49 protein-coding genes and 3 tRNA genes (1 of these 52 only partly in view) are annotated in these 56751 nt (G+C 71.1%); 30 read left to right on the top strand and 22 right to left on the bottom strand.

Annotated features, from left to right (window positions below; all coding sequences use genetic code 11):
• The 6 genes from QMK24_RS00255 to QMK24_RS00230 all read left to right on the top strand — a co-directional run.
• Window positions 1-381: the 3' end of a hypothetical protein gene (locus QMK24_RS00255; RefSeq protein WP_283462934.1), read on the top strand. 801 nt of this gene lie to the left of the window's left edge; the window shows 381 of its 1182 coding nt (coding positions 802-1182); its start codon lies beyond the left edge, outside the window; its stop codon occupies window positions 379-381.
• Entirely contained in the window at window positions 372-1934 is a 1563-nt protein-coding gene (locus QMK24_RS00250) for a hypothetical protein (RefSeq protein WP_283462932.1), read from the top strand. The genes QMK24_RS00255 and QMK24_RS00250 overlap by 10 nt, the downstream gene beginning before the upstream one ends.
• 107 nt (window positions 1935-2041) lie before the next feature.
• On the top strand, window positions 2042-3331 hold the full coding sequence (locus QMK24_RS00245; protein WP_283463120.1) for an AAA domain-containing protein: 1290 nt from the start codon (window positions 2042-2044) through the stop codon (window positions 3329-3331).
• 78 nt (window positions 3332-3409) lie between these two features.
• A complete protein-coding gene (locus QMK24_RS00240; RefSeq protein WP_283462930.1) occupies window positions 3410-3781 on the top strand; it encodes a DUF8844 domain-containing protein in 372 nt (123 codons plus the stop codon).
• Between the two features lie 176 nt (window positions 3782-3957).
• Window positions 3958-4557: a bifunctional DNA primase/polymerase gene (locus QMK24_RS00235; protein ID WP_283462928.1), complete on the top strand. Its 600-nt coding sequence runs from the start codon at window positions 3958-3960 to the stop codon at window positions 4555-4557.
• A 97-nt stretch (window positions 4558-4654) separates the two neighbouring features.
• Window positions 4655-4728, top strand: a tRNA-Lys gene (locus QMK24_RS00230).
• A gap of 58 nt (window positions 4729-4786) precedes the next feature.
• On the opposite strand, the gene QMK24_RS00225 is transcribed toward QMK24_RS00230, so the two are convergent.
• Complete coding sequence (locus QMK24_RS00225) at window positions 4787-5182, bottom strand: nuclear transport factor 2 family protein (RefSeq protein WP_283462926.1); 396 nt, start codon at window positions 5180-5182, stop codon at window positions 4787-4789.
• A gap of 155 nt (window positions 5183-5337) precedes the next feature.
• On the opposite strand from QMK24_RS00225, the gene QMK24_RS00220 reads away from it, so the two are divergent.
• The 7 genes from QMK24_RS00220 to QMK24_RS00190 all read left to right on the top strand — a co-directional run bounded on the left by QMK24_RS00220 (window position 5338) and on the right by QMK24_RS00190 (window position 18089).
• Entirely contained in the window at window positions 5338-6057 is a 720-nt protein-coding gene (locus QMK24_RS00220) for a class F sortase (RefSeq protein ID WP_283462924.1), read from the top strand.
• Between the two features lie 217 nt (window positions 6058-6274).
• Window positions 6275-9199, top strand: a complete 2925-nt coding sequence (locus tag QMK24_RS00215) for a phosphatidylglycerol lysyltransferase domain-containing protein (RefSeq protein WP_283462922.1) — start codon at window positions 6275-6277, stop codon at window positions 9197-9199.
• Window positions 9200-9218: 19 nt separating this feature from the next.
• On the top strand, window positions 9219-12002 hold the full coding sequence (locus QMK24_RS00210) for a phosphatidylglycerol lysyltransferase domain-containing protein (RefSeq protein WP_283462920.1): 2784 nt from the start codon (window positions 9219-9221) through the stop codon (window positions 12000-12002).
• A gap of 242 nt (window positions 12003-12244) precedes the next feature.
• On the top strand, window positions 12245-12883 hold the full coding sequence (locus QMK24_RS00205) for a hypothetical protein (protein ID WP_283462917.1): 639 nt from the start codon (window positions 12245-12247) through the stop codon (window positions 12881-12883).
• Window positions 12884-13163: 280 nt separating this feature from the next.
• Window positions 13164-16394 carry a bifunctional lysylphosphatidylglycerol synthetase/lysine--tRNA ligase LysX gene (gene lysX, locus QMK24_RS00200; RefSeq protein WP_283462915.1) on the top strand — a complete coding sequence of 1077 codons (3231 nt, stop codon included), beginning with the start codon at window positions 13164-13166 and terminating at the stop codon, window positions 16392-16394.
• A 293-nt stretch (window positions 16395-16687) separates the two neighbouring features.
• The gene (locus tag QMK24_RS00195) at window positions 16688-17533 is read left to right on the top strand and encodes a polysaccharide deacetylase family protein (protein WP_283462913.1); all 846 of its coding nucleotides are present in this window, start codon (window positions 16688-16690) and stop codon (window positions 17531-17533) included.
• A 127-nt stretch (window positions 17534-17660) separates the two neighbouring features.
• Window positions 17661-18089, top strand: coding sequence for an OsmC family peroxiredoxin (locus QMK24_RS00190; RefSeq protein ID WP_283462910.1), 429 nt, complete (start codon window positions 17661-17663; stop codon window positions 18087-18089).
• 28 nt (window positions 18090-18117) lie between these two features.
• On the opposite strand, the gene QMK24_RS00185 is transcribed toward QMK24_RS00190, so the two are convergent.
• Both QMK24_RS00185 and QMK24_RS00180 read right to left on the bottom strand, forming a co-directional pair.
• A complete protein-coding gene (locus QMK24_RS00185) occupies window positions 18118-19371 on the bottom strand; it encodes a M6 family metalloprotease domain-containing protein (protein ID WP_283462908.1) in 1254 nt (417 codons plus the stop codon).
• A gap of 4 nt (window positions 19372-19375) precedes the next feature.
• Entirely contained in the window at window positions 19376-20584 is a 1209-nt protein-coding gene (locus QMK24_RS00180; protein ID WP_283463119.1) for a M6 family metalloprotease domain-containing protein, read from the bottom strand.
• Between the two features lie 301 nt (window positions 20585-20885).
• Between QMK24_RS00180 and QMK24_RS00175 the strand changes: the two genes are divergently transcribed.
• Window positions 20886-22661, top strand: coding sequence for a putative bifunctional diguanylate cyclase/phosphodiesterase (locus QMK24_RS00175; RefSeq protein ID WP_502962467.1), 1776 nt, complete (start codon window positions 20886-20888; stop codon window positions 22659-22661).
• 110 nt (window positions 22662-22771) lie between these two features.
• On the top strand, window positions 22772-23170 hold the full coding sequence (locus QMK24_RS00170) for a peptidoglycan-binding domain-containing protein (protein WP_283462906.1): 399 nt from the start codon (window positions 22772-22774) through the stop codon (window positions 23168-23170).
• Window positions 23171-23237: 67 nt separating this feature from the next.
• On the opposite strand, the gene QMK24_RS00165 is transcribed toward QMK24_RS00170, so the two are convergent.
• Window positions 23238-24983, bottom strand: a complete 1746-nt coding sequence (locus QMK24_RS00165; protein ID WP_283462904.1) for a glycosyl hydrolase family 18 protein — start codon at window positions 24981-24983, stop codon at window positions 23238-23240.
• 259 nt (window positions 24984-25242) lie between these two features.
• The gene (locus QMK24_RS00160) at window positions 25243-26364 is read right to left on the bottom strand and encodes an LLM class flavin-dependent oxidoreductase (RefSeq protein ID WP_283462902.1); all 1122 of its coding nucleotides are present in this window, start codon (window positions 26362-26364) and stop codon (window positions 25243-25245) included.
• A gap of 310 nt (window positions 26365-26674) precedes the next feature.
• Between QMK24_RS00160 and QMK24_RS00155 the strand changes: the two genes are divergently transcribed.
• Window positions 26675-27430: an IclR family transcriptional regulator gene (locus QMK24_RS00155; protein ID WP_283462900.1), complete on the top strand. Its 756-nt coding sequence runs from the start codon at window positions 26675-26677 to the stop codon at window positions 27428-27430.
• 91 nt (window positions 27431-27521) lie between these two features.
• Here QMK24_RS00155 and QMK24_RS00150 read toward each other — a convergent pair.
• A tRNA-Lys gene (locus QMK24_RS00150) sits at window positions 27522-27595 on the bottom strand.
• 12 nt (window positions 27596-27607) lie between these two features.
• Window positions 27608-28306 (bottom strand): hypothetical protein, encoded by a 699-nt coding sequence (locus QMK24_RS00145; RefSeq protein WP_349307821.1) that lies wholly within the window; start codon window positions 28304-28306, stop codon window positions 27608-27610.
• Window positions 28307-28433: 127 nt separating this feature from the next.
• On the opposite strand from QMK24_RS00145, the gene QMK24_RS00140 reads away from it, so the two are divergent.
• The 3 genes from QMK24_RS00140 to QMK24_RS00130 all read left to right on the top strand — a co-directional run bounded on the left by QMK24_RS00140 (window position 28434) and on the right by QMK24_RS00130 (window position 30347).
• A tRNA-Lys gene (locus tag QMK24_RS00140) sits at window positions 28434-28507 on the top strand.
• 358 nt (window positions 28508-28865) lie between these two features.
• Window positions 28866-29417, top strand: coding sequence for a hypothetical protein (locus QMK24_RS00135; protein ID WP_283462898.1), 552 nt, complete (start codon window positions 28866-28868; stop codon window positions 29415-29417).
• A gap of 540 nt (window positions 29418-29957) precedes the next feature.
• Complete coding sequence (locus tag QMK24_RS00130; RefSeq protein ID WP_283462896.1) at window positions 29958-30347, top strand: hypothetical protein; 390 nt, start codon at window positions 29958-29960, stop codon at window positions 30345-30347.
• Here the strand turns inward: QMK24_RS00130 and QMK24_RS41640 are convergent.
• Window positions 30340-30849 (bottom strand): peptidoglycan-binding domain-containing protein, encoded by a 510-nt coding sequence (locus QMK24_RS41640; protein WP_502989137.1) that lies wholly within the window; start codon window positions 30847-30849, stop codon window positions 30340-30342. The genes QMK24_RS00130 and QMK24_RS41640 overlap by 8 nt on opposite strands.
• Window positions 30850-31427: 578 nt before the next feature.
• On the opposite strand from QMK24_RS41640, the gene QMK24_RS00125 reads away from it, so the two are divergent.
• Entirely contained in the window at window positions 31428-32309 is an 882-nt protein-coding gene (locus QMK24_RS00125) for a hypothetical protein (protein ID WP_283462894.1), read from the top strand.
• Between the two features lie 88 nt (window positions 32310-32397).
• Here the strand turns inward: QMK24_RS00125 and QMK24_RS00120 are convergent, their stop codons facing one another.
• Window positions 32398-33243, bottom strand: a complete 846-nt coding sequence (locus QMK24_RS00120) for a metallophosphoesterase family protein (protein WP_283462892.1) — start codon at window positions 33241-33243, stop codon at window positions 32398-32400.
• Window positions 33244-33357: 114 nt separating this feature from the next.
• Between QMK24_RS00120 and QMK24_RS00115 the strand changes: the two genes are divergently transcribed.
• From QMK24_RS00115 to QMK24_RS00105, 3 genes are read left to right on the top strand one after another with little or no spacing between them, the layout of a single operon-like run.
• Window positions 33358-36399 (top strand): Na+/H+ antiporter subunit A, encoded by a 3042-nt coding sequence (locus tag QMK24_RS00115; protein WP_283463117.1) that lies wholly within the window; start codon window positions 33358-33360, stop codon window positions 36397-36399.
• Complete coding sequence (locus QMK24_RS00110) at window positions 36396-36881, top strand: Na(+)/H(+) antiporter subunit C (protein ID WP_283462891.1); 486 nt, start codon at window positions 36396-36398, stop codon at window positions 36879-36881. The genes QMK24_RS00115 and QMK24_RS00110 overlap by 4 nt, the downstream gene beginning before the upstream one ends.
• Window positions 36882-36906: 25 nt before the next feature.
• On the top strand, window positions 36907-38526 hold the full coding sequence (locus tag QMK24_RS00105; protein ID WP_283462889.1) for a Na+/H+ antiporter subunit D: 1620 nt from the start codon (window positions 36907-36909) through the stop codon (window positions 38524-38526).
• Window positions 38527-38542: 16 nt separating this feature from the next.
• On the opposite strand, the gene QMK24_RS00100 is transcribed toward QMK24_RS00105, so the two are convergent.
• Together QMK24_RS00100 and QMK24_RS00095 are read right to left on the bottom strand one after the other, a co-directional pair.
• The gene (locus tag QMK24_RS00100) at window positions 38543-40018 is read right to left on the bottom strand and encodes a M1 family metallopeptidase (protein ID WP_283462887.1); all 1476 of its coding nucleotides are present in this window, start codon (window positions 40016-40018) and stop codon (window positions 38543-38545) included.
• Between the two features lie 173 nt (window positions 40019-40191).
• Window positions 40192-41649, bottom strand: a complete 1458-nt coding sequence (locus QMK24_RS00095; RefSeq protein ID WP_283462885.1) for a penicillin-binding transpeptidase domain-containing protein — start codon at window positions 41647-41649, stop codon at window positions 40192-40194.
• A gap of 110 nt (window positions 41650-41759) precedes the next feature.
• Between QMK24_RS00095 and QMK24_RS00090 the strand changes: the two genes are divergently transcribed.
• The 5 genes from QMK24_RS00090 (at window position 41760) to QMK24_RS00070 (ending at window position 44819) form a co-directional block, all read left to right on the top strand.
• A complete protein-coding gene (locus QMK24_RS00090; RefSeq protein WP_283462884.1) occupies window positions 41760-42302 on the top strand; it encodes a Na+/H+ antiporter subunit E in 543 nt (180 codons plus the stop codon).
• A gap of 47 nt (window positions 42303-42349) precedes the next feature.
• Window positions 42350-42568 (top strand): MrpF/PhaF family protein, encoded by a 219-nt coding sequence (locus QMK24_RS00085; protein ID WP_283463116.1) that lies wholly within the window; start codon window positions 42350-42352, stop codon window positions 42566-42568.
• Window positions 42565-42921, top strand: coding sequence for a monovalent cation/H(+) antiporter subunit G (mnhG, locus tag QMK24_RS00080; RefSeq protein ID WP_283462882.1), 357 nt, complete (start codon window positions 42565-42567; stop codon window positions 42919-42921). The genes QMK24_RS00085 and mnhG overlap by 4 nt, the downstream gene beginning before the upstream one ends.
• Before the next feature lie 22 nt (window positions 42922-42943).
• On the top strand, window positions 42944-44068 hold the full coding sequence (locus tag QMK24_RS00075; protein ID WP_283462880.1) for a PP2C family protein-serine/threonine phosphatase: 1125 nt from the start codon (window positions 42944-42946) through the stop codon (window positions 44066-44068).
• A 190-nt stretch (window positions 44069-44258) separates the two neighbouring features.
• The gene (locus tag QMK24_RS00070; protein ID WP_283462877.1) at window positions 44259-44819 is read left to right on the top strand and encodes a hypothetical protein; all 561 of its coding nucleotides are present in this window, start codon (window positions 44259-44261) and stop codon (window positions 44817-44819) included.
• 128 nt (window positions 44820-44947) lie between these two features.
• Here QMK24_RS00070 and QMK24_RS00065 read toward each other — a convergent pair whose 3' ends face one another.
• From QMK24_RS00065 to QMK24_RS00015, 11 genes are all read right to left on the bottom strand, one after another.
• On the bottom strand, window positions 44948-45592 hold the full coding sequence (locus QMK24_RS00065) for a class F sortase (RefSeq protein ID WP_283462875.1): 645 nt from the start codon (window positions 45590-45592) through the stop codon (window positions 44948-44950).
• 5 nt (window positions 45593-45597) lie between these two features.
• Window positions 45598-46047: a hypothetical protein gene (locus QMK24_RS00060; RefSeq protein WP_283462873.1), complete on the bottom strand. Its 450-nt coding sequence runs from the start codon at window positions 46045-46047 to the stop codon at window positions 45598-45600.
• Between the two features lie 302 nt (window positions 46048-46349).
• Complete coding sequence (locus QMK24_RS00055; protein WP_283462871.1) at window positions 46350-47129, bottom strand: HAD-IIA family hydrolase; 780 nt, start codon at window positions 47127-47129, stop codon at window positions 46350-46352.
• A 132-nt stretch (window positions 47130-47261) separates the two neighbouring features.
• The gene (locus QMK24_RS00050; RefSeq protein ID WP_283462870.1) at window positions 47262-48326 is read right to left on the bottom strand and encodes a 2-aminoethylphosphonate ABC transporter substrate-binding protein; all 1065 of its coding nucleotides are present in this window, start codon (window positions 48324-48326) and stop codon (window positions 47262-47264) included.
• A 101-nt stretch (window positions 48327-48427) separates the two neighbouring features.
• Window positions 48428-49225 carry an ABC transporter permease gene (locus QMK24_RS00045; protein WP_283462868.1) on the bottom strand — a complete coding sequence of 266 codons (798 nt, stop codon included), beginning with the start codon at window positions 49223-49225 and terminating at the stop codon, window positions 48428-48430.
• A complete protein-coding gene (locus QMK24_RS00040; protein ID WP_502962469.1) occupies window positions 49212-50216 on the bottom strand; it encodes a 2-aminoethylphosphonate ABC transporter permease subunit in 1005 nt (334 codons plus the stop codon). Before QMK24_RS00040 ends, QMK24_RS00045 begins: the two co-directional genes overlap by 14 nt.
• Window positions 50209-51294 (bottom strand): ABC transporter ATP-binding protein, encoded by a 1086-nt coding sequence (locus tag QMK24_RS00035; protein ID WP_283462866.1) that lies wholly within the window; start codon window positions 51292-51294, stop codon window positions 50209-50211. Before QMK24_RS00035 ends, QMK24_RS00040 begins: the two co-directional genes overlap by 8 nt.
• Window positions 51294-51983 carry a phosphonatase-like hydrolase gene (locus tag QMK24_RS00030; RefSeq protein ID WP_283462864.1) on the bottom strand — a complete coding sequence of 230 codons (690 nt, stop codon included), beginning with the start codon at window positions 51981-51983 and terminating at the stop codon, window positions 51294-51296. Before QMK24_RS00030 ends, QMK24_RS00035 begins: the two co-directional genes overlap by 1 nt.
• A gap of 8 nt (window positions 51984-51991) precedes the next feature.
• The gene (locus QMK24_RS00025) at window positions 51992-53110 is read right to left on the bottom strand and encodes a TIGR03364 family FAD-dependent oxidoreductase (RefSeq protein ID WP_283462862.1); all 1119 of its coding nucleotides are present in this window, start codon (window positions 53108-53110) and stop codon (window positions 51992-51994) included.
• 136 nt (window positions 53111-53246) lie between these two features.
• Entirely contained in the window at window positions 53247-53993 is a 747-nt protein-coding gene (locus tag QMK24_RS00020; RefSeq protein WP_283462860.1) for a GntR family transcriptional regulator, read from the bottom strand.
• 37 nt (window positions 53994-54030) lie between these two features.
• Window positions 54031-55140 (bottom strand): ROK family transcriptional regulator, encoded by a 1110-nt coding sequence (locus QMK24_RS00015; RefSeq protein WP_283462858.1) that lies wholly within the window; start codon window positions 55138-55140, stop codon window positions 54031-54033.
• Window positions 55141-55196: 56 nt separating this feature from the next.
• Here QMK24_RS00015 and QMK24_RS00010 point away from each other — a divergent pair, with 56 nt between their 5' ends.
• The gene (locus QMK24_RS00010; RefSeq protein WP_283462856.1) at window positions 55197-56267 is read left to right on the top strand and encodes a Gfo/Idh/MocA family oxidoreductase; all 1071 of its coding nucleotides are present in this window, start codon (window positions 55197-55199) and stop codon (window positions 56265-56267) included.
• The gene (locus QMK24_RS00005) at window positions 56264-56749 is read left to right on the top strand and encodes a heme-degrading domain-containing protein (RefSeq protein ID WP_283462853.1); all 486 of its coding nucleotides are present in this window, start codon (window positions 56264-56266) and stop codon (window positions 56747-56749) included. The genes QMK24_RS00010 and QMK24_RS00005 overlap by 4 nt, the downstream gene beginning before the upstream one ends.
• Window positions 56750-56751 lie beyond the last annotated feature (2 nt).

The following is a 56751-nucleotide window of genomic DNA, read 5'->3' as shown; positions in this document are numbered from 1 at the left end:
ATCGAGGAGATCGCCGCCGAGCTGCCCGAGGGCACCACCTTCGATCTGCGCTGGTCCGAGGACGGCCGCATGCCCACCCGGCCGGCCCCCGAGCTGACCGCCGCCGTCGATTCCGTCCCCGCGGCCTACGCCCCCGAATGCCTGGCCGCCTGCGAACTGGCCTTCCATTGCCGCGACCGCTCGCGCGCCTGCGGATCCGTCGAATCCCTCGGCCGGAGCCTGCGCGCCGAACTGGGCACCCTCACCACCGTCGAGGCCGTCCTCGCCGCCGCCCTCGGCTCGGACGGCGACGCCGCGGACCCGGCGGTCGCCGCCCTGCGCCGCGCAGCCGTGCTGCGCGCCGAGGCCCTCACCACCGCCGGGGATGCCGCATGTCACTGATCGGGATCCTGGCCCGCGCCGAAGCCGTGGCCGCGGGCCGCGCGCGGCCGATGACGACGGTGCGGCACCGGCACCTGTCCGACCGCCCGCTGGTGTTCGTGCCGCTGACCACCGCGGGCGAGGTCGGCGCTCCCCTGGGAGCGCTGGTGGGACGCGACCGGAAGCGGCCGAGCCTGCTGGTGGTGCCGCAGCCGCGCGACCGGGACCTGCGGTTCGCGTTCCTCGCGGAACTGGCGACCACCGTCGTCGCCCATATGGACCGGTACGCGGACGAGGTGGAGACCGAACCGGCGACGCGGAACCGGGAGGAGTCCGAGGTCTGCGCGGACGCCCCGCAGATCATCGTGCCGAACTCGGCGGCGGCCGATTACGTCCGGCTGCTCGGCCGCTCCACCCGCTTCCGCCGCACGGCGGAGGAGGATCCGGACGAGCCCTTCCCCGTACCGTCGCGGGTTCCGCTGCTCGGGCGCTGGCTGACGCACTACGGCGAGCGGGCCCGTACCCCGGGCTCGTCGCTGCTGCTGGCGATGACGGAGCTGCTGTCGCGGCACTGGGCGACCGGGCAGAGCAATCTGGAGGACCAGCACCTGGGCGCGCTGCTCGGCTGGATCGACCCTCCCGAGGGCATGAGCGGAGCCGACGCGGCCCGCCGCGCGGAGACCGGACGCACCTCCGGCGGACTGCTGCTGAGCCCGCCCGCGGGCCCGGCCACTGACCCCGCCTTCGACAACGCGGTGCTGGCGCCCGCGATGTCCCGCTACGACGCGGCCCGCGCCGCCGCGCGGGCGGCCGGAACGGAAGCGTCCGCCGCGATGTCCACCGCCGAGGCCGAGGTCCGCGGGCTCGTCGAGAGCCAGTTGCGGCCCGCCTGGGACGATGTGTGGCGCGGGCTCGACCTGCTGCGCGCGCTGCCGGAGGGCGGGCATGTCGCCGACCGCTGGAAACGGGACCGGTGGTCGTACACCGGGCACCGGGACCGGGTGCGGGCCGGGGAGCCGCCGCAGCCGAAGCGGGACGACGCCGTCGCGGCGGCGCAGAAGCTGTCGGGCCGGGAGACGGCGCAGGTGCGGCTGGAGGCTCAGGAGGCACTGGACGATCCGCTGGTGATGGCCGGCCGGCGGCTGTCGGGCGAGGCGTTCGCGGGCCGGGTCACCGAGGTGGTGATGGCGTACAGCGAGGCGAAGGCGCCGCGCCCGCGCCCGCTGGTGACGGTCGCCACCGCCGATCTGCCGCACTTCGACGCCGACGCGAAGCTCTACCGCGCGCTCCCCGGCGGAAAGACCCAGGAGGCGCGGTTCGTCGAGTGGCCGGCGGCCGGGGCGGTCACCGTCCGGCTGCTCAACGGGATGGGCCGGGGCAAGGTCCCGGAGGAGGGTTCGGTGCCCGCGGTCGGCGACCCGGTGTGCTGGACGCTGTTCGAGCACGCGCCGCGCGGCGGGCCGGAGTTGCCCGACCCCGAGGACACACCCTGGACCCACGGCGGCCCGCCGGGCGCCTCCGGTCCGCCGGCCGCCCCGGCACCTGATCCCGTCACCGTGGAGGACTTCCTGTGAGCCGCACGACGGAGGACTCTCCGCCGCACGACCCGGTCCGGCCCGCCCGCACCGGCCCTCCGGTTCCGCACGATCCCGCCGCCGAGGCGGCGGCGGCGACGGACGCGATCCTGCGCGACACGCTGCACGGCTCGGCGCGCGGCGTCGTCGTCGACTCCCCGCCGGGCGCGGGAAAGTCGACGCTCGTGGTGCGCGCGGCCCGTGAACTGGCCGCGGCGGGCGAGTCGTTGATGGTGGTCGCGCAGACCAACGCCCAGGTGGACGATCTCGCGGACCGGCTGGCGACCGCCGATCCCGGGCTGCCGGTCGGCCGGCTGCACGGCAGCGAGTCGCCGCCCGATCCGGTGCTCGACCGGCATCCGTCGATCGTGAAGTCCGCGAAGGTCTCCGATCTCGTCCAGCAGAAGGTGGTGATCGCGACCTCGGCGAAGTGGGCGTACGTCAAGTCCACCGATGTGGCGGCCCCTTGGCGGCACGCGATCATCGACGAGGCGTACCAGATGCGTTCCGACGCGCTGCTGCAGGTGGCCGGGCTCTTCGAGCGGGCGCTCTTCGTCGGCGACCCGGGACAGCTGGACCCGTTCAGCGTGGTGGGCGCGGACCAGTGGGCGGGGCTGAGCTACGACCCGTCGGCGAGTGCGGTGGTGACCCTGCTGGCGCACAATCCGGGTCTCCCGCAGCACCGGCTGCCGGTGTCGTGGCGGCTTCCGGCGTCGGCGGCGCCGCTGGTGTCCCAGGCGTTCTACCCGTACACCCCCTTCCGCAGCGGCACCGGGCCCGGCGTCCGGCGGCTGTCGTTCGGGGTGCCTTCACAGGGCACAGGACCCGACCTGGTGCTGGACGAGGCGGCGGCCTCGGGCTGGGGGCTGCTGGAGCTGCCTGCCCGCAATACGCCCCGGACGGATCCGGAGGCGGTGCACGCGCTGGCCCAGGTGGTGCGGCGGCTGCTGGACCGGGGCGGGGTGACGTTCAGCGAGCGCTCGGCGGAGCCGGCGGCACTGACCGCGGACCGGATCGCGGTGGGGACGGCGCACCGTGACCAGGCGGCGGCGGTGCGGGCGGCGCTGACCGCGCAAGGGGTCACCGGTGTCGCCGTGGACACCGCGAACCGGCTGCAGGGCCGGGAGTTCGATGTGACGGTCTTCCTCCACCCGCTGTCCGGCCGCCCGGACGCGACGGCCTTCCACCTCGAGACGGGCCGGCTGTGCGTGCTCGCCTCCCGGCACCGGCACGCCTGCATCGTGGTGTGCCGGGCGGGCGTGGCCCGGCTGCTGGACGAGCATCCGTCGACGGAACCGGTCCAGCTGGGCGTCACCGTCAAATTCCCCGACGGCTGGGAGGCCAATCACGCCGTACTCGCCCACCTGGAGGAACACCGGGTCCCGTACAAGCCGTGAGCCGTGCCGCAGGGTCCCGGAGGCCCTCTTGCGTTCACGCGGGACAATGGAACGCGCGAATCCCTTGGAGGTAGGCACATGTCCGAGCCGCAGTCGGCTCAATCGGCTCACGACCGGCGCGACGGTGTCGCGCGGGAGACCTCGCGGCGCCTGCGACCGGCGGAGCTGCTCTTCGAGCCCGCCCAGGCCCTCGCGGACGAGGAGCACTTCTTCGACCTGGAGTCACTGGACGACCCCCGGCAGCTGCTGGCGCGCTCGACGGAACTGGCGCTGGCCTTCCGCGCCGCCGCCGACCGGGCGACGGAGTACCAGGCGATAGCCGCGGCACAGCTGGCGGATCCCCGGCGCTTCGACCGGCTGACGTATGCCGCCATCGCGGAACGCGCGGGCTGGACCGAGGACTACGCGAAGAAGATGGTCGAGTTCGGCACACGCCTGCAGGACAAGTGAGCGAAACCGGTGATCGTGTCGGCATTCGCTCCGGTGATCGAAGCGGCGGTCAAGGCCGACGATCAAGATCCTCTGGCATATGCATGACGGGCAAGGTACCCGACGACGTGTCCTCCTGTCCCGTATTCGGCCGATTCGGATAAACGGAGCGCGAACGGCCGGTACCTCTAGGTGTCATGAGCGAATGGCAGTGGGAGACATGGCGACACCCGAACATCTCCGCGGCCGGGAACCCGACGGACCCGGACACGCAGTCGCACACCTCGTACGTCACCCCGGCGGGAGCCGCCTGGCTCGCCTCGGCCAGCGCCTTCCCGCGTAGCGTCCAGGCCCTCTGGAGCGCCCGCCCGACATCGCCCAGCGTGCTGCCGTGCGGCACCGTCTTCGACGTGGTGAACCTCCCCGCGCTCTTCGGCCGCCGGGTCCTGGAGCAGTTATGGGCCTCAGGACCCGGAAGCGGGCCGGTCGCCGTGCACCGCGGCCGGGTGCTGCTGCTGGTCGCCCCCGGGTCGGCCCAGCGGCTGCCGTCACTGCTCGGCTGGGAGGAGTGGAGCCGCTCCGTGCCGCCGCTGATGTGCCACGGCCTCGGGGACGCGGTGACTGTGCCACCCCTGTACGCCGACGAGACCGGGCTGGACACCGAGGGCGGCTCGTCGCGCTGGGTGGTGGCCCCCGACACCCGTCATCCCTGGCTCCCCGGCCCCGACGTCCTGCTCTGGGCCTGTATCCGCGCGGCCCGCGCCGGCGCCCGTACGACTGCTTCCACCCCGGCCTGACCCGGAAGCCGCCGGGCGCGCGAGCCCGGCAGGGAGCGCCGGGGGATATCGATTTTCACTCCACCGGAAGCTGATGCTAATGTCTGTCACGCAGCACGCGCCGCTAGCTCAGTTGGTTAGAGCAGCTGACTCTTAATCAGCGGGTCCGGGGTTCGAGTCCCTGGCGGCGCACCTACGGGAAATCCGTTGACCAGGGCGTTCCTCCTCCGGGAGGGACGCCCTGCGTCGTTCAGGCCCAGAAGTCGTCCGCGGTCGCGAGGTCCTCCAGACATTCGTCGAGGTCGGTGATCTTGTCTCCGACGACCCGGAAGATGATGCCGCCGGCCATGTCGATCTTCTTGCCCTTGCGCTCTGCCGTGAACCGGTGAACCGACACCACATGGCCCCGGTCGTCCACGAAGAGCTTCTGCAGCTCGACCCGGAAGCTGCCGTTGGTCTCGCCGGCGAGCTGGCCGTAGTAGCCGAGGACCGCGTCGATGCCCTTGAAGTCGCCGGACAGCTGGTGGTCGCCCGGGACGTGCTGGGCGCAGTCGGCCGTCATCATCCCCCGCAGCGTGTCCATGTCACCGCGCGAGAACGCCTCGTATCCCTTCCGGACCAGTGCGGCGTGAGCGTGTTCAGTCATGACAATCGCCTCCTTTCTGTACAGACCGTGATATAGAGCCCGCTCATCCACCTTGTCACTCCCCAGGACGCCGGGCCACCGAGCCGACGGCAGCGGTACGGGATCGGCCCGGCGCGGTAATAAGGGCTGGGAGAGTCGTCTCCGGGAGGCCCCGCATGCCGCTGCCGCACTACCGCCCGCCGGGTGCGCCCGAGGACGCGCCCGCGGTCGTGCGGCGCTCGCGGCCGCGCCTCCCCGGCTGGACGGCCGCGGTCGTCATCGCGGTCGCGGTGGTGGCCGGCACCTGGCTGCTGCGCGACGGCACGCAGGACCGGGAGCCGCCGCTGCCCGCCGCGGCCGAGGCGGTCTCCGCGCACGGCCGGGACCCGGCGGCCGACGGGCCGTCCGAGACCGTCCTGCCGCCGCGCGCGGATCCGCTGCCTCCCGCCGTGCCCGAACGGATCCGCGTGCCGGCCATCGGGGTCGACGCGCCCCTCATGAAGCTCGGGCTCGACCGGGACCAGCATCTGCAGGCGCCGCCGGACACCGACCGCGGTCTGGCCGGCTGGTACGGCGGCGGGGCGACCCCCGGCGCCGCGGGCGCCGCCGTGCTGGCCGGACATGTGGACACACGGGAGGGTCCGGCGGTCTTCTACGAGTTGGGCGGGCTGCACAAGGGCGACCGGATCGAGATCGACCGCGCCGACCACCGCACCGCCGTGTTCACGGTCTACGGCATCGAGGTCTACGAGAAGCGGGACTTCCCCACCGAACGGATCTACGGCGCGACGCCGGACGCCGAGCTGCGCGTGATCACGTGCGGCGGCGGTTTCAGCGAGGCCTCGGGTTACCGGGGCAACGTCGTGGCCTACGCCCGGCTCACCGGATCCTCCTGATCCTCCCGATCCCCCGGCCGGACCCTCGGCGGCGGTCCCTGCGCCCAGCCCCCATGCCCGTCCAGCAAGCACCCCACCCCCGCTCAGCCCCCACCCCACCCCCGGACCGGCCGGTCGGCCGGTCCGGGGGGCGCACCACTGGCAGGCGTATGCAGCATGTCCTAGTTTAGGTATTTCTGATGGCATTTATGAATCCATGAGTCGCCAGGGAGGCCGCGTGCGACAGCCGCTGGCCATGACCGGGCCGATGGACTGGTCGCTGACCTCCGGCGCCGTGCCCTGGATCGTGCTGGCGGCCGGCCTCGTATCGCTCGGCTGGCTGCTCGTGGTGCGGCGCCGCTCCTGGTGGACCCTCACCGTCCCGCTGATCGCGCTGGGCACCGCCGTCGCCGTCTTCGTCGTGCAGTACCTGGAGGACAACTCCTGGCGGCTGATCGCCGACGAGCTGCCGCTCAACGTCCTGGTGTGGATCGGGATCGGACTGTTCGGCGTCGCCCTGGCCGTGGCTCGCTGCTTCTACGCCGGCCGCTGGCGGGTCCGGCTGGCCGCGCTGCTGGCGGGCCTGCTCGTCCTGCTCGCCGCGTGCTCGGAGGTGAACCGCGTCTACGACCAGTACCCCCGGCTCCGGACCCTGGTGACCGCGCTGACCCGCCGGAGCACCGACCTGAAGACCGCCGCCGGCGGTGGCAAGGAGACCACCGCCGTCCGCACACCGGCCGGCGGCACCTTGGAATCGGCGTGGAAGCCGCCACCGGGCATGCCCGACAAGGGGTCGCTGTCGAAGGTGCGGATCCCCGGCACCGTCTCCGGCTTCTCCGCTCGCGACGCCTGGGTCTATCTGCCGCCCGCCTACCGGACCAGTCCGCGCGCACTGCTTCCCGTCATCGTCCTCATGCCGGGGCAGCCCGGCTCGCCGCAGGACTGGCTGGACTCCGGCCAGCTGGCCGACACCATGGACGCCTACGCCGCCAGGCACCACGGCCTGGCGCCGGTCGCGGTCTCCGTCGACACTCTCGGCTCGCCGCTGAACAACACCATCTGCGCGGACACCAAGCGCGGCAAGGTGCACACCTATCTCACCCAGGACGTGCCGGCCTGGATCAAGGCCAACCTCCAGGTCGCCGGTGCGCCCACGTCGTGGGCCGCGGGCGGCTACTCGCTCGGCGGCACCTGCTCGCTGCAACTGGCCGTCACCGCCCCCGCGCTCTTCGGGTCGTTCATCGACATCTCCGGCCAGCGCGAGCCGACCCTGGGCGACCACCGGCGCACCGTCAACGAACTGTTCGGCGGGAGCACGGCCGCCTACGGCGCCATCAGCCCGTTGAAGATCATGCAGACCAGGCCGTTCCCGGCCACCAACGGCCTGTTCATCTCGCCGGACGCGCTCGGCCCGCTGGCCACCTTCCGCGACCGGCTCGTCACCTCGCACCCGGGCGCAAACGAGATCCGTGACGCCTGCGCCGCATCGGTGAAGGACTGCCACCAGATCCACGCCGAGGAGCGCTTCTACCACTCCCCCGCGATCCTGATGACCGTCATGCCCGCGCTGCTGCTGCTCGTGCTGGCCGAAGGACTGCGGCGCGGACGGCGGCTGGCCTGGACCCTGGCCATCGTGATCAACCTCGCGCTGATGGCGATCGTCCTCTACGAGTTGCTGGACTTCCTCGGCTCGCTCGACCTCAGCACCCCGGAGGGCCGGTCCGACCGGAACTGGGTGATCCGCGCCTGCGTCGAGCAGCTGCTGCTGCCCGCCGCCTCGGTCGTCCTGCTGCTGGTCACCCGGGCCCGGTTCCAGCTGAAGCTGCCGCGCGCCACGGTGCGCAGGGTCACTGCCGTCGTCGGCGGCAGCGTGCTGGCCGCCGGCGCCGCCTACGTAGGCGTCGGCTACGCGATCCGCGGCCAGTTCTTCCCCGGTGCCACCTTCCCCTCGCTGTGCCGCGGGCTCCTCTCCGTCTTCCTGCCGCCCATCAACAGCAACCTCGCCAGCCAGGGCCCCATCCCGGTCGGTTCAGGCGCCAACTGGCTGTACGAGTACTGCGGCCTGGTCCCCTGGCTGATCGGGCTGATCGTCCTGCTGGTGGTCTTCCGCGGCACCCGGCTGCGGGTCTCGGACGAGCAGGCGGAGCAGGCCCGTGCCATCCTCACCGCGCACGGCGGCTCCACGCTCTCGTATCTCTCCACCTGGGAGGGCAACCACTACTGGACCTCCCCCGCCGGCCACGCGGGCGTGGCCTACCGGGTGCTGTCCACCATCGCGCTGACCACCGGCGACCCGTTCGGGGAGCCTTCGGCCCGGCCGCGTGCGGTGGCCGAGTTCGGCGCCTTCTGCGACGCGCGCGGCTGGACGCCGTGCCTCTACAGCGTCACCGAGGAGTCCCGGCGGGCCGCCGAGGCGCTCGGCTGGAAGTCCCTGCAGGTCGCCGAGGAAACCGTCGTCCCGCTCGCGGAACTGGAGTTCAAGGGCAAGAAGTGGCAGGACGTCCGCACCGCGCTCAACAAGGTGGGCAAGGCCGGGATCACCGCCGAGTGGTGGCACTTCCCGGACGCGCCGCTGGCGCTCACCGAGCAGATCCGGTCGATCTCCGAGGAGTGGGTCGCCGACAAGGGCCTGCCCGAGATGGGCTTCACCCTCGGCGGCCTCGACGAGCTCGACGACCCCGAGGTCCGCTGCCTGATCGCGGTGGACGCCGACCGGACCATCCGCGGGATCACCAGCTGGATGCCGGTCTACCGGGACGGGAAGCCGGTGGGCTGGACCCTGGACTTCATGCGGCGCCGGTCCGCCGGCTTCCGCGGCGTCATGGAGTTCCTGATCGCCTCGGTGGCCCTCGGACTGAAGGAGGAGGGTGCGGAGTTCATCAGTCTGTCCGGGGCGCCGATGGCCCGGATGGACCGCGGCGAGGCCCCCGATCCGCTCCAGCGGCTGGTGGACATGTCGGGACGGCTACTGGAACCGGTGTACGGTTTCCGTTCATTGCTCGCGTTCAAGGCAAAATTCCAGCCCGAGTACCACCCTATGTACATGTGTTACCCGGATCCGGCCGCCCTTCCGACCATCACCCGCGCCATCGGCAAGGCGTATCTTCCGCACCTGACGGCCGCCCAGGGCGTACGGCTGGTCCGCCAGCTGTCCGGCTCCTGAACCGCTCTGAGGGGGCGCCATGTGGGACTGGCTGGTCGACGCCTACCGGACACGGATCGTCGCCAACGGGCGCGAACCGCTCTTTCTGCTGCTCGTCGGGCTGATCGGCTCGTTCCTCTTCATCCGCTTCAGCGTGCGGATGATCCGGCGCGGGGTGAGCTGGTGGCCGGGGAACGTCAAACCGGGCGGGCTGCACATCCACCATGTCGTCTTCGGCCAGGCCATGATGCTCATCGGCGGCATCGGGTCCTTCACGGTCCGCGGCGGGCCCGTCGCGCACAATCTGCTGGCCGTGCTGTTCGGCATCGGCTGCGGGCTGGTGCTCGACGAGTTCGCCCTCGTCCTGCATCTGGAGGACGTCTACTGGAGCGAGCAGGGCCGCAAGTCCGTGGACGCGGTGATCCTCGCCGTCGCGGTGATCGGTCTGCTGCTCATCGGGGAGGCCCCGCTGGGCGGCTTCGAAGGCGCGGTCAACGGCGCGCAGATCGGTGTCGCGGCGGCGCTGCTGGGTTTCGTGGTCATCTGCCTGATCAAGGGCAAGGTGTGGACCGGGCTGATCGGCGTGATGCTGCCGCCGGTCGCGATCATCGGCGCCCTGCGGCTGGCCCGCCCGTCCAGCCCCTGGTCCCGCTGGCGCTACCACTCCCGGCCCCGGCGGCTGGCCCGTTCGGAGCGCCGCGAGGAGCGCGTCCACCGGCGGCTGGTCGCGTTCAAGACCACTCTGATCGACGCGGTCGCGGGCGCCCCGCATCTGAAGCCGAAGTCCGAGGCGGCCGCCGTGCCCCGCCCGACGGTCGTGGTCATCCCGCCGTCCCGTATCGAGGTGTGGCTGCGGCCGCTGCAGGAGCCGGGCGCGGCGATCGCCGTCTGGTATCTGCGGGCCGCCGCCGTGTTCAATGTGCTGACCGGGCTGATCGCACCGTTCCGCGACCGGGTGCACAGGGCCACCAGCGGGGAGTTCTTCACCGCCTTCCTACTGAGCCCGGGCTTCACCGGCGCCGTCCTGGCCTTCCTGCTCGCGGTGACACTGCGCCGCCGCAAGCGCGCGGCCTGGATCGTCGCCGTCACGCTGGTCTGCGGATACGCGGCCCTGTGCGCGCTGGTGATGGTCCTGCTCCCCGAGGCCCGCACCCATCCCTTCAACTGGGCGTCCGGCGCCCTCACCCTGGTGCTGGCGCTCGCCCTGCTGGTGTCCCGGCCGGCCTTCAACGTGCGCGGCGAGCGCGGCAACGTGGCCCTCGGGCTGGTGTCGCTCCTGATCGGCAGCGTGGTCGCGATGGGCCTGGGCACCGTGCTCGTCCACGCGACCGACGCCCCGCCGCCGCCGAGCTGGGGCGCCTGTCTGCGGTACGCGGTGCTGCGGGTGCTCACCGTCTCCAGCCTGTTCGACCTGCCGGAGATCACCGTGCCCGGCTGGACCGACCTGGCCATCAACCTCCTGAGCGTCACCCTGATGCTGATGGTGCTGCTCGCCTTCTTCCGCTCCCCGCGCGGCCGCGCCCGGCTCCAGCCGGAGGACGAACAGCGGCTGCGCGCGCTGCTCGCCGAGCACGGCGAGCGCGATTCGATCGGGTACTTCGCGCTGCGCCGCGACAAGTCGGTGAGCTGGTCGGCGAGCGGCCGGGCCGCCGTGCTGTACCGGGTGGTCAACGGCGTCGCGCTGGCCTCCGGCGACCCGGTCGGCGTCCGCGAGGACTGGCCGGAGGCGATCGGCGGCTGGCTGGCCAACGCCCGGAAGCACGCCTGGATCCCGGCGGTGACCGGGGCCGGCGCGGTCGCGGGGAAGGTCTACGAACACGCCGGCCTCAAATCGCTGGACTTCGGCGACGAGGCGGTCGTCGACGTCGCCGCGTTCGCCGGGACGTACCTCTCGGCGACGCCCGACCAGAAGGGCGGAGCGGAGGGCAGAGCGGAGGGTGAGACGGACGGCGACGGGGCCGGAGCGGCGGGCGGCGGGACGGACGGCGCAGGGGACCACGGGACGGACAGCGCCGCGCTGCGCCCGCTGCGCGAGGCCCACGGGCTGATCCGCGACGCCGGCTACACCGCCGTCGTGCGCCGCCACCGCGACATCCCCGGCGACGAGATGGCCGACCTGGCCCACCTCGCCGACGCCTGGCGGCGGCACGCCGGCGAGCGCGGCTTCTCGGTGGCCCTGGGCCGGCTGGGCGACCCCGCTGACGGCGAGTGCGTCATGGTGGAGTGCCGCGATCCGCAGGGGCGTACGTCGGCCCTGCTGAGCTTCGTGCCGTGGGGACGCCGCGGCCTCTGCCTCGACCTGATGCGGCGCGACCGCGAATCCGGCAGCGCACTGATCGACTATCTCGTCACCGAACTGCTGCTGCTGGCCGACGCGGCCGCAGAGCCCGTCCGCGGCATCGAACGGGTGTCCCTCAACTTCGCGGTCTTCCGCTCCGTGTTCGAGGAGGACGGGAAGGTGGGCGCGGGCCCGCTGCTGCGGCTGTGGCGCAAGGTCCTCAAGCTGCTGTCGCGCCGCTGGCACCTGGAGGCGCGCTATCGCTCGTACGCCGCCTACCTGCCGCAGTGGCTCCCGCGCCATCTGCTGTACGAACGTTCCGCCGAGCTGCCCCGTATCGCCGCCGCCACCGCGATGGCCGAGGGCTTCCTGACGGCGCCGCGGCTGCCACGGCTGGGCCGGGCGGCGTACCCGGCGGGCACGGGTTCCGTGGCGCCGGGTTCCGTGGCGTCGGGTGCTTCGGCGGCGGGTGCGGCGTCCGGTGCTGCGTCAGGGGCTGCGGCGCCCGATTCCGCACCGACGGATTCCCGGCCCCGCCGGCCCTGAGGCGGGGCGGACCCGCGTCACCCGCTCGGCGGCAGCCGGTCATCCGTCCGCCGCGTACTCCGGCCACCTTCCTGACCTGCGCCTGTCGCGCCGGCGGGCCGTCGGCCTGCGGTCCGTCCGGCGTAATTCTGACGAGTCGTCAGCAGGCGCGGGGAGCGCCCTCCGGATGTCCTCGGAGTGGGGGCGCGGTTCCTGTCTACAGCATGGGACACCGCCCGTGTCCGCGTCCCGGGAGATACACGATGCGTGCACATCACCTACTCGCCGGTCTCGCCGGCTCCGCTCTCGCCGCGGTCATGACGCTGAGCGCCGTGGGCGCGGCAGGAGCCACGGGCACGGCGCCCGTGGTGCCGGTCTCACCGGTCTCACCGGTCTCACCGGTGTCGCCGGCCACGCCCGCCGTGCCGGTCACGCCCGTAGTGCCGGCGGTACCCGCGGTGCCCCTCACCAACCCCATCGTCGTCCAGCCGAACCCGGTCGCCCCGGGCGGCCAGTTCTCCGTGTTCGACGGCGGCAACTGCACCGGCAGCACGGGCGTGGCCACGTTCAAGACCGGCACAGGCGGCTCGGACATCCCCTCGGTCACCCTCAACATGCTCAGCAACCAGGTCGGCGGCGTCGGCACGGTCCCAGAGGGGACGGCGCCCGGCGCGTACGAGGTCTCGGTGGTCTGCCAGAAGGACGACACCAACGAGGGCCCGTTCGCCGGCACCCTCACGGTCTCGGCCACGGCCACGGCCACGGCCCCCAAGGGCGCCGTCCGGACCGGCCTCGGTGGCGGCATCGGAGTGAACGCCTCCGAGACCGCACTCGGCGCGGCCCTGGTAGCCGCCGCCCTGGCCGGCACCAAGCTACTAACCCGCCGCCGCCACCACCACTGACCTGCCGCCGGCACCCCCGCTCCGCGGCCAGCCGTACTGCTGCCCTCAAACGCCGGGCGGGCTGGATGTTTGGCTCAGGCGCCGGCCGGGCTGAATCTGGCGTCGAGCGTCAGCAGGGGCTGATCTTCAGCCCGGCCGGCGCTTGAGGCCACACCCAACCCGGCCGACGTCGAGGCCAGCAATTCAGCCCGGCCGGCGCTTGAGGCCACACCCAGCCCGCCCGGCGCTTGAGGGCGAGGCGCCCGGTTGCGGAAAGTGGGGGCTCGGACAGCATGGTCGTATGGAGGAACCACGCTGGAAGCGCTCGGTACCGGAGTGGTTCGGGGAGTTCTTCGCCTCCTTGGCCCTCTTCTGCGCCGTCCTGGCCGTCGTCGGCCCCCTCCACCGCCTCTTCGAGCCTGTCCGGCGGTGGGTGGAGATCCTCACCGTGCCGGCGTCGGCGAACCTGGCGTATGCGGCGTTCCTGATGCTGCTGGCCGGAGCGCTGGCCGCGCGGAAGCGGGTGGCGTACTGGATCGTCGTGGTGCTCCTCGGGCTGACGGTCCTGGCCAACGTGCTGCTGAGCTTCTTCTCCGAGTGGAGCGCCATCCCGGCGCTGGTGATCACCGGCGCGGCGCTCACGGCGCTGGTGATGGCGCGCGGCGAGTTCTCGGCGCGGGTGCGCAAGGGCGCGTTCTGGCGGGCGCTGCTGGTGCTGTTCACGGGCCTGGTGTTCGGTGTGCTGGCCGGCTGGGCGCTGCTGTCGGTGTTCCCGGGTTCCGTGACCGGAACGAACCGGCTGCGGTGGGCGGTCAACCGGGTGGTCGGCGGGGTCAACGATCTGCCGGAGGGGATCGGTCATCCGCCCTTCTGGACCAACTTCTGGCTCGGTCTGTTCGGCGCGCTGGCGCTGCTGGCCGCCGCCGCCGCGCTGTTCCGCTCGCAGAAGGTCGAGGCGGCGCTGCACGGCGACGACGAGCCGCGGATCCGCGCCCTGCTGGCGATGTACGGGGAGCAGGACTCGCTCGGCTACTTCGCCACCCGGCGCGACAAGTCGGTGATCTTCTCCCCCAGCGGGAAGGCCGCCGTCACCTTCCGCGTCGAGGTGGGCGTCTGTCTGGCCAGCGGTGACCCGCTGGGCGACATGGAGGCGTGGGGACCCGCCATCGAGGCATGGCTGGAGCACGCGGCCAAGTACGGCTGGGTGCCGGCGGTGATGGGCGCGGGCGAGGAGGGCGCGAAGGCGTACTCGCGGGCCGGGCTCGGCGCTCTGGAGCTGGGTGACGAGGCGGTGCTGGAGGTCGGGGAGTTCGATCTCGAGGGCCGCGAGATGCGGGGAACCCGACAGGCCGTGAACCGGGTGCGGCGCACCGGTGCGACGAGCCGGATCCGCCGCCACAGCGAGCTGTCGCAGGAGGAGCTGGACGAGGTCGTCCAGCGGGCGGACGACTGGCGCGACACCGACAACGAACGCGGCTTCTCCATGGCGCTCGGCCGGCTCGGCGACCCGGCCGACGGAGACTGCCTGCTCGTGGAGGCGCTGGACGGGGCGGGCCGGGTCGTGGCGCTGCTGTCGTTCGCGCCCTGGGGCCGGGCCGGGGTGTCGCTGGACGTGATGCGGCGCGATCCCGCCGCGCCCAACGGGATCATGGAATTCATGGTGACAGAGCTGTCCGCGCAGTCGCCCCGGCTGGGCATCCGGCGGATCTCGCTGAACTTCGCGGTCTTCCGCTCGGTCTTCGAGGAGGGTGCCAGGATCGGCGCCGGTCCTGTGCTGCGGCTGTGGCGGCGGCTGCTGCTGTTCTTCTCCCGGTGGTGGCAGCTGGAGGCCCTGTACCGGTCGAACGTGAAGTACCAGCCCGAGTGGTATCCGCGCTTCCTGTGCTACTCCGAGGCGAAGGACATGGCCCGGATCGGTCTGGCGTCCGGTATCGCCGAGGGTTTCGTGGAACTGCCGCGGCTGCGCTTCTGGCGGGAGCGGCGCTACTCGCAGCCCTCGGCCGCCGCGGGCGTGGGCGCGGCCACCTTCATCCCCCTGGAGCATCTGGCGGCCGACGCGGCGGCACAGCCGGGCCCCGCCGCCGGCTCCGTGCCTCCCGAGCAGGTACGGGTGCGGCTGCGGAAGCTGGAGCGGCTGCGGGACGAGGAGACCGATCCGTATCCGCCCGGCGGCGAGCCGACCCACACGCTGGCCGATGCGGGGGTGGCGCCCACCGGCACCGAGGTGCGGGTGGCCGGACGGGTGCTGCGGCTGCGCGACCACGGCGGGGTGGTGTTCGTGACGCTGCGGGACTGGTCGGGCGACCTGCAGATCATGCTGAGCCGCGACCGGTTCACCGCCGCGAGGATGAGTGCGTTCGGCTCCGATGTCGATCTGGGCGATCTGCTGGGCATCGAGGCCACGATGGGCGCGAGCCGGTCCGGTGACGTGACCGCCGACGCGTCCGCCTGGCGGCTGAACGCCAAGTGCCTCCACCCGCTGCCCGACAAGCGCCGCGGTCTGACCGACCCGGAGGCCAGGGTCCGGCAGCGCTACCTCGACCTGGTGGTCCGCCCCGAGGCCCGCGAGGTGCTGCGGGCTCGCAGCGCCGCCGTCCACGCGGTGCGCGGGTCGCTGGTGGCCCGCGGCTATCTGGAGGTCGAGACGCCGATGCTGCAGCCGGTGCACGGCGGCGCGAACGCCCGCCCGTTCACCACCCACATCAACGCCTACGACCTGGACCTGTATCTGCGCATCGCCCCCGAGCTGTATCTCAAGCGGCTGTGCGTCGGCGGGGTGGAGAAGGTCTTCGAACTCGGCCGCACCTTCCGCAACGAGGGCGTCTCGTACAAGCACAACCCCGAGTTCACGATGCTGGAGGCGTACGAGGCGTACGGCGACTACGACACGATGCTGAACCTGACCCGCGAGCTGATCCAGGAGGCCGCCACCGCCGCCAACGGCTCGCAGATCGCCCGCCGGGAGGGCGCGGAGATCGATCTGTCCGGGCTGTGGCCGGTGAAGACCCTGAATGAGGCGATCTCGCAGGCGCTCGGCGAGGAGATCTCCGCCGACACCCCGGCCGAGACCCTGCGGCGGTTCTGCGACCGTGCGGGAGTGCCGCACTCCCCCGGCGACGGGCGCGGTGACCTGGTCCTGGAGATGTACGAGCGGCTGGTCGAGGAGCACACCACCGTCCCGACCTTCTACAAGGACTTCCCGCTGGACGTCTCCCCGCTCACCCGGCAGCACCGCGGCGATCCCCGGCTCGCGGAGCGCTGGGACCTGGTCGCCTTCGGCGCCGAGCTGGGCACCGCCTATACGGAGCTGACCGACCCGGTCGAGCAGCGCCGCCGCCTCACGGAGCAGTCGCTGCTCGCGGCGGGCGGCGACGCCGAGGCGATGGAGCTGGACGAGGACTTCCTGACGGCCCTGGAGTACGCGATGCCGCCGACCGGCGGCCTGGGGATCGGCATCGACCGGATGGTGATGTTCCTTACGGGCCGGTCGATCCGCGAGACCCTGCCCTTCCCCCTGGTCCGCCGCCGCTGAGCTGCGGATTTCCGGCCAAAAGGGGACTTTCGGCCTGCCCGTTAATGGCCGAACGGCCGAGGGCAGCCGCCGGCGACTGCGCTTACGGTGGAAGGACAGGGCGTACGAAGGGGGCCCGCCGCGGGCCGGCCCCCTTCGGAGTCACGAGTGGGTCGCTCTACCAATGAGCTACGGCCCCGTGAGTGGAGCCGGCTGGACTCGAACCAACTTCTCCCCACTCTTCAAAGATCATAACAATCGCCTCAATTTACGCAATTTGGACAGCCGAGTACGGAACTGACGGAGGTACGACCGTGGCGCTGAGCAGCGCGAAGAAGACGACCGCCGCCGCCCTGGGGGTGACGCTCGCCGGAGCCGCCCTGGCGGCGTGCGGCGGCCAGCAGGCCGCCCGGACGGCGCCCTCCTCCACGCCATCGCCGGCCCCTTCATCCGCCACGGTGCCCGCCCAGACCCGGACGAGCACACCGCCCGCCTCGATCGCGTCCTCCGCTGCCACACCGCCCTCCGACGGCGCCCCCGGCGGCACCTCCACCACCAGCCGGGAGATACAGCACGGTCTGGAGGACGGCGGCAAGTCCGTGGCCCTGACCTTCGACGACGGTCCCGACCCGCGCTGGACGCCGCAGATCCTGGCCCTGCTCGCGCAGCACCACGCGAAGGCCACCTTCTGCGAGATCGGCCCGAACGCCCAGGCGCACCCCGCCGTGGTCAAGCAGATCACCGCGGCCGGGCACCGGTTGTGCGACCACTCGGTGCACCATGACGAGCACCAGAGCACCAAGTCGCTCGACTACAACACCCACGAGATCCTGGACGCGCGCAAGGAGATCACCGACGCCGCGGGCCCCGGCACTGAGGTCCCGTACTACCGCGCGCCGGGCGGCGACTTCAAGCCGTGGATACGGGAGATAGCCGCCGTCCACGGTATGCGCCCGCTGGGCTGGACCTCCGACTCCGACGACTGGAAGCGCACCGGGACGGCCGACATCCTGCACCACATCAACGCCAACCTCAGGCCGGGCGCGATCGTGCTGATGCACGACGGCGGCGGCGACCGCTCCCAGACCGTCCAGGCGCTCGCGAAGCTGCTCGACCAGCTCGACGCCCAGCACTACACGTACAGCTTCCCCGGGCGCTGACCCTTCCCGCGCGCAAATCCCTCCCGCGCCCCGATCCTCCCCGCGCGCCGGCCTTTCCCGGCCGCGGGCCCGGTGGCGCGGTAGCGTGCAAGAGGCGACTCCCGCCCACTCTTGGAGGCTTGTGACCATGGCAACCACCCGCACCGCGACGACCCAGTGGAAGGGCGCGCTCATCGGCGGCGCCGGCACCGTGTCCCTGGACACCTCAGGGGTCGGCAGCTACGAGGTCTCCTGGCCCTCGCGCGCCGAGGCGGCCAACGGCAAGACGAGCCCCGAGGAGCTCATCGCGGCCGCGCACTCGTCCTGCTACTCGATGGCGTTCTCGGCCGGCCTCGCGAAAGCGGGCACCCCGCCCGAGACGATCCAGACGCGGGCCGACGTCACCTTCCAGCCGGGCGAGGGCATCACCGGCATCGTGCTGTCCGTCCAGGCCCGCGTACCCGGCACCACCGCCGAGGCGTTCCAGGCGGCGGCGCAGGACGCGAAGGCGAACTGCCCGGTCAGCAAGGCACTCGCCGCGGTGAACATCACCCTGAAGGCGGAACTCCTCGCCTGACGGCTGCGGCTGTTCCCGGCGGTCCGGGTCAGCGTCGGCTGACCCGGACCTCCCACTCCCCCGTGCGGGTGCGTCCCAGGACCTTGACCTTCAGGCCCGACGCCGGATCGGCGTAGTCCTCGCCGACCTGGAAGGGCGCGTCGTTGAGGGAGTTGAAGGAGCCGCTGCTGAAGTCGCAGGCGCTGGTGCCCGGATGGGCATCGCGCACGGTGACCGGGCCGGCTCCGGAGTCGATGTCGGTACGCACCTGGTAGACCAGCACGCCTTCGCGGCACGCCTCCCGGTCGTTGCCCGACGCCTGCCGGGCCTCGATCACATAGGCGCGGGTCCGCCCGTACGGGACGACGACGGCCTTGCGGCCGCCCGGCAGCGAGACGGCCCGCAGCGCGTACGTCCAGTCGCCGCGTACGGCGGCGCAGGCGATCTGTGTGTCGTCCAGCCAGCCGAGCCGCCATTTGTGCCAGGCGAGCAGATCGCCGCCCAGGCCCCAGTCCAGGGACATGCTGTCCCACTGGCCGACGAGGGTGTCGGTGTGCTGGAAGTCGTCGGCGGCGTAGAGGTCGGGCAGGCCGAAGGCGTGGCCGTTCTCATGGCCGAGGACCCGGGAGCCGGACTGGTCGTGACCATAGATCAGCGAGACCCGGTCGAGCCGCGCGCCGTCGTCGGTGGTGGCGGCCGAGGCGCCGGTCCAGGTGACCGACAGGACGGCCTCGTCCGCGGGCGGGCCCGCGTTCGGGGTGACCAGGATGTTGACGAGGTCGTAGCCGCGGAAGTCGATGCTGTGGTCGGCGACCGCGAGCAGGTCGCGCATCATCGCGGTGTGCGCGTCCCAGCCGTAGCCGCGGCCGATCCCGTAGGACGAGAAGGGCCGCGGCATGCGGAGGTAGCGCAGCACGGGCGTCGACTCGTAGCGCAGCTTCCCGTAGGAGCCGCGGGCGAACCACTGCTGGACAGCGGGGAAGAACTCCGCGTACCGCTCCCGGGCGCTGTAGGGCGCCGGCGCGTCGGAGAAGTCGATGAAGAGGGTCAGCGCCCGCACCCGGCCGGTCGACGGGGCGAACTCGCTGCCCACCCCTCGCGCGGCGTGGTCGGGGAAGCCCTCGGACATCGCGGTCCCCGGCGTCGCCCGCAGCGCGCACGGCCGGGCGGCCGTCGGCGGAGAGTACGCCGCGATCGGCCCGGGGGCGGCCGTGCTGGCCGCCGCGAGCAGCGCGACCGCCCCGACGGCGGCGGCCTTGAGCCCCAGGCCGGGTATGCGGGGTATTCGCCCGTCCGCTGCCATGGCGCTATCCCCGGCTGACCTTGACGGCCCAGGATCCGTCCGAGGAGCGGGCGGCGACCGTCACGCGCACCAGGCCCGCGTCGTACGCGTACGACTCGCCGGCGCTCAACGGCGCGTCGGCCAGCGGCGGGTAGGCGGAGCCTTTCTGACAGGCCGACGTGCCGGGATGGCCGTCGAGGACGTCGACCGGGCCGTCGCCGGACTCGACGCCGGACCGCACCTCGTAGAGCAGTACGCCCTCACGGCACAGGGTGGCGTCATTGCCGAGGGCGGCGCGCGCCTCGATGGCGAGCGCGGTGCGGGGCCCGGTGCGGACGACCACGAGCTTGGTGCCGCCCGCGGTCTCCAGGGGTTGCAGTACGTGCCAGGTGGTGCCGGTCCTGGACACGCAGTGCACCTGACGGTCCTCCAGCCATCCGAACCGCCACTTGTGCCACGCGAACGGTTCGGGAGCGAGCCCGAACTGACTGCCCATGAGGTCCCAGTCGCCGACATGGGTGTCCCAGTCCGCGTCGCTGCCCGGGGCCGGCCGGGAGTACAGGTCCGGCAGGTCGAAGACATGGCCGGTCTCGTGCGCCAGCACGTTGCGGTCCGGCGGGTGCCGTTCGAACACGGTGACCAGCCGCCGCAGATCCGTGCCGTCGGCGCGCAGCGGGGTGGCGAGGTTGACGACCTTGGTGGCGTCCGCATCGACTCCGGGGGCGTCCGGGTCCGCGACGAGATAGACGAGGTCGTACGCGGAGAAGTCCACCGCGGCGTCGGCGGCGTCGATCGCGTCCCGCAGGTACTGCGTCCGCTTGCCCGGGTCCCAGTCGCGCCGGATCCCGTAGTCGGTGGAGTTCCGCGGCATCGTGAACCAGCGGTCGACCGGGTGCGAGCGCAGCTGGAACTGCCCGTACGAGGCGCGGTCGTAGAAGCGCGAGGTGGCCGGGAAGTGGTCGGCCGCGACGCTCGCCGGGGTCAGCAGCGGCACGGCATCGGGGAAGGACAGGAAGATCATCACCGCGTCGAGGGCCCCGCGCGGCCGGGGGTACTCGGCGTTCCAGGCGTCCACGCCTTCGGAGTGGTGGGCCGCGGTGCGCGGCAGGGCGCAGTCCCCGCCGGGTGCGGTGGCCGCCGCGCTGGGTCCCGCGACGAGCGTCCAGGCGACGACGGCGGCGAAGACACTCGCCGCCGCCACCACCGATCGCAGCGATCGCCGCCGCGCCCGCATGAGGATGCCTGACCGCCGCACATGGACCTCCGGGGAGGATTCGTGAGCCCGTTCGGGGCACTCACACCACGTTGCTATGAATTGCGTAGATATGCCCTGTTGAGTTGCTCCGCATGGGGTGATTCCGGCATTACTACTGTGAGTAATGGACTATGCGAATCGGTCAGTTGGCCCCCGCAATCGTGCAGAAACGATCAATCCGTCAGCCTGCGCGCCAAGAATCACCACGACGGCGCTGGAACAGCTGCGCCGCCAGCGCCTATGATCGCCACCGAGAGCAGCGCGACACGGGGAGCGGGCAATGGGCGGACCCTCGGGCGGCCCCAGCGCCGAACCCGACATCACACCGGTAATGCTCACGCAGAGTCATGACGTGCCTCCGGAGGCCGGCGGCCCCACGGCCGGCGAACCGCCCAACTACCGCGCCGCCTTCGCCATGGCCCGGCTGCCCATGGCGCTGGTCGACCGCGAGGGCTGCGTACTGGCGGCCAACGAGGCGCTCGGCGCGCTCCTCGGCACCGGTTCCGCCCGGTTCGCGGCCCGCGTCGCCGCCGGTCTGCTGGGCCTGGCCGAGGACGACCCCGCTCGCGCCGCCTTCCGCGAGGTGCTCACCGGCCGCCGCGACCAACTGCGCTGCACCCGCCTCGTCAAACGCCGCGACGGCACTACCCTGTGGGCCGAGTTGACGCTGTCCGGCACCGGCGGCACCGCGCTGCTGTCCGTCGAGGACATCGGCGAACGCCACAGCCTGCGCGAACAGCTCCGTCATCTGCAGATGCACGACCCGGTCACCCGGCTGCCCAACCGCGCGCTGTTCTTCGAGCGGCTGTCCGCCGCCCTCGACATCGCCGGCAGCAGAACCGGCCGGATCGGCCTGTGCTATCTCGACCTCGACGGCTTCAAGGCCATCAACGACACCCTCGGCCACCGGATCGGCGACCAGCTGCTCGCCGCCGTCGCCCAGCGGCTGCAGACCTGCGCCGAGCCCGGCGGCAATCTGGTCGCCCGGCTCGGCGGCGATGAATTCGCCCTGCTCGTACGGGACTCGACCGGCACGGGACAGGCCACCAAGCTGGCCGAGTCCGTACTCACCGCGCTGCAGCGGCCGTTCGACGTGGACGGGCAGCGGCTCGCCGTGTCGGCGAGCATCGGAGTCGTCGAACGCGAGGCGGCCGGCAGCTCCGCCACCGGCCTGATGCAGGCCGCCGACACGACGCTCTACTGGGCCAAGGCCGACGGAAAGGCCCGCTGGACCCTCTTCGACCCCGAGCGCAACGCCCACCGCATGACCCGGCAGGCGCTGACCAGCACACTGCGACAGGCCGTCGAGCGCGGCGAGTTCGTCCTGGACTACCAGCCGCTCGTCGCCCTGGACAACGGCATCGTGCGCGGTGTCGAGGCCCTCGTACGCTGGCAGCACCCGCACTTCGGGCGGCTCGCGCCGGACCGTTTCATCGGTCTCGCCGAGGAGAACGGCTCCATCGTCCAGCTCGGCCGCTGGGTCCTTGCCGAATCGTGCCGCCAGGCGCGGGCCTGGCAGAAGGACCACCCCGACGACCCGCTCTTCATCAGCGTCAATGTCGCCGTCCGCCAGGTCTGGGACTCCGACCTGGTCGCCGATGTCGCCGCCATCCTGGAGGAGACCGGGCTGCCGCCCGAGCTGCTGCAGCTGGAGCTCACCGAATCCGCCGTCATGGGCTCGGCCGGCCGGCCGCTCCAGGCGCTGCACGCGCTGAGCGAGATGGGCGTACGCATCGCCATCGACGACTTCGGCACCGGCTACTCCAACCTGGCCTATATGAGCCGGCTGCCCGTCTCCGCCCTCAAGCTCGACGGCTCCTTCGTCCAGGGCTTCCGCTCGGCGGAACACCCCAACCCCGCGGACGAGACCATCGTCGAGGCCCTGGTGGAGCTCGCCCACCGCCTCGGCCTCACCGTCACCGCCGAATGCGTCGAGAATGCGGAGCAGGCCGAGCGGCTGCGCCGTATCGGCTGCGACACCGGCCAGGGCTGGCACTACTCCCGGCCCGTCGCGCCGGACTCGATCTCGGCGCTGCTGGCCGCCCAGCGCCCCTGACGCCGCCCGCCCGCCGCGGTTGACCGCCGATTAGGCGCGCGTTAGCGGCGCGTTGGTGTGCCCTCACAGATTCCTCCCTGGAAGAGCTCGTCGAAGGGGAAGACACCAGGATGCTGAAGAAGATCGTCACCAGGGCAGCCGTTGTGGCGGCCGCCGCCGCGCTCACGTTCGGCGCCGCGGTCGGCACGGCCAACGCCAACACCGACCCCCGGCTCGGCTACGTCGGTGACAACCAGGCGAACAACACCCACGCGGTGTGGTGTGTGCAGAAGATGTTCAACGACTGGCGCACCATGTACTACAACGACCACTGGGCGGTCGCCCAGGACGGCATATGGGGCCCACACACGAGGGAGGCCCTCGAGGCCTTCCAGGGCTCCGTCTGGAACTGGGGCGACGTGCCCAAGGTCGACGGGATCGTCGGCCCCACCACGGGGACCCAGCTCATCGAGCACAGCGGCTCGGGCTACGCCCCGTACTGCAACACGTATCTGCCCACGAACCACTGAACGGCATGCCGGAGCCCGCGTCCGTGGGGGGAGAAAGGACGCGGGCTCCGGATGAGGCGGGGTCAGGTCAGCAGGCGCCGAGGTCCTGCCACACGCCCCATTCGCCGGTGGTGCCGGGCTCCTCGCCCTGCGTCCACCACTTGGCCTTCCAGTTGTGGCCCTTCCAGGAAGCGGTGCCACCACCGGTGTAGATGGCGGTCGCGTTCCAGGAGGTACCCGCGCAGCCGGCCGGAGGCGTGGTCGGCGGGGTCGTCGGCGGCGTGGTCGGAGGCGTGGTCGGCGGCGTCGTGGGAGGTGTCGTCGGGGGCGTGGTCGGCGGAGTGGTGGTGCCACAGCCGGCCGCGGAGCCGCCCACCGCGCTGTTGATCTTGTTGAGCAGCGTGGTGCCGGTGTCGAGGTCCAGGAGCGAGTACATCATCGCGCCGGCCAGGCCGCGGCAGTGCGCGTAGTCCGCCCGGGCCTGGATCGACCGGTCGTTCAGACCGGTCCAGAACTCCGTGCCGTTGTAGAAGTACGAGGACTTCGACGCGTCGTCCCAGAAGGTGGTCGCGGGGTTGTCGACGATTCCGCCGAGCTCCTTGTAATACGCGATACCGGGCGTCGCGCTGAGGCTGCGGGCCGGGGCGGCGCCGGTGGCGGGCTGGCCGAGACCGTGACTGGCACCGGCGGTGACGCCCGTCCAGCCGCGGTAGTAGAGCTCATAGCCCAGCGTCAGCTTGTTGGCGGGGAAGCCACCCGCGATGCCGTACGCGGCATTGCCGTCGAGCCAGGAGTCGACCGCGTTCGAGATGCTGTACTTCTGGGTGCCCGGCGCGATGGGGCCGGTCGGGTCGGTGGCCGACTGGTTCAGCGGGGACTGGTGGTAGACCGGCCCGGTCGTGTCCCAGGCGCCGTGCATGTCGTAGGTCATGATGTTCGCGTAGTCGAGGTACTGGCCGAGCTTGTTGGTCTCGATGTGCGCGATCTTGTCCTGGCCGGACGGCAGCGCGGCGGTCAGCAGCATCTTCTTGCCGCCGTTGGCAGTGCCGTAGGCGTCGAGCTGCGTGCGGAACTCGGCGGCCAGCAGCGTGAAGTTCTGCTTGTCCGCGGCGTCCACGTGGTTGCCGAGGTGGCCGCCCGTCGAACCCGGGTACTCCCAGTCGAGGTCGATGCCGTCGAAGATGCCGGCCGCGGAGCCGGAACCGCCGAAGCCGCCGGCCACCGGCAGATTGCCCTTGATGTACTGGTCGACGCAGGAGGCGACGAACTTCTTGCGGCTCGCGTCGGTCTTGGCGACGTCCGAGAAGTACTTGGAGTACGTCCAGCCGCCGATCGAGATATTGATCTTCAGACTGGGGTGCTTCGCCTTGAGCTTCTTGAACTGGTTGAACACACCCGTGATCGGCTGGTTCCAGGTGTCCGCGACACCGTCGACGCTGTCCGCCGCGCCGAACGACTTCTGGTAGTCGGCGAAGGAATCGCCCGCGCCGTCACCGGCGCTGGGGTTGTTCTCATCCTGCGAGGCGGCCTTGTTGGCCTCAAAACAGGTGAGGTTCACCGGGTCGATGTTGCCGAACGAGTAGTTGATGACGTCCAGCTTGGCGGCGATGCCCCGGGTGTCGAGGTCCTTCGGGTAGAAGGCGTTGCCGTACACGCTCCACTGGTCGTAGTACGCGATCTTCACCCCGCCGCTGCTCGCGGCCGCGGCGGCCGGCTGCGCGTCGGTACCCGCGGCACTCGCCGGGGCGAGACCGCCGACGAGCGCGGTGATCGCGCCGAGGGCGAGGGCCGCACTGGTGGCGGCCGCCACGAGTGATCTCTTCTGGAGCTGCACGGAAAGACCTCCGGGGGGAGAGGGAGGAGCGGGGCTGTGCCATGAATAGCGCTCTTGGAATGCTCCGGTCAATGGTCTGAACCAGACTCAGGACTAGACCAATTGCGCCGTTCCCTACCCGCCGGAAACCCCCTCCGGCCAGCGAAAAGCCGCCCGTCGCGGCTGCTGACGAGCGGCTTTAGCCTGACTTAAGGATCCGGAACATGGCGTTCCGATGGCGATCCGGGGGCGGAACCACGCCCCTTCGGGAAACCTGTACTTAACCGGTGGGGCCCGGCGAACCGCCACCGGGAAGCCCGTACGCATCGGCGATCAACTCGTAGGAACGCAGCCGCGCGGCAGGGGTATGGGCGTTGGCCGTGATGATCAGTTCGTCCGCTCCCGTCCGCTTGACGAGGGCGTCGAGGCCGTCCCGCACCTCCTCCGCGCCGCCGTGCACCACGTTGACGAGCCAGGAGTCGATGAAGTCCCGCTCCACCGCGCTGAATTCATACGCGGCGGCCTCCTCCGGGGAGGGGATGAGCCCCGGCCGGCCGGTCCGCAGCCGCAGCATCCCCAGCGCGCCGGTGAGCACCTGGCGGCGCGCCTCCCCGGCCTCGTCCGCCGCGAGCGCGGAGACGCCGATCGCGGCGTAGGGGCGGTCCAGCACCGCGGACGGGCGGAACGACTCGCGGTACAGCTCCAGCGCGGGAACGGTGTTGGCCGCCGAGAAGTGGTGCGCGAAAGAGAACGGCAGACCCAGCGTGCCGGCCAGCCGGGCACTGAAGCCCGACGAGCCGAGCAGCCATACCGACGGGCGGGACGCGGACTGCACCCCGCCGGACACGGAGCCCTGCACCGGTCCCGGGATGGCGTGGATCCGCGCGTAGCGGTGCCCGTCGGGGAAGTCGTCGTCCAGGAACCGGGTCAGCTCGGCGAGCTGCTGCGGGAAGTCGTCGGCACCGTCCGGGCGGTCGGTGCGGCGCAGCGCGGCCGAGGTGGCGCCGTCGGTGCCAGGCGCGCGGCCGAGGCCCAGGTCGATACGGCCAGGGGCGAGCGCCTCCAGGGTGCCGAACTGCTCGGCGATCACCAGCGGGGCGTGGTTGGGGAGCATCACTCCGCCGGAACCGAGCCGGATCGTCCTGGTGAACGCGGCGAGGTGGGCGAGGATCACGGCCGGGGACGAACTGGCGACGCCCGGCATCGAGTGGTGCTCGGCGACCCACATCCGGTGGAATCCACGGGCTTCGGCGAGCTTGGCCAGTTCGACACTGGCGCGCAGGGCGTGGGTGGCGGTAAGCCCGCTTCCCACGGTCGCCAGGTCGAGCACGGACAGCGGCACGGGCGCGCTGCCGCGGGCTGCTCCGCGGATGTCATCGGTGGTCTGCGGTTCTTCTCCCATGGGGGGCGCCTCCTCGGTCATGTATTCGCCTGCGGCAACTTGAACCGGAGACTGGCTCCGGTTATTCCCGGAAGGTCTTCGTCCGAATCTCTCCTCGATCATGCCTTCTGCATATGCCAATGTGGCCCTGTCCTGCATATACGCACGCAGTCCACCACTTGGCCGGTCAACGGGCTCTACCGGAAAGCCCGTTGGGGCTATCGTGGAGAACGGCCCGGCTGCCGGGTTGAACAGGCCTGCCCATCGGCCGTGACCAGCAGCGACGGCCAGGACGCACGCGATGCGAACGGCACACCTGCAGGGGGATTCCGTGGCGCTTGAGTACCGACAGATCGCGCCGGTGTACGCGGTCCAGTACGCGCTACGCGTGCTCGAGGCCGTGGACGGACACCGGCACGGCGTGACAGCCGAGCAACTGGCCCGCGACATCGGTGTGCCCATCGGCTATCTGTCGCAGCTGCTGGCCATGCTCAAGCGCGAACGCTATCTCGCCTTCCTGCCCGGCGGCGGATATGTGACCGGTGAATCACTCGTCCTGCTGGGCGCCGCCAACCGCGAGCAGGCCCTCGCCGACAAGCTCAACGGCATCCTGAACGAACTGCGGGACGAGGTCGGTGCCGCCGTCTATTTCGGCCGGTACGACGACGGAGAGGTGACGGTCGTGGACGTGGCGGACGGGCCCACCACCCCGCGCGTGAACGAGTGGGTGGACTTCCGCTCCTCCGCCCATGCCAGCGCGGTCGGCAAGTGCCTGCTCGCGCAGCTCGACCACCACAGCCGCCGCGAGCACCTGTCCCGGCACCGGACTGCGCGCCTCACCTCGCGCACCGTCGTCAACGAGAAGGCCCTGCTGACCGAACTGGAGAGCCAGCCGGCCAGCCACCCGATGCTCGACCTGCAGGAATACGCGGTCGGTACGGTCTGCGCGGCGATACCGGTCACCATCGGGAAGATGGTCGGCTGCCTCGCGCTGTCCATGCCCACCTCCCAGGCGCACCGCCTCAAGCCGGCCGTCGACACCCTGAACGAACGCACCGCACCCGTCCTGCTCGCCCTCAGCTTCTGAGCCGCCGCACACGCGCACCGGACACGCACGCGGCACACCCCGGACGCAAGAAGAAGGCCCCTCGCTTCCGTGAGGGGCCTTCGACCCTCTGTGCGCCGCCAGGGACTCGAACCCCGGACCCGCTGATTAAGAGTCAGCTGCTCTAACCAACTGAGCTAGCGGCGCTTGCGGGGTCAATCATACGGGGCCGGAGGGGGTGCTTGTGACCACCCGCCCCCTCCGGCCCCACTTCATGATCACGTCAGAATCAGCGCAGGCCGAAGGCCCGGGCCGGCCGCCCGCTGAGCGGGCCGCCGGCGCGGCCGCGACATCCTGCCAGAAGGCCCGGGTGTCCTTCTTCCGTGCCTTGAGCGCGGCGCGCCGATGCTGGGCAGCAGCCGGATGGTGCTGCTGCCCGCGGGGGGCGGCGGGCAGCGACCGGGCGGCGCGGGCGGCGGCGATGTAGGTGGCGATCATGGGGACGCCGCCGGAGCGGGCGTCGTCGTAGCCCATCTCCACCAGGACGGTCACGTCGAACAGCCGGCAGTCGACCTTCCCGGCGGCGAGCAGCGGCAGCGCCTCGTCCGGCAGGACGCAGGTCTCACCGCCCGCCTGCTGGATGTGCACGCCGCCGCGGGCGCCGTGCGGGCGGTCCACGGTGACGGTGTCCTGGTTGGCGGCCCCGTCGGCGAAGTGCACGACATCCCCGGTGACCAGGGTGACGTCGTACGTCGTGGCCCTCGGTGCCGCGGTGTGCGGGGTAGCGCCCGGGGCGGCGGTCGCGGCGGCCGCGGGGGTCGTGGGGGTCGTGGGGGTCGTGGGAAGGAGGATTCCGGTACTGAGCGCGAGCGCGGTAGCGCTGGCGACCAGGGAGGCGCGGCGTCCTATCGGCGTCATGCACATGATCTATCGGCCAGCGGGTGCGCAGCGTACCGATGCGGGCTGGCAGGATCCCGCCTGGCGGCAATCCGCCGCCCGTTTTTGAGCACCCTCGGGGATCGGGTACGATCTTCCATGTCAGCAGGCGCCGCTAGCTCAGTTGGTTAGAGCAGCTGACTCTTAATCAGCGGGTCCGGGGTTCGAGTCCCTGGCGGCGCACAGCGAGGCAATCGCCTGACCAGGGCGTTCTTCCCCCGGGAAGAACGCCCTTTGGCGTTCCCGGGCCTCGATGTCGGCGAGGGGCCGTGACCGCGCAGTCCCTCAGCGCGCGGATGGGTCCGACCAGAGCACCGGAGTCCCCCACCCAGATCATTCAACACCGGGGCGACCCTTGGGATATCAATTTCTGACTGCTGCTGTTCCATGGCGGTTGGTCCGGTCGAACCACCCTTTCCGCACCCGAAAAGCTAAACCCCGTTCACTCTGGTGGAGTAAGCGGCGTTGCGGTGGCCGCGAGAAGGACGAAGCATGGGTCTGAATGGTTCACGACGAATCAGTGATCGGAGGCCGCCGAATCATGTCAACCCGCTTCCCGTTTGCAATAAAGCCCAACGCCATAAATCTGGCTCGCGACTGGCACTCGCTCGGAGCCGTGGCGTCTGCGCTACTCAGTGTCATCATGCTTTTCCCGCCCTGGTTGTCGATACCCGGCCAAAGCTTGAACGCCTTCGGTAACAATATGCAGGCTGCGGGACCTGCGCTCATTATCGTCATGGCACTGGCAACGATAATCCTGACCTATTGCGCACTGGCAACCGGTCAGGGAATGTATCTGACCGCTGCACTCCTACCCGCTTCAAACCTGGCAGTGATCTACATCATCAAGGTCTCCGATGTATCCGATTTGGCCGACATCAACAACAGTTCTGGCACGACCACCCAGGTATCCACTGGCGTCGGAGTGTGGCTTGGACTCGTATTTGCGCTGACAACCATCATGTTCGCAATAACAGGATTTATGCTCAAACGGAGCCGGGGCGGCGGCATATCGAACCTGCCCTCCCCTCCCCCAGGCACATCCAATATCCCTCCGGAACCTCCAGAACCTCCTCAAGCCCCGCCCGTCTGAAACAAATCCAGCAGAAGGACTCAGGCGCCGATGAAAGCGGAGAGAAGACTACTGGGTTCAATTGTCAAGGCTGGGCCAGTGTGCACTGCAATGGCGGCGGCCCTCCTTGCGGCCGCTTGCGGTTCAGGAGGCTCGGGGAGCTCACCCTCCAGCCGGCCAACCGTGACGGGCAGTCACCCACAGCGTCCACCGCAGAGAGCGGGCCAACATCGGGGAGCACAGCGAGTGGGTCAACGACCTCATCCTCCGAAACGCAGTACCTGAGCGATACCGATCCGTTGACCTCCACCGGCGTAGACAACAGTGCCGCCACGGTGAATGGAAACCTCGGTCGCCATTGGAAGAAATTCAAAGCTACTACGGCACGTGGGGTGACGCGGCGCTCGTGCCGTAGGTCGTTTCTTACCATTCGATCGAGGGTGGACTATGATGCCGAATCACCGGCGACCCCTGGGAAATCCCAAACTTGCTGCCAACGTATCTGCTGCGACTGCGATTTTCGCCATAGCGGCCACCTCTTGCGGGTCCACGAGCACGCATGTGCCCAACCCGGCACAGACGAGCTCCTCTCCGGCGACCCAGGATTGGAATACTTTTAAAAATGCTGTCGCGAACTACAATGCGGCTGCCAAGCTCCAGGATGATCTTAACCATTCAGACCCTAGCATCAGTTTGTCGGATGGCTGCCAGAACAATCCCAACAATCCTGACCTTAATTTGCGCACCCTGGCTAACTCTCCTGATGCTCGAACGAACCAGCTTGTTAATCAGCTGGCCTCCAGCGAAGACATGAAGGACAGGGACTGCGTCAACAATGAAATCGCCAAAGTCGATCAAGACGTTGTTACCGCGCACCACGATTGGGAAGCGGTGGTGAACCGCATCAGAGAAGTGGCGCCCGTTGATGCCCAGAAGGCTTGGGTCAATTAATAGCTAAATTTCGCCCCGCCTGGTACGAGGAGGCGGAGCTCAGGGCGCGAGCACCGGCTCCGGGAGGATTTGGCGGGGGACGGTTCTGGGGTGGCCGGGGGGTCCACTCGCGGGGGTAGCCGGGGTACGGGTAGGGCCGCAGCGGGTCGCCGGGCAGCAGCCGGTACCAGGTCTGCGGGTCGACGATGCCATTCGCTGTGAGCTCCTGACTGCGCTGGAAGGCAACCACGGCGCGGCGTAGCTCATCATGGAAGACTCCGTCTCGGTCAGGCCGAGCGCCCGCTGCACGTCCGCGACAGCCTGACCCCCGACACGCAGGGTGTTGGCCCGCTTGACGACCCGGACGAGGTGCGGCTGCGGTAGTCGGGTTGGAGCGGCTTGCCCTCTTCGGTGGTGAAGACGTGGCGACTGTCGGTCCAAACCGGATCCAGCGCCAGGCATTCGACCAACTGCCGCGCCCACATTGGTGACGACGGGGAATCCAACCGCGAGGCAGTGCCATCGCTGTAGCACGCGGCTGGCAGCCGACCATCTGGCGATGCTGTGTTCGCCCTGCCAGGCATCTGACCGATCAGCGGTGTCGATGCCGCAGCCGCCCCAGGTGACCACCGAGTTCTGGGACGCCGAGCTGCTTCAAGAGGCTTTCGCCGCCCGCCACATCGGGCGCGTCCTGCGGCGCTACCGGACCCACCCTCATCACACTGCGGAGTCCGGCCGACGGGGCGTTCCCCAGAGCTTGCTCGGCCAGTGGCTCGGACTGACCCAGGCGCAGATCAGCCGGATTGAGACCGGGCCCGCTGTGACCGACCTGGTCGGCCTGATCCACTACGCGCGCGTCCTCGGCATGCCCAGAAAGCTGCTGTGGTTCACCCTGCCGGACCAGTCCTGCGGGCCGCCCGCAGACCTCGAACTGATCGCAATGGCACCAGACCCGGTACCGCCTCGCCGCGCCGCTGAGGTGACACAAAGCCAAGAGCAGTGGCGCATGACCCGGCGCTATCTCAACTCTCATCGGGCGCAGTTGGCGCGGGCAGCGGCCGACGGTTCCCGGCTACCCCCTTCGACCGCTACACCCAAGCGGTGCGCTACATCGACTCGCCCACGCTGTTCGAGAACCGGCCGAGCTATCGACTGACGGGGGTCGACTGGGACGCCCAGGGAGGTGGGCAGCTGTCGTTCGGACTGGCCACCTACTTCGACAAAATCGATGTCTGCGAGGCCATTGGCCACGAGCTCGCCGCAACGCTCGCGTCCAGCGATGGGGCAACGGTTGGCGGGCCTGGCTGGGGGAAGTTGCCACGGCGCCGACTCATCGGAGACCCCTTCGACCTGGAAGTGCGCTCCGTGGTGCCCGCCATCACCACGCTGCTCCTGCGCCTGCGGCCATCGGGGGAAGCCACCTTCTTCCTGCACTGGCGCGACCCCGGCAAGGTCGCCACCGCCGGAGGTCTGTACGACACGATCCCCGCTGGGGAGTTCCAACCCAGCACCGTCATGTGCGACCCCGCCGGCCCGGACTTCGACCTGTGGCGCGCCATCGTCCGCGAGCTCAGCGAGGAACTACTCGGCACCAGCGAGGACTACGGCAGCGACACCGCCCCGATCGACTACGACGCCTGGCCGTTCAACCGGGCTTTGACTGCGGCCCGCGCGGAGGGAACGCTGCGGGTGTACTGGCTGGGCCTGGGCATGGACCCCCTCACCCTCGTCACCGACATGCTGACCGTGGCGGTCTTCGACGCCGAACTGTTCGATGAGACCTTCGAGCGCATCGTCTCCACCAATGACGAGGGGCTCCGCGTGGAGATGGAGGATGGCACGGGGCGTGCAGTCGGGATTCCGTTCCGCGCTGATCAGATCGAGCGCCTGACCGGTAGTGAGCCGATGCAGCCCGCTGGTGCCGCGCTCCTGCAACTCGCCTGGCAGCACCGCAAGGTGCTACTTCCCGGACAGCCTGGCTGACCCCCGGCCTGTCCATTGCAACGAGCCAATGGCGGCGGCCTTTGTCGTTCTCTGTGGCCACCGTGCTGTCGCCACCGTGCCCGGGTTCTCAGGGCGCGAGCACCAGCTCCGGCAGGATTTGGCGCGGGACCGTTCTGGGGTGGCCGGGGCGGCGCCATTCGCGGGGGTAGCCGACCGAGACCTCCTCGAAGCGCACCCCGTCGTACCAGGCGGTCCGGGGAATGTGCAGATGGCCGTAGACCACGGCGCTCACCTTGAACCGCTTGTGCCAGTCCGCCGTCCGCTCGGTGCCGCACCACTGGGCGAACTCCGGATAGTGCAGGATCCGGGTCGGCTGGCGTACCAGCGGGAAGTGGTTGACCAGCACCAGGGGAAGGGCCGGATCGCAGTCCGCCAGCCGCCGCTCCGACTCCCGCACCCGGGCCCGGCACCAGGCGTCAAGGCTCGGATAGGGATCGGGGTGCAGCAGGAACTCGTCACTGCAGACGATCCCCGACTTGTACGCCTGGGCGAGCGACTCCTCCTTGTTCGCGGCGGTCTCGGTGCGGAAGGTGTAGTCGTAGAGCACGAACAGCGGTGCGACGACGGCCGGGCCGCCGGCGCCCTCCCAGACGGGGTACGGATCCTCCGGGGTCAGCACACCCAGCGACCGGCACATCTCCACCAGATGCCGGTAGCGGGCCTCGCCGCGTAACTGGACCGGATCCTCGGCCGGGGTCCACAGGTCGTGGTTGCCCGGCACCCACACCACCCGGGCGTACCGGCTGCTCAGCAGGGTCAGCGCGCGCTCGATGCCGTCCGTCAGCTCGCCGACGTCACCAGCGACGATCAGCCAGTCGGTGTCCGACTCGGGGCGCAGGCCCTCGACGATCTTCCGGTTCTCGGCGAACGCCACGTGCAGGTCGCTGATCCCCCATAATTTCCCATCCGGCATATGCAGACGGTAGGCGGATCCGCGCACGGGCGGTACCCCGCCCAATGGGTGATCCTGGTGTACCTCTGGCGCGCCGGTCCGCTCCGCCGCCCGGGCGGCGGAAGTGTTCGCCGCGTGCTGGCCCTGATCGCCGTTCACTTCGTCCTCGCCGCCTGCGCCGCGCCGCTGGTGCGGTGGCTCGGCCGACGGGCCTTCCTCGTCCTCGCGCTCGCACCGGCCGCCACGGCGGTGTGGGCGTTCACCCAGTGGGCATCCGTCGCCGGCGGCGCCGTGCGTACCGAGCACTGGCGCTGGGCGCCCGCCCTCGATCTCGGCATCGCCCTGCGGCTCGACGCCCTCGGCCTGCTCCTCGCGGTGCTCGCGGGCGGCGTCGGCACCCTCGTCCTCGTCTACTGCACCGGCTACTTCACCGACGACGAGCCGGACCTGGCGAACTTCGCCGGCACCCTCACCGCCTTCGCCGGGGCGATGCTCGGGCTCGTCCTCGCCGACGACCTCATCCTGCTCTATGTGTTCTGGGAGCTGACCACCGTCTTCTCCTTCCTGCTCATCGGCCATCTCTCGGCGAAGAAGGCCAACCGGCGCTCCGCGCTCCAGGCGCTCCTCGTCACCACGGCCGGCGGTCTCGCCATGCTCGTCGGCCTGCTGATCCTCGGCCGGGCGGCCGGTACGTACCGGCTGTCCGAGCTCGTCGCGCACCCGCCCCCGGCGGGCGGCACGGCAGTGCCGGTCGCTCTCGTGCTGGTGCTCGCCGGGGCGCTGTCGAAGTCCGCGATCTGGCCGTTCAGCCTGTGGCTGCCCGGCGCCATGGCCGCACCGACACCCGTCAGCGCCTATCTCCACGCCGCGGCCATGGTGAAGGGCGGCGTCTATCTGATCGCCCGGCTCTCCCCCGCCTTCGCCGCGGTCGCCCCCTGGCGCGGCCTGACGCTCACCCTGGGCGCCGCCACCATGCTGCTCGGCGGGTGGCGGGCGCTGCGCGAGAACGACCTGAAACGGATCCTCGCTTACGGGACGGTCAGCCAACTCGGCTTCCTCACCGCGCTGGTGGGGGCCGGGTCGCGGTACACCGCGCTGGCCGGCGCCACCATGCTTCTCGCGCACGCGCTGTTCAAGGCGCCGCTCTTCCTCGTGGTCGGCATCGTCGACCACGCCACCGGGACCCGTGACATCCGCCGCCTCGGCGGGCTCGCGCGCGCCCTGCCCCTGCTCTGCGTCATCGCCTGCGTAGCGGGCGCCTCGATGGCGGGCCTCCCGCCGTTCCTCGGCTTCGCCGCCAAGGAGGCCTCGTTCGCCGCGCTCTGGGCCGGAGGCAGCGCCGACCGTCTCACCCTCTACGCCACCGTCGCCGGCTCGGCCCTGACCACCGCGTACACCATCCGCTTCCTCTACGGCGCCTTCGGGCCCGCCACCTCGCCTGCCGCTGGGCAAACCGAGAGCGCCCACCCCTCGCTCGCCCACCCGTCCGCGAGCCCGTCCCCGGCGGGAGGTTCGGGCAGTCCCGAAGGATCCGGCGGCGGGCTGCCGACTACGGCCGGTGCCGCCGCGCACGAACCCGCCCAAGCAGGGGGCACCTCCCAGCCGGAGGGCGCAGGTCTCGCACCGGGAAATCCCGCCGGAGGCGGGATCGCCCTGTGGGGCTCCACTGCCGTACTGGCCCTGGCGGGGCTGGTGCTGGGCCCCGGGGTGGGGTGGCTCGATCCGCTGATGTCCCGGTACGCGGCGGCCTTCCCGGCCCAGGGAACCCCGTACCACCTGGCGCTGTGGCACGGTGCCGGTCTCCCCCTCACCCTGTCGGAGATCGCGTGGACCACCGGCCTGGGCCTGTTCGCGGTGCGGAACCCGCTGGTGCGCTGGGGCAAGCGGCTGGCGCTGCCGAGCGCCGAGTCCGCGTTCGCCCAAGTCCTGTGGCAGACCGAGCGCTTCGCGCTGCAGCTCACCGGGAGCATCCAGCGCGGCTCGCTGTCCGTCTATCTCGGTACGGCGCTGCTCGTCTTCTCCGGCGCCGAGACGGCGGCCCTGTTCACCGACCGCCCGTGGGACTGGGGCGGCTCCCCGCATCTGTGGGACGACGCGGCCCAGATCGCGGTGGCGGCGGCCGTGGCGGCGGCGGGCGTGCTCTGCCTGCCGACGCGGCAGCGGATGAAGGCGGTGGTGCTGGCCGGGACGACCGGCTACGGCACGGGGGTGCTGTTCGTCCTGCAGGGGGCGCCGGACCTCGCGCTGACGCAGTTCACGGTGGAGACGACGAGCATCGTCGTGTTCGTTCTGGTGCTGCGTCGGCTACCGCCCCGCTTCCCGCCGACGCCGACGGTGTGGCGCCGCGCCGTGCACGCCGCGCTGGGCATCGTGGCGGGGACGCTGGCGGCGGGCCTGACGTATCTGGCGGTGGCGGCCCGCCGGCATCCCGGAGCCGGGGCGGACCTGGTGGCCGCGACCGAGCACGACGGGCTGAAGAACGTGGTGGCGACGATCCTCGTCGACCTGCGGGCGTGGGACACGATGGGAGAGTCGGCGGTGCTGGCGGTCGCGGCCGTCGGTGTGACGAGCCTGGTCTATCTGCGCCGCCGGGCCGGCTCGCTGCCACGCGCGCGGGAGGGCGACACCACGGCGGGCGTGTGGGCGGCGGGCGTGCGGACCGGCCCACACGCGGCCCCGGAGCGCACCTGGCTGGCGGCGGGCGGCACGCTCGCCCCCGACCGGCGGTCCGTGGTCTTCGAGGTGGTGGCGCGGCTGGTCTTCCATCCGATCCTGGTGCTGTCGCTGTATCTGCTGTTCAGTGCGGAGAACCTGCCCGGCGGCGGTTTCACGGCCGGGCTGGTCGCGGGCCTGGCGCTCGTCGTCCGGTATCTGGCGGGCGGGCGGTACGAGCTGGCCGAAGCGGCTCCCGTCGACGCCGGATTCCTGCTCGGCACCGGCCTGATGGTCTCCGTCGGAACGGGCCTGGGCGGGCTGCTGTTCGGCTCGGACGTCCTGGACGGAGCGGTGTTCCACACCCGTCTGCCGCTGTTCGGTGAGGTACACCTCCCGAGCTCCGTGCTCTTCGACTGCGGGGTGTACCTCCTGGTCCTCGGGGTCGTGCTCGATGTGCTGCGCAGCCTCGGCGCGAAGATCGACCAGCAGATCGAGCGCGAAGAAGCCAGGAGGAAGGCATGAACGCCACCGTCGCTCTGATCGCCGCCGGCGGGGTGCTGTTCGCCTGCGGGACGGTGCTGCTGCTCGCCCGCCCGCTCACCCGGATCCTGCTGGGCGCCGTCCTGCTGGGCAACGGGGTGAACCTGCTGGTCCTGGCCACCTCGGGCCCTTCGGGGAGAGCGCCGCTGCTGTCCCCCGGCACCGATCCGGCGACGGTCTCCGACCCGTTCCCGCAGGCGATGGCGCTGACCGCGATCGTGATCACCCTCGCGCTGACCGCGTTCCTGCTCGCGATGGCGTACCGCAGCTGGCAGTTGACCGGCAGCGACGACGTACAGGACGACGTCGAGGACATCCGGGTCGCGCTGCGGGCGGAACACGATGGCACCCGCGCCGAGTTGAGGACGGCGATCCGCGCCGACCGGGCCCGGCAGGCCCGCGCGGAGGATTCCGAGGACCTCGACGACGAACTGTGGGACAACGTGCTGGGAGCCGACCGATGAACACCCACCGATTGAACTCGCACCGATGAACGCGACCGCGCTGCTGCCGCTGCCCGTCGTCCTCCCGCTGTTCGCGGCGGGCCTCAAGCTCGCCGTGGGCCTGCGGCTGCCCCGTGTCCAGCGCTTCATCAGCGCGGCCGTCCTCACGGTCGTGCTGGCCGCCTCGGCCGCCCTGCTCGTGGCGGCCGACCGGGACGGCCCGCAGGTGATGCACGCGGGCGGCTGGCCGGTCCCCGTCGGCATCGCCCTGGTCGCCGACCGCCTGTCGGCGCTGATGCTGGTCGTCTCGTCCGCCGTGACGCTGTGCGTGCTCGTCTACTCCATCGGCCAGGGGATGGCCGACCGCGACGAGGCGACACCGCTGTCGGTCTTCCATCCCGCGTATCTGATCCTGGTCGCCGGGGTCTCCGACACCTTCCTGTCCGGTGACCTCTTCAACCTCTACGTCGGCTTCGAGATCATGCTGACCGCGAGCTACGTGCTGCTGACGCTGGGCGGCACGGCCGCCCGGATCCGCGCGGGCGCGACGTACATCGTGGTCTCCCTGCTCTCCTCGGTGCTCTTCCTCGTGGCGATCGGCATGGTCTACGCGGCCACCGGCACCATGAACCTCGCGCAGCTGTCCGTGCGGCTGGCCGATCTGCCCGCCGGGATCCGGCTGGTCCTGCAACTCGCCCTGCTCACCGTCTTCGGCATCAAGGCGGCCGTCTTCCCGCTCGCCGCCTGGCTCCCCGACTCCTACCCGACCGCGCCGGCGCCCGTCACGGCGGTCTTCGCGGGGCTGCTCACCAAGGTCGGCGTGTACTCGATACTGCGCACCCAGACCCTGCTCTTCCCGGGGACCGGGCTCGCCGACCCGCTGATGCTGATCGCCCTGCTGTCCATGGTCGTCGGCATCCTGGGCGCGGTCGCCCAGACCGACCTCAAGCGGCTGCTGTCCTTCACCCTGGTCAGCCACATCGGGTACATGGTCTTCGGGATCGCGCTGGCCTCACGCGGCGGCATCGCGGGCGCGGTCTTCTACGTCGCCCACCACATCACCGTGCAGACCACGCTCTTCCTCGTCACCGGCCTCGTCGAACGCCGGGGCGGCACCACCGATCTGCAGCGGCTCGGCGGGCTCGCCAAGATCTCCCCGCTGCTCGCCGCCGTCTTCTTCGTCCCCGCGATGAACCTCGCCGGGCTCCCACCGCTGTCGGGCTTCCTCGGCAAGCTCGGCCTGCTGCGCGCGGGGATCGCCGACGGCGGCGCGTGGGCGTACGTCCTGGTCGGCGGTGGCGTGCTGACCAGCCTGCTGACCCTCTACGCGCTCATCAAGGTCTGGAATCTGGCCTTCTGGCGGGCCGCCCCGCCCGACCTGTGCGCCGACGGCACCGTCCTGGAGACGGACGACAGCGACGACCCGGACGACGCCGACGAGGACACTCCCATGCCGGCCGGGCGCCCCGAGTACGCGTCCCTCAGCGGCCGTTCCATCACCACCACGGCCGCGCTCCCCCACACGATGCTCGCCGCGACCATGGCGCTGGTGGCCCTCGGCCTGGCCTACACCGTCCTGGCGGGCCCGCTGACAGGGCTCGCCGACCGGGCGGCCGGCGAGCTCCTGTCACGTACGCCCTATGTACAGGCCGTACTGGCGCACTGATCCACCGGTGGGCGGGTCAGCGGTGGTGGATGTCGTGCGTCGCCTGGATCTGCTTCCAGGATTTGGGCTCCGCCTGGGATGCGGCCGGAGCCGCGCGCAGGGCCTTCGCGGCCGGGCCGGTGACGGCCGGGGTGGCAGGCTTGGCGGCGGTGAAGAGCCAGGTCTGGAAGAGCGGGCCGAGCTTCTTTCCGGAGATCTTCTCGGCGAGCTGCTGGAACTCGGCGATGTTCCCGTTGCCGTACTGGTGCTGGGCGGGCCAGGCCTTGAGGAGGGCGAAGAACGCCGTGTCCCCGATCGTGTTGCGGATGGCCTGGAGGGTGAGGGCGCCCCGGTCGTAGACGGCCGCGTCGAACTGCTTGTCCGCGCCGGGGTCGCCGGGCTTGACGGTCCAGAACGGGTCGGCGGCCGGGTGCTGGCTGTAGACCCAGTCGGCGAGTTCCTGGGCGGTGCCCTCGCCCTCGTGCTCGGACCAGAGCCACTGGGCGTAGCTGGCGAAGCCCTCATTGAGCCAGATGTCGGACCACCGCTCGAGGGAGACGCTGTCGCCGTACCACTGGTGGGCCAGCTCATGGACGACGACAGAGGCGTTGGAACCCCGCGCGAACTGTGCGGGACTGTAGAAGACCCGGGTCTGGGTCTCGAGCGCGAAGTGCGTGGGCACGTTCGGCACATAGCCGCCGACGGCGCTGAACGGGTACGGGCCGAAGTAGCCGCTCAGCCAGTCGGTGATCTCGCCGGTGCGCTCGACGCTGGCGCGCGCGGCGGGGCCGTTGTCCCCGAGATCCTTGCTGTAGGCGTTGATGACGGGCAGCCCGTTGGCGGTGGTGTCCGTGGTGATGTCGAACTTGCCGACGGCGAGCGTGGCGAGATAGGTCGCCTGCGGCTTGTTCTCCCGCCAGTTGTAGCGGGTCCAGCCGAGCTTGGAGCTCTGCGAGACGAGGACGCCGTTGCTGATCGCCTGGGTGCCGTCGGGGACCAGGACCGATACGTCGTAGGTGGCCTTGTCCAGCGGGTGGTCGTTGCTGGGGAACCACCACCACGCGGACTCGGGCTCGTTGGCGCCGACCCCGCCGTCGGGGGTGCGCTGCCAGGAGGTGAAGCCGTAGCGCTTGACCGTGGAGGGGACGCCCGAGTAGCGGACGACGACGGTGATCTGCTGGCCCTTGGCGATCGGCCGGGCCGGGGTGACGACCAGCTCCTGCTCACCGCTGAAGGCGAACTGCGCGGTCCGCCCGTTGACCTGGATATCGCTGACGTCGAGCGCGAAGTCGAGGTCGAAGCGGGTCAGGCCCTGGGTGGCGGTGGCGCTGATGGTCGCCGTGCCGTCCAGATGATCGGTGGCGGGCTGGTACTTCAGCCGCAGATCGTAGTGGGAGACGTCATAGCCGCCATTTCCGTAACTCGGGTAGTACGGGTCGCCGATGCCGGGCGCGCCCGGTCCGGCGTCGGCGGCGGATGCCGGGATCGCCAGCAGCAGGCCGGCGGCGCTCACGGCGGAAACGATCGCTCTCTTACGCACAGGGGTCCTCCAGCGCGGGGTGAGTTCGGACTCCCCGACCCTAGGAACCAGCTGTGCGCCGCAGCTACCCCTTCACCCACTGCTGTCTCAAGACATTCACCCGGCGCAACACAACGGCCGGAAACGTCGGCCCGCCGTGGTCCGCCTCAACGTGTCTTCAACGCCGCCTTCATCATCGCCTGGGCGATCGGCGCCGCCAGCCCGTTGCCGCTGACCTCCGAGCGCGCCGCGTCCGACTGCTCGACGACCACGGCGACCGCGACCTGGTGGCCCTTGCCGTCGTCCGCGTAGGAGACGAACCAGGCGTAGGGCGTCCCGCTGTTGTTCTCGCCGTGCTGGGCGGTACCGGTCTTGCCGCCGACCTCGATGCCGCTGATCTTCGCGTTGGTGCCGGTGCCGTTGTCGACGACGTTGACCATCGCCTTCCGCAGCTTCATGGCGGTGTCCGCGCTGACCGCGCGCTTGGTCCGGCCGTCCGCGTAGTTCTGCAGCACCCTGCCGTTGCCGTCCGTGACCTGCGAGACCATGTGCGGGCTCGCCAACTGGCCGCCGTTGGCGATGGCCGCGACGACCATCGCCATCTGCAGCGGGGTCGCGGTGTCGTCGAACTGGCCGATGCCGGACAGCGCGGTCTGCGCCTTGTCCATGCCCTTCGGGTAGACGCTCCTGGCCGCGCGCACCGGAACGTCCAGGCTGTCGGTGTTGAAGCCGAACTTCTCGGCGGCGGCGCGCACCTTGTCCTGGCCGAGGTCGACGGCCATCTTGCCGAAGACGTTGTTGCAGCTGTACTGGAGCGCGGTGTTGATGCTCGCGTTCTCGCACGGGGCGGACGCCGACTCGTTGGCCAGCACCCGCGAGGTGCCGGGCAACGGGTACGGGTTCGGGCTGACGGTCTTCTCGTCGATCGACGAGTACAGCCCGTTCTCCAGGGCGGCCGCGGCGACGACGAGCTTGAAGGTGGATCCGGGCGGATACGCGGCGCGCAGCGCCCGGTTGAGCAGGGGCTGGTCCTTGTCGGCCCGCAGGGCGTTCCACGCCGAGCCGTCGGCGCCTGAACCGCCCGAGATCTTCGACGGGTCGTAGCTCGGGGTGCTGGCCATCCCGAGGATCCGGCCGGTCGCCGGGTCGATGGCGACGGCCGCGCCCTTCTTGCCGCCGAGCCCCTTGAAGGCGGCCTTCTGCACGGCCGGGTCGATGGTGGTGATGACATCGCCCGGCTTGGTGGCCTTGCCGGTCAGGGTGTCGGGCACACTCTTCAGCCGGGGGTCGGTGCCGCCCAGGATGCCGCGGTAGATGCCTTCGAGCTGGGTGGCACCGTAGACCTGCGAGCTGTACCCGGTGACCGCCGAGTAGAGCCCGCCCTCCGTGTACGTCCGCTTGTACCGCAGGTCACCACCGCCGGTGACGGTGGAACCGGTCACCGGCTTTCCGCCCACGACGATGTCGCCGAGCGGATTCGCGTACTGCGCGATGATGTTCCGCCGGTTGTGCTGGTCGTCCGCGAGAGCCCGGCCGTCCACCGCGTGAACCCAGGTGGCCCGCACCATGATCGCGAGCACCATCAGGAGGCTGAAGACCGACACACGCCTGATTGTCTTATTCATCCCTTGCAAGAACGTTCGATGGCGATCCGTTGGTTCCGGCGGGTGAGCACAGGTTCCTCACAGGTCGCGGCTACCGGACGGATTCGCCCCGCTCTGTGAGGATCTCGTCCGTGCGTACCCTGCGAAGACGCCCCGAGTGGCCGCTGGTCGGCTGGCTCGTCGTCGTCTGGGTGCTGCTGTGGGGCAGCGTCACTGCCGCGAACGTGTCGACCGGCCTGATCGTCGCCGTCGTGCTGTGCCTCGTCTTCCCGCTGCCGCGGCTCGGCCTGGGACTGCGGCTGCACCCGGTCGGCCTAGTGCGTTTCGCCGCGCATTTCCTCACCGATCTGACGGTCTCCGGGCTGCGCACCGCCTGGCAGTCCCTGACCCCCGCGCCGCTGCCCTGCGCGGTGCTGGCGATCCGGCTGCGCTGCTCCGGTGACCTGATGCTGGCGGCCACCGCGATCGCCGTCTCGGCGGTGCCGGGCAGCGCGGTGCTGGAGATGCAGCGGTCCACGGCGACGCTGTTCGTCCACGTCATGGACTCGGACATCGAACAGGCGCGGGACGGGGTGCGGCGCCTCGAGGTGCTGGTGGTGCGCGCCTTCGGCACCCGCGCGGAGATCGCGTCACTCGATGAGCCGTACGGGCCGGATGAGGGAGCCGCTACGTGAAATGGGTCACCGCGGCCGTCCTGGGGCTGCTGATCGCCGCCGGGGTGATGGTCTTCGTACGGCTGGTGCGCGGGCCGTCGATGCTCGACCGGGCGGTGGCCGTGGACGCCCTGCTCGCCGTCGTGGTCGCGGGACTGGGTGCGCAGGCGGCGGCCGACCGCACCCCGTACTCGCTGCCGGTGCTGCTGGTATTGGCCTTCCTCGGCTTCACCGGCTCGGTCGCGATCGCCCGTTTCATCGCCCTGCGGGACGAGGACCCGTCATGAGCTGGGGCACCCTGTGCGACTGGGCCGCCGAGGGCTGTCTGCTGCTCGGCGCGGCGCTGTGCTTCGTGGCCGGCATCGGGCTGCTGCGGCTGCCCGACACGCTCACCCGAATGCACGCGGCGACCAAACCGCAGGTTCTCGGTCTGCTGCTGGTGCTGCTGGGGGTGGCGCTGCGGCTGCGGTCCTGGGTGGACCTGGGAACCCTGGTCCTGATCGGCACGTTTCAGCTGATGACCGTGCCAGTGGCGGCGCACATGGTGGGCCGGGCCGCGTACCGCACCGGGCAGGTGCGGAGCGATCAGCTGGTCGTGGACGAACTGGATGACCATCTGACTCGATCGGACCCGTCCTGAGTCCACCCGGTAAGTTCGATATGTGAGAAATGCTGGGATCGCGAGAGCACTGCGGTCGCTGGAGTCCGCCCTCCTGGCCCGCCAGGGCATGGCGCTGCCGCTGACGGCCGTCGCGGTCGTCGCGGCCGCGGACCTGCTGGCGGGCCGGGATCACTTCATCGCCCCCGGCATGGTCGTGGCCCCGGCGCTGGCCGCCATCACCACGACCTGGCGGCGCGTCCTGCTCATCGCCGCCCTCGGTTTCGCCACCCAACTGATCCTCGCGCCGTACGACGGGATCGACGCGCCCCGCGACCGGGCCCTGTTCGGCGGGCAGCTGATCGCGTACGTGGTAGTCAGCCTGTTCGGCGCCTATATCGCCTGGCGGCGCGAGACCGGCCTGCGGGCCTTCACCGCGATCACCTCGGTCGCCGAGGCGGCCCAGCGCGCGCTGCTGCGGCCGCCCGGGCCCCGGGTCGGCGATGTCCGGCTCGCCGTCCGGTACGTCTCGGCGGCGGACGCGGCCCAGATCGGCGGCGACCTGTACGCCGTACTGGACACCCCGCACGGAGTGCGGGTGCTCATCGGCGACGTCCGCGGCAAGGGTCTGGACGCCGTCCAGACCTCGGCGGTCGTCCTGGGCGCGTTCCGCGAGGCCGCGTACGACGAGGGCGGGCTGACCCGCGTCGCGGAGCGCGTCGAGGCGAGCGTGCGGCGGCATGTCGAGTCCGGCGAGTTCACCACCGCCCTGTTCGCCGAGTTCGACGGGCCCGGATCCGTCGAACTGCTGCACTACGGGCATGTGGCGCCGCTGCGCATCGACCCCGAGGGGAAGGTGACGACCCTGGATCCGCCGGATCCCTGGGTGCCGCTGGGGCTCGGCGAGTTCGTGAAGGGGATGGCCGTTCCCTGGCGGGTGGTGCTCGGGGGCGAGGACGTGCTGGTGCTGTGCACGGACGGCGTGATCGAGGCCCGCAGCCCCCTCGACGGCTCCTTCTACCCGCTCGCCTCACGGGTCGGGCCGCTGGTGGCGGGCCTGGCCCAGAACCTGGAGGCCGCCGTCGAGCGCGTCTACGCCGATCTGCTGGAGCACGCGGGCGGCTCCCTCGGCGACGACGTCGTCCTCCTGCTGCTCGCCCCGGCCCAGGCGGCACGGATCCCCGTCTGAGCACGGCGGTGCCCGTATGGCCGGAACCATCGCCCTGAGTACTCGGTCAATGACATGTCGTCAAATTGCCCTAGCGGCAAGGCGTTCGCCTGTTCTAGGGTTACTACGTGGCCCTGGACCCTGGCCCCACTCCAGGCGAAGTCCAACAGGACTCAAGTGCTTCCGACTCTGCAGGACGTGGACCGGCGTCATGGCGAAGCTTGCGGCGATCTCGCGACTCCCCCTCTCCGACCCGCGGCGATCTTCCCTCGATGTCTCCTGGACGTTCTCGCTGCACCGGATCCCGGGCAGTGACGATCTGGCCGCCAGGATGACGTGCGCCGCGCTCGACACTCTGGGACCCTTCGGTCCGGCCGGCGCCCAGCTGGCGACCGCGATCGCCCTGGCGTGCGGCTATGTCGTCGACCACGGATTCGCGCACCGGTACCGCGTCACGCTCGGCGTGGACGGAGTGCGCTGCACGGTCTCGGTGACCGACTACGGGTACGACAAGCCGCTCACCGTCACGCCCGACCCGCCGCACTCCTACGCCGCGACGGCCCTGTGCCAGCAGCTCGCGCACCATACGGACAGCGGCGCGCAGATCGACGGCGTCCAGGTGCACCACGCCACGGACGGCGCGGTCCTGATCCGCTTCCGCGCCCTGCTGCCCGCCGCCGCGGCCGAGCCCGCGGCGGGGCCGGCCACAGGGCTTCCCCAGCCTCCCCCGGCCGCGCCGGACCACTCCCGCAGTCCAGGCGCCCGAGGGTGAGGTGCGCCCGGTCGGCGGCTCCGGGGGGAGCGGGCCGCCGACCGGGCGCCAAAAGCGTTCTCCGCGCATCGGCATGTACGCGGGGCCGGTCACGCGCGGGGGCCGCTTGGGGCGGTGTTCGGCCCTGGCTAATGCGATCCGGTCAGCGCCGCGAAGACCACCACATTCGCCGAGTACGTGCGCTTCACGCGGTCGAAGGTGCCACCGCAGGTGATCATCCGCAGCTCCGGCCGGGAGCCCGCCCCGTAGACCCGCTCCGCGGAGAACTTCGCCTTGTCGACGACCTCGATCGCCTCGACCGTGAACTCCGCGACGGAGCCGTCCGCCCGCGACACGGCCACCGCCGTGCCCGGTGTCACCGAGCTCAGGCCGTAGAAGACCGCGGCCCGGGTCTCGGTGTCGACATGGCCGACCAGCAGGGCGGCGCCCGCCGCGCCGGGGGTCGGGCCGCCGCCGAACCAGCCGGCGACGTCCGGGGTGCTGTACGGCGGCGGGTCCACGGCACCGTTCACCAGGCCCCGCTCGACGACCCCGGCGTGCAGCCCGATCGACGGGATGTCCACCCGGACCGGGCGGGAGTCCGGCAGCGGGATGTGCGGCGCGTAGACCGGGGGCGGCCGCTCGCTGGAGACGTCGGACGACCGCCCGCCCGGTCCTGGCGCGGCCTCCCCGCCGCTGGGGTGGCCCATCAGCCAGGCGGCGAAGAGCAGCAGCCCTATCGCCGCCGCCGCCCAGGTGCGGCCGCTGACGGATTCGCTCTCCTCGTCGGGCACCGCGGTTAGCCGCGGCGGCGTCGGCGGTACAGCGCCACTCCGGCGAGCCCGGCCGCGGCCGCGGCTCCCGCCAGCGTCACCGCGTGCTCACCGGGACCGGCCGACGCCGGGCCCGCGGCCAGCTGCGCGGTACCGCCGCCGCCCGCCGGGACCGGGGACGTCGGCCAGGTCGGGGCCGGGCGCTCGGGGGTGGCGTTCATGACGACCACGGTGCCCTCGGCGGCGTGGCTGTTGCCGTCGCACTCAACCGAGACCGTGTAGGTGCCGGGCGCCACGTCGGACTTGATGGACGCGTCACTGACGAGTCCGTCCTGGCCGTCGGTCGGCGGGGCGAGAGTCACCGCGTTCACGAAGACCTCCGCGCTGGCTTTCGCCCGGTTCCCCGCCTTGCACGCGCTCTTCACATGCAGGGAGATGACCGCGCCGGGCCATGTCTTGCCCGGTGTGACCGTCACCGTCCCGCTCGCACTCGCGCTCGCATGCGCACTCGCGCTGGAGCGCGCACTCGTATCCGAGCTCGTGCTGTCTCCCGGATCATCGGCGAACGCCGGCACTGCGGCGCTCAGCAGGAGCAGTACGGCCGCACCAGCGGCTGCCGGTCGTATGAGAACTCGCATCGGGGGGACCTCCGCTCGGCCGGGTGCGGCCAGCGGCACCCAGTGGTTCGAAGATCGCCGCAACCGGTCTGCGTCGCACCTCAGAGGGCGTTTGGTTACTCCATCAGGGGCAACCGTCACGGAGTGTGCGGGCGGGCGGGTCAGATCTCGTCGACGAGATCCGCGATGGAGTTCACGACCCGCGAGGGCCGGAACGGATAGCGGTCGATGTCGGCCTTCGAGGTCAGACCGGTCAGCACCAGGAAGGTCTCCATGCCGGATTCGAGCCCGGCCAGCACATCGGTGTCCATCCGGTCGCCGATCATCGCGCTGGTCTCGGAGTGCACGCCGATCGCGTTCAGCCCGGCCCGCATCATCAGCGGGTTGGGCTTGCCGACGAAGTACGGGTCTTTGCCGGTGGCCTTGGTGATCAGCGCGGCCACCGAGCCGGTGGCGGGCAGCGGGCCCTCCGCCGACGGGCCGGTCTCGTCGGGGTTGGTGCAGATGAAGCGCGCACCGCCGTTGATGAGCCGGATCGCCTTGGTGAGCGCCTCGAAGCTGTAGGTGCGGGTCTCGCCCAGCACCACGTAGTCCGGCTCGACATCGGTGAGGATGTAGCCGACATCGTGCAGCGCGGTCGTCAGCCCGGCCTCGCCGATCGCGTACGCCGTGCCGCCGGGGCGCTGGTCGTCGAGGAACTTCGCGGTGGCCAGCGCCGAGGTCCAGATGTTCTCGACCGGCACGTCCAGCCCCATCCGCGAGAGCCTGGCGTGCAGGTCACGGGCGGTGTAGATGGAGTTGTTGGTGAGCACCAGGAACGGCTTGCCGGACTCGCGCAGCCGCTTGATGAAGGCATCGGCTCCGGGGATCGGCGTGCCCTCGTGGATGAGCACCCCGTCCATGTCGGTGAGCCATGATTCGATCGGCTTGCGTGTCGACACGGGCGCGTTCTCCTGTCCTGGTGTGCGGCTGCTGCGGCCTGCGCTGCCAGCCTAGCCGGGGCGCACCGCGTACGCCCCGGCCGTCTCATCCGCTGATCCGCTGCCGCGTCAGCTGCCGGTTCAGCTGCCGGTTCAGCTGCCGGTCGCCGCCTTCCAGGCGTCGACGTAGGACGCCAAGTCGCTGTTGACCTTGGTCCAGTCGGGCGCGAAGATCTCGACGCCGGCCATGATCTCCTTCAGCTTCGCCGCGTTCGGGTCCGTCGCCGTCACATCGCCGCGCGACGGGAAGCCGCCGCCGACCGACGACACCTCCTGCTGCACCTCGGGGGTGAGCAGGAAGTCCAGCAGCTTCTTGCCGTTCTCGGAGTGCGGGGCGTCCTTGACCAGGCCGGCCGCGTACGGGAGCGCGAAGCTGGTCGGCTTGCCGGTGCTGTTCGCGGCGGGGAAGAAGATGCTCTGGTTCGGCATCGACTTCATGTTGGCGTAGTTCATCTGCACATCGCCGTTGGCGACCACCAGCTCGCCCTTGTCGACCTTGGGCGCGAGCGCGCCCGTCGACTTCGACGGGCCGACGTTGTTGGACTGCAGCTTCTTCAGGTACGCCATCGCCGGCTCCAGGCCGCCGAAGTCGTGGATCGCCTTGATGACGACGGCTGTTCCGTCACCGGCGACGCCCGGCGTGGAGTACTGCAGCTTGCCCTTGTACTTCGCGTCCAGGAGGTCGTCCCAGGTCTTGGGGGCCTGCTTCAGCTCCTTGGTGTTGTGGATGAAGCAGAAGTAGTTGTTGACGACCGAGGTCCACTTGCCGGCCGCGTCCTTGTCGGTGGCGGCGACCTTGTCGGAGCCCGCGGGCTTGTACATGTCCAGCAGGCCCTTGCTGTCGGCCTGCTGGATGAACGGCGGCAGGGTGACGACGACATCGGCCTGGGTGTTGGACTTCTCGCGGGCCAGCCGCTGCACCATCTCGCCGGAACCGCCCTCGACGTACTTCACCTTGATGCCGGTCTTGGCGGTGAAGTCGTTGAAGACCTTGTCGTAGAAGCCGGAGCCGTCATCGGCCTTGAGGCCGTCGGCACTGTAGACGGTGATCTCCTTGGCGTCGCTCGCGGGCGAGGAGCCGCCGCAGGCGGTGAGGGAACCGGCGAGGACCAGGGCGCCGGCGACGGCGGCGAGCGGCTTGAGACTGTTTGCGGGCATGGCAGGTCTATCTCCTTGACTGGGGGCCCGGGATTTCCCGGTGCCGGCTTCTTTTGGGGGTCCGGGGGCTTGCCCCCGGGAAACCCCGCTGTGACCGACCGCTAGCGGTACGAGGCTCTGGTGCGTATCCGGCTCACGCCGAGGAGGACGACGAGTGTCGTCACCATCAGCACCACGGCGAGGGCGGCTCCGGAGAAGAGCGAGCCCCGGTCGGTGGCGCCGAAGATCTTGACCGGCAGCGGGAGCCAGTCGGGCGGGTAGAGCATCATCGTGGCGCTCAACTCGCCCATGGACAGGGCGAAGCAGAGGCCGGCCGCCGCGGTGAGCGACGGCAGCAGGAGGGGCAGTTTGACCCGCCACAGGACGTACGCGGGACGGGCGCCGAGACTCGCCGCGCTCTGTTCGTACGCCGGGTCGAGCCGGGCCACCGCCGCCCCGACGGACTGGTACGCGAAGGCCGTGACCAGCACCGTATGGGCCAGGACGACGATGCCTCTGGTGCCGTTGAGCAGCAGCGGCGGCTTGGAGAACGCCACCAGCAGCGACAGCCCGACCACCACCGACGGCACGGCCACCGGCAGCATGAACAGCGCGTCCAGCACGCGGCGGCCGCGGCCGCGCAGCGCGTCGGCGGCCAGCGCCGCCCAGCCGCCCACGGTCAGGGCCAGCACGCTCGCGGCCAGCGCGGTGACCAGGCTGGTGGTGAGCGCGTCCAGCGACTCGCCGCGGGTGATGTCCTGGTAATGAGTGAGCGTCGCGCCGGAAGGGAAGGCCCCGCTCCAGTTCGTCGCGAAGGACGCCAGCGCGATCACCGCGAACGGCAGCGCGAACAGCGGCAGGAACAGGACGAAGAAGACGGCCCACACGGCCCAGCGCCCCTTGCGGCTATGCACCAGCACGACGGCCTCCGGCGGCGGTTCGGGCGACGACGACGCGGTAGAGCCCGTAGAGGGCGACCGACAGGACGATGTTCACGACCGCGACGACACAGGCGCCGGTGTAATCCGACTCCAGGATCGCCTTGCTGTAGACCAGCATCGGGAGGGTGGTGACATCCTTCGCGCCGGTGAACAGCACGATCCCGAACTCGTTCAGGCACATCACCAGCACCAGGCTCCCGCCCGCCGCGAGCGACGGCAGCGCCTCCGGCAGGATCACCTGGCGCACGATCCGCGGCGCCTTCGCGCCCATCGAGGACGCTGCCTCGATCTGCGCGGTGTCCACCTGCGAGAAGGCGGCGAGCAGCGGGCGCATCACGAACGGCGTGAAGTAGGTGATCTCCGCCAGCAGCACGCCCCGCGGCGTGTGGAGAAAGTCGACGGGGCCGCCGCCGCTTGCGCCGGTCGCGCCGGTCACGTCCGTCCAGAGGCCGTTCGCCATGCCGACGGTGCCGTAGACGAAGAGCAGCGCGAGGGTGATCAGGAAGGACGGGAAGGCGAGGAAGATGTCGATGAACCGGCTGAGGGCCTTGCCGCCGGGGAAGGGCACGAAGGCGATCACCAGTGCCAGCGTGAAACCGAGGACCAGACAACCGGTTGTCGAACCGACGGCTATCCAGATGGTGGTCCAGAGGGCTTCTCGGAAGCCTGGTGAGGCGAAGACGTGTGTGTACGCGGATAGGTTGTGGCCGCCGGTGTCCGGTGTGAATGACTGCTGGACCACTAGGGCGAGCGGGTAGATGAAGGCCAAGCCGAGGGCTGCTGTGGGTGGTAGTGCCCAGAGCCAGCGGGCGGTGTGCTGCCGCCCCGGGGGTCGGCGCCGCGGCGGGGTATCTCCTCGGGCGGCGAACGTGCTTGCCGGCGAAACAGTGCGGGGTGAATTCGTTCGCCGCCCTGCGGGGACACCCCGCCCCGTCCCCTCCCGCGCCGTCTCCACCGTCGCGTCAGTCATGGGTCGCGCCCCCTACCCCTGCGGGCAGCAGCACCGCGTCCTCCGCGTCGAACGAGAGGGTGATCTCGGCGCCGATGGGGGGTGGTTGGCGCAGATCGCCCACGTCGGCCCGGAGTTCCTGGCCGTGGGAGGTGACCAGGAGGCGGTGGGTTGAGCCTCGCCACTGGATGCCGGTCACCGTGCCCGGCAAGGAATTCGCCGTGTTGGTGTCGGCTGCGGACTCGAGGCGTAGTGCGTGGGGGCGGATGCACATGGTGGCTTCCGCGCCCGAGGCGGTGTTCTCCGGTGTTCCCGCGGTGTGCAGCAGCGTGCCGCCGAAGCGCACTGCCCGCGCGCCGGCGATCCGTACCGGGAGCAGGTTCGCGTTGCCGACGAAGGAGGCGGTGAACACGGTGCGCGGGCGGCGGTAGAGGTCCTGCGGGGTGCCGCAGTCCTGGAGCCGCGCCTTGTCCATGACCGCGATCCGGTCGGCGAGGGTGAGCGCCTCGATCTGGTCGTGGGTGACGTACAGGATGGAGACGTCGGGCAGTTCGCGGTGCAGCCGCGCCAGCTCGGCGAGCATGCCCGAGCGCAGCTGCGCGTCGAGCGCGGACAGCGGCTCGTCGAGCAGCAGCACCCCGGGCCGGATGGCGAGCGCGCGGGCGATCGCGACGCGCTGCTGCTGGCCGCCGGAGAGTTCGCGCGGATAGCGCTTGGCGTAGGCGGACATCCCGGTCATGTCGAGTGCCTCGGCGACCCGGCCGGGTATCTCCGGGCGCGGGGTCTTCTGGGCCTTGAGGCCGAACGCGACGTTCTGGTCGACGCGCATGTGCGGGAAGAGGGCGTACTGCTGGACCACCATTCCGATGCCGCGCCGGTGCGGCGGTAGCTCGGTGACGTCCTGGCCGCCGATCAGCACCCGGCCGCTCGCCGGCCGTACGAATCCGGCGACCGCCCGCAGCGCGGTGGTCTTGCCGGAGCCGGACGGGCCGAGGAGGGCCAGCACCTCGCCCGGTTCGACGGTGAGGTCGAGCCCGTCGAGCACCGTGTTGTCCCCGTACGTGACGGTGACGTCGTCGAAGCGGATGCCGCTGTTCATCACTGTTGCCCGGCCTCGTCGAGCACCCGCGGGAGGTCCGCGATGGACGGCAGGACGTGGGTGGCCCCGGACTGGCGCAGCGCGGCCTCGTCGTGCGCGCCGGTCAGCACGCCCGCGACCACGGCGGCACCGGACCTGCGGCCGGACAGCATGTCGTACGAGGTGTCGCCGGCGACGGCGATCTGCCGTACGTCGTCGGCCGCCCCGGTGCGCAGCAGCGCGGCCAGCACCATGTCCGGGTAGGGGCGGCCGCGTCCGGCGTCGGCCGGGCACAGGGTGAGGTCGGCGATGTCCTGCCAGCCGAGCGCGTCGAGGATCGCATTCTGGGTCGTCCGCGAGAAGCCGGTGGTCAGGACGACCCTACGGCCCCCATTCCGCAGCCGGCCGATCGTCTCGGCGGCGCCGGGGAGCGGTGCGCACCGCCCGGTGCCGACCAGTTCCGCGTAGGCGCTCTCGAACTCCGCGTTGCCGCGCTGGGCGAGCTCCTCCGCGCCGAAGAGCGCGCGGAAGACGGTGATCTTCGATTCGCCCATGGTGGCGCGTACGTAGTCGAGCTTCTTCGCGTGGTCGTCGCTGCCCGGTTCGACCCCGAGCCGCTCGGCCGCGCGGGAGAACGCCTGCTCCACGAGCCCGCCGTCGGCGACCGTGGTCCCGGCCATGTCCAGCACGACCAGCTTGATGTCCGCCATCTCTTCCCTCACCAGCCCAACTCGTCGGCGGTCGTCTCACCGATCGCCGGGGAACAGGTCATGCCGCGCCCGCCGGGCCCGGTGACCAGCCACACTCCGTCCAGTACTTCCTGCCGGTGCACGACCCGTGTGGTGTCCACGCACTGCGCGTACACCCCGGCCCAGCGGCGGCGGATGCGCGGCACCGGGTGGCCGAGCAGCTCCTGCGCACGCTCCAGCAGGTGGTCGTACGGGTCCTCGACGACGTCGAAGTTGAACGCCGCGTCGTACTCGTGGGTGTCGCCGATGGTCAGCCCGCCGTCGAGGCGCTGGACCATCAGCAGCTGCATCTTGTGCGCGGCGGCCACCGGCGGCTGCGGCTGGTCCGCACGCAGCGCGTCGAGCGCGGCGCCCTCGTAGGCCGGGTAGTACCGGAAGCTGTCGGCGTCGGCGACCGAGGTGGTCAGCCGTTCGCCCAGCGGGTCGGTCTGCGCCATCTGCAGCCGCACCCGGCGCACCGGCAGCTCGGGGGCGAGCTCGCGCACCATCCCGGACAGCCAGGCTCCGGTGGCCAGGACGACGGCGTCGCCCCGGTGGGTCTGGCCGTGGTCGTCGCGGACGGTGCCGGGTGCGACCTCGCGGACCTCGCGGCCAGGGAGGAACGTGTAGCGGCCGGTCGCCTCCAGGTGGGCGCGCAGCGCGGGCAGCGCGACCCGGGACTCGACGGCGGCGTCCCGCTCGCACAGCAGCGCTCCGGGGAAGTCGCCGCGCAGCGCCGGGTTCCGGTCCCTGACGGCCGCCGCGTCGAGCCATGTGAAGCCGCGCTCGGCGGCGTCGGGGCGGGCGATGACCTCGTCGGCCACTGCCTTCTCGGCCTGGGTGCGGACCACGGTCAGCGAGCCGTTGGCGCGGAAGCCGGCGCCGGGCACCTTCGCGCCGATGTCCTCCCACAGCTCGCGGGCCCGCAGCGCGGTCTCCAGGTCCTCGCCGGCCGACCGGCCACCGACCCACACCAGGCCGAAGTTGCGTACGGAGGCGCCGCGGGCCTCCCGCTCACGCTCCAGGTGGACGACCTCATGGCCGCGGGTGACTGCTTGCCAGGCGTGCATCGTGCCGAGCGCACCGGCGCCGACGATCAGGACTCTCATGGGGCCCAAAGGTGCTCGGGCCTTGGAACGCGTACGTATCCCGTGCATGAACCGATGGTGAACAGCCCAGCAATCTTGGACTAGACCCGTTATCTTTTCGTTATGAAAAAGTGGGGTGCTGTCACTCTCGGGGCGGCTATTCCTTCGACATCTGGGTGGTGAAACTGAACCGGTCGCCCCGGTAGAGCGAGCGCACCCGCTCGACCGGCACTCCCCCGCCGTCCCGGCTCGTTCGGTGCAGCAGCAGCATCGGCAGCGCGGGCGGCGTACCGATCAGCAGCGCCTCGCGCGGGGTGGCCAGCACCGTCTCGATCCGCTCGTCCGCCGAGACCAGTTCCAGGCCCATCCGGTCGCACAGGAAGGCGTAGAAGGACGAATCGGGGGCGAAGTCCCGCTCCAGGTGCGGCAGTCGGGCCACCGACAGATAGGTGCTCTCCAGGCCGACCCGTTCATCGTCCGCGAGCAGCACCCGCTCCATGTGCCAGACCTCGTCACCGGCCGCGATCCGCAGCTCCCGCGCCAGCACCGCCTCGGCCGCCAGCCGCTCCAGATTGATCAGGTTGCGGCCCGGGACCCGGCCCTGCCGCCGCACCCCCTCGGTGTAGCTCACCAGCGACAGCGGCTGCTCCAGCTTCGGTCCCGCCACCACCGTGCCACGGCCCTTGCGCCGCAGCCGCCCCTGGATCAGCAGCTCTCTCAGCGCCTGCCGCACGGTCTCCCGCGCCACCTCGAAACGGGCCGCCAGCTCCCGCTCGGTCGGCAGCAGCCCGCCCTCGCCAAGCTCGTCGAGCACGGCCTCCAACCGGGTCTTCACCGCGTAGTACTTGGGCACCCGGCCGTGCTCGGGAATGCCGGCCCGGATCGGGGCATGAGGGTCTGTCACCGGACGATCCTCGCAGACCAGCGGGGTCCGCCGCCCGTCAGCCGAGTGCGGCGCCGCCGAACAGAGAGGCCAGGACGAGCAGCGCAGCCCCGTCCGCCACCACCCGCACCCCGCCGGACGCGACGGAGACCGGCACCGTCCGCCCCACCGAGCGGGCCGTGCGCTCGGACAGCACGGCGGCGACCTCCCGGCCGAAGAGCCCCTCGTCGGCCAGCACGGTGCGGCCGCCGAGCACCACCCGGTCGATGTCCAGCAGCAAGACGAGGTTGGCCGCGCCGACGCCCAGCAGGTACGCGGCGCCCGCCGTGTCACCGCGATCGACCGCGGCCAGGCACATCGCCTCTATGCAGCCGCGATTGCCGCATTCGCACACCGGGCCGTCCAACTGCACCACCTGGTGCCCGAATTCACCCGCCCCGGTGCGGTCGCCGCGGTAGAGCGCGCCCTCGATGACGAGCCCGGCGCCGAGCCCGGTGCCCAGATGCAGATACGCGAACGAACCACCGGCGTCCGCGTCAGGGCCGCCGCCCAGGACCGCGAGCGCGGCCGCGTTGGTGTCCTTGTCGACGACGACCGGCAGCCCGAGCCGCAGCGCGAGCGCGTCGCGCAGCGGGAAGCCGTCCCAGTCCGGGAAGCCGGTGACGCGGTGCAGTACGCCCGAGGCGTGGTCGAGCGGGCCGGGCGACGCGACGCCGACGCCGAGTATCCCCGGCTCCCGGCCCGCGCTCAGCGCGCGCACCTCGCGCGCCACCGCGTCCAGCACCTCGTCGGCCGGCCGGCCGAAGTCGAGCGGGGAGGTACGGGCGTCGACACGCTCGCCCGCCAGGTCGGCGAGGACGACCGTCAGCTCGTCGCGGTCCAGGTGCACCCCGGCCGCGTACCGCGCCCTGCGCACCAGCCGCAGCTCCGTACGCGGCTTGCCGCCCGTCGACGCCTGCCGGCCGGACTCCTCGGCCAGCCCCTCGGCGCGCAGCCGCGCGGTGATCTTGCTCACCGCCTGCGGGGTGAGCCCGGTTCGCTCGGCGAGTTCGAGCCGGCTGATGCCGCCGGTCCCCACCCGAGTGGCGGCCCGCAGCAGATCCAGCACGAGAGCGGCGTTGTGGTGGCGCAGCGCGGGCAGATTCGCCCCTGAGATTCCCCTGATCATCCCTCCATTGTCCCCGGTGCTTGCACTTTGGCAACACTGTTGCGAAAGTGGAGACCATGAGTAGTCCCGCCACCTCCCTCCGCGTCGGACTCGTCGGCTACGGCCTGGCCGGCTCCGTCTTCCACGCCCCGCTCATCGCCGCCACCGACGGCCTGGTCCTCGACACGGTCGTCACGTCGAACCCCGAGCGCCGGGAACAGGCCCGCGCCGAGCACCCCCAGGTCCGGTTCGCCGCCTCCCCCGACGAGCTGTGGACCTCTCATCCGGTCGACCTGGTGGTGCTCGCCTCCCCCAACCGCACCCATGTGCCGCTCGCCACGGCCGCGCTGAAGGCCGGCGTGCCCGTCGTCGTCGACAAGCCGCTCGCCGGCACCGCCGCCGAGGCGTACGAACTGGCCGCGCTCGCCGACGACCGCGGGCTGCTGCTGTCGGTCTTCCAGAACCGGCGCTGGGACAACGACTTCCGCACGCTTCGGCAGCTCGTCGACGGCGGCGAACTCGGTGACGTACAGCGCTTTGAATCCCGCTTCGAGCGGTGGCGGCCGCAGCCCAAGGGCGGCTGGCGCGAATCCGGCGACCCCGCCGAGATCGGCGGGCTCCTCTACGACCTCGGCAGCCACCTCGTCGACCAGGCCCTCACCCTCTTCGGCCCGGCCGTCCGCGTCTACGCCGAGTCCGACATCCGGCGCCCCGGCGCCGAGGTCGACGACGACACGTTCATCGCGATCACCCACGCCAACGGCGTCCACTCCCACCTGTGGGCCAGCGCCACCACCGCCCGGCTCGGGCCGCGCTTCCGCGCGCTGGGCAGCGCCGCCGGCTACGTCAAGTACGGCCTCGACCCGCAGGAGGCCGCCCTCCGTGACGGCCTGCGCCCCGGCGCCGGCGACTGGGGCGTCGAACCCGAATCCGAGTGGGGCACCCTCGGCGCCGGCGACTCCGTCCGCCCGGTCCCGACCCTGCCGGGCGACTACCCCGCCTACTACGCGGCCGTCGCCGCCGCCCTGCGCGACGGTTCGGCCCCACCGGTCACCGCGCGCGAAGCGGCCGCCGCCCTCGAAGTCCTCGAGGCCGCCGGGCGCTCCGCGCGCGAGGACCGTACGGTGAATGTGGAGGCCCGCCGATGACCACTCCCGCCACGCCCGCCACGCCCGCCGACCTGGTCGCCGAACTCGAAGCCCAGGAGCAGGCGCTCGTTCTCAGCGGTTTCACCAACGACGACGCCTGGCAGCTGGGCTCCCTCCTCGTCGAGCTGGCCCGCGAACGCCGCGCGCCCGTCACGATCGACATCCGGTGCGGCAGCCAGCAGCTCTTCCACTACGCGCTCGACGGCACCTCCCCGGACAACGACGCCTGGCTCGCCCGCAAGTCCCGCGTCGCGGAACGCTACGGCGCCTCGTCCTACCTCGTCGGCGCCCGATTCCGCGCCAAGGGCACCACTTTCGAGGAGTCCTCCCGCCTGGACCCCGACCTGTACGCCGCCCACGGCGGAGCGGTGCCGATCCGCGTGGCGGGGGTGGGGGTCGTCGGCACGGTTGCCGTCTCGGGCCTCCCCCAGTCGGAGGACCACGCGCTGGTAATCGAAGCACTGACGCGCATGCGCGCTTAGCT

Origin of the sequence: Streptomyces sp. PH10-H1 (genome assembly GCF_030063355.1) — a bacterium.
Classification (GTDB): domain Bacteria; phylum Actinomycetota; class Actinomycetes; order Streptomycetales; family Streptomycetaceae; genus Actinacidiphila.
The sequence above is the reverse complement of the archived record's forward strand: the minus strand, read 5'-3'. Positions and strand labels throughout refer to the sequence as shown.

What these genes read in the sequence shown, in the direction of transcription:
- QMK24_RS00250 (WP_283462932.1), top strand. Translation starts at nt 372, where the DNA reads ATGTCACTGATCGGGATCCTGGCCCGCGCCGAAGCCGTGGCCGCGGGC.
- QMK24_RS00240 (WP_283462930.1), top strand. Translation starts at nt 3,410, where the DNA reads ATGTCCGAGCCGCAGTCGGCTCAATCGGCTCACGACCGGCGCGACGGT.
- QMK24_RS00235 (WP_283462928.1), top strand. Translation starts at nt 3,958, where the DNA reads ATGAGCGAATGGCAGTGGGAGACATGGCGACACCCGAACATCTCCGCG.
- QMK24_RS00225 (WP_283462926.1), bottom strand. Translation starts at nt 5,182, where the DNA reads ATGACTGAACACGCTCACGCCGCACTGGTCCGGAAGGGATACGAGGCG.
- QMK24_RS00220 (WP_283462924.1), top strand. Translation starts at nt 5,338, where the DNA reads ATGCCGCTGCCGCACTACCGCCCGCCGGGTGCGCCCGAGGACGCGCCC.
- QMK24_RS00210 (WP_283462920.1), top strand. Translation starts at nt 9,219, where the DNA reads ATGTGGGACTGGCTGGTCGACGCCTACCGGACACGGATCGTCGCCAAC.
- QMK24_RS00205 (WP_283462917.1), top strand. Translation starts at nt 12,245, where the DNA reads ATGCGTGCACATCACCTACTCGCCGGTCTCGCCGGCTCCGCTCTCGCC.
- lysX (WP_283462915.1), top strand. Translation starts at nt 13,164, where the DNA reads ATGGAGGAACCACGCTGGAAGCGCTCGGTACCGGAGTGGTTCGGGGAG.
- QMK24_RS00190 (WP_283462910.1), top strand. Translation starts at nt 17,661, where the DNA reads ATGGCAACCACCCGCACCGCGACGACCCAGTGGAAGGGCGCGCTCATC.
- QMK24_RS00185 (WP_283462908.1), bottom strand. Translation starts at nt 19,371, where the DNA reads ATGGCAGCGGACGGGCGAATACCCCGCATACCCGGCCTGGGGCTCAAG.
- QMK24_RS00180 (WP_283463119.1), bottom strand. Translation starts at nt 20,584, where the DNA reads ATGCGGGCGCGGCGGCGATCGCTGCGATCGGTGGTGGCGGCGGCGAGT.
- QMK24_RS00175 (WP_502962467.1), top strand. Translation starts at nt 20,886, where the DNA reads ATGGGCGGACCCTCGGGCGGCCCCAGCGCCGAACCCGACATCACACCG.
- QMK24_RS00170 (WP_283462906.1), top strand. Translation starts at nt 22,772, where the DNA reads ATGCTGAAGAAGATCGTCACCAGGGCAGCCGTTGTGGCGGCCGCCGCC.
- QMK24_RS00160 (WP_283462902.1), bottom strand. Translation starts at nt 26,364, where the DNA reads ATGGGAGAAGAACCGCAGACCACCGATGACATCCGCGGAGCAGCCCGC.
- QMK24_RS00145 (WP_349307821.1), bottom strand. Translation starts at nt 28,306, where the DNA reads ATGACGCCGATAGGACGCCGCGCCTCCCTGGTCGCCAGCGCTACCGCG.
- QMK24_RS00135 (WP_283462898.1), top strand. Translation starts at nt 28,866, where the DNA reads ATGTCAACCCGCTTCCCGTTTGCAATAAAGCCCAACGCCATAAATCTG.
- QMK24_RS41640 (WP_502989137.1), bottom strand. Translation starts at nt 30,849, where the DNA reads ATGGCACTGCCTCGCGGTTGGATTCCCCGTCGTCACCAATGTGGGCGC.
- QMK24_RS00120 (WP_283462892.1), bottom strand. Translation starts at nt 33,243, where the DNA reads ATGCCGGATGGGAAATTATGGGGGATCAGCGACCTGCACGTGGCGTTC.
- QMK24_RS00110 (WP_283462891.1), top strand. Translation starts at nt 36,396, where the DNA reads ATGAACGCCACCGTCGCTCTGATCGCCGCCGGCGGGGTGCTGTTCGCC.
- QMK24_RS00105 (WP_283462889.1), top strand. Translation starts at nt 36,907, where the DNA reads ATGAACGCGACCGCGCTGCTGCCGCTGCCCGTCGTCCTCCCGCTGTTC.
- QMK24_RS00095 (WP_283462885.1), bottom strand. Translation starts at nt 41,649, where the DNA reads ATGAATAAGACAATCAGGCGTGTGTCGGTCTTCAGCCTCCTGATGGTG.
- QMK24_RS00085 (WP_283463116.1), top strand. Translation starts at nt 42,350, where the DNA reads ATGGTCTTCGTACGGCTGGTGCGCGGGCCGTCGATGCTCGACCGGGCG.
- mnhG (WP_283462882.1), top strand. Translation starts at nt 42,565, where the DNA reads ATGAGCTGGGGCACCCTGTGCGACTGGGCCGCCGAGGGCTGTCTGCTG.
- QMK24_RS00070 (WP_283462877.1), top strand. Translation starts at nt 44,259, where the DNA reads ATGGCGAAGCTTGCGGCGATCTCGCGACTCCCCCTCTCCGACCCGCGG.
- QMK24_RS00050 (WP_283462870.1), bottom strand. Translation starts at nt 48,326, where the DNA reads ATGCCCGCAAACAGTCTCAAGCCGCTCGCCGCCGTCGCCGGCGCCCTG.
- QMK24_RS00040 (WP_502962469.1), bottom strand. Translation starts at nt 50,216, where the DNA reads ATGACTGACGCGACGGTGGAGACGGCGCGGGAGGGGACGGGGCGGGGT.
- QMK24_RS00035 (WP_283462866.1), bottom strand. Translation starts at nt 51,294, where the DNA reads ATGAACAGCGGCATCCGCTTCGACGACGTCACCGTCACGTACGGGGAC.
- QMK24_RS00030 (WP_283462864.1), bottom strand. Translation starts at nt 51,983, where the DNA reads ATGGCGGACATCAAGCTGGTCGTGCTGGACATGGCCGGGACCACGGTC.
- QMK24_RS00025 (WP_283462862.1), bottom strand. Translation starts at nt 53,110, where the DNA reads ATGAGAGTCCTGATCGTCGGCGCCGGTGCGCTCGGCACGATGCACGCC.
- QMK24_RS00015 (WP_283462858.1), bottom strand. Translation starts at nt 55,140, where the DNA reads ATGATCAGGGGAATCTCAGGGGCGAATCTGCCCGCGCTGCGCCACCAC.
- QMK24_RS00010 (WP_283462856.1), top strand. Translation starts at nt 55,197, where the DNA reads ATGAGTAGTCCCGCCACCTCCCTCCGCGTCGGACTCGTCGGCTACGGC.
- QMK24_RS00005 (WP_283462853.1), top strand. Translation starts at nt 56,264, where the DNA reads ATGACCACTCCCGCCACGCCCGCCACGCCCGCCGACCTGGTCGCCGAA.